The 40,832-nt window shown below is 70.1% G+C and carries 44 protein-coding genes; 14 read left to right on the forward strand and 30 right to left on the reverse strand.

All coding sequences use genetic code 11. From position 1 onward, the window contains the following. The 8 genes from AB0B89_RS11685 to AB0B89_RS11720 form a co-directional block, all read right to left on the reverse strand. On the reverse strand, nucleotides 1–612 hold a 612-nt coding region (locus AB0B89_RS11685), incomplete at its 3' end, for an ADP-ribosylglycohydrolase family protein (protein WP_358551251.1). Further along, complete coding sequence (locus AB0B89_RS11690) at nucleotides 609–1,580, reverse strand: ADP-ribosylglycohydrolase family protein (protein WP_358551253.1); 972 nt, start codon at nucleotides 1,578–1,580, stop codon at nucleotides 609–611. The genes AB0B89_RS11685 and AB0B89_RS11690, both read right to left, overlap by 4 nt. Nucleotides 1,581–1,660: 80 nt before the next feature. Beyond that, entirely contained in the window at nucleotides 1,661–2,650 is a 990-nt protein-coding gene (locus AB0B89_RS11695; RefSeq protein WP_358551255.1) for an ADP-ribosylglycohydrolase family protein, read from the reverse strand. Continuing rightward, on the reverse strand, nucleotides 2,647–3,957 hold the full coding sequence (locus AB0B89_RS11700) for a sugar ABC transporter substrate-binding protein (protein ID WP_358551257.1): 1,311 nt from the start codon (nucleotides 3,955–3,957) through the stop codon (nucleotides 2,647–2,649). The genes AB0B89_RS11695 and AB0B89_RS11700 overlap by 4 nt, the downstream gene beginning before the upstream one ends. Nucleotides 3,958–4,006: 49 nt before the next feature. Then, a complete protein-coding gene (locus tag AB0B89_RS11705) occupies nucleotides 4,007–4,825 on the reverse strand; it encodes a carbohydrate ABC transporter permease (RefSeq protein WP_358551259.1) in 819 nt (272 codons plus the stop codon). Nucleotide 4,826: 1 nt separating this feature from the next. Then, nucleotides 4,827–5,759 (reverse strand): sugar ABC transporter permease, encoded by a 933-nt coding sequence (locus AB0B89_RS11710; RefSeq protein ID WP_358551261.1) that lies wholly within the window; start codon nucleotides 5,757–5,759, stop codon nucleotides 4,827–4,829. Then, nucleotides 5,756–6,769 (reverse strand): LacI family DNA-binding transcriptional regulator, encoded by a 1,014-nt coding sequence (locus AB0B89_RS11715; protein WP_358551263.1) that lies wholly within the window; start codon nucleotides 6,767–6,769, stop codon nucleotides 5,756–5,758. Before AB0B89_RS11715 ends, AB0B89_RS11710 begins: the two co-directional genes overlap by 4 nt. Nucleotides 6,770–7,023: 254 nt before the next feature. After that, nucleotides 7,024–7,986: a GNAT family N-acetyltransferase gene (locus tag AB0B89_RS11720; protein WP_358551265.1), complete on the reverse strand. Its 963-nt coding sequence runs from the start codon at nucleotides 7,984–7,986 to the stop codon at nucleotides 7,024–7,026. A gap of 107 nt (nucleotides 7,987–8,093) precedes the next feature. On the opposite strand from AB0B89_RS11720, the gene AB0B89_RS11725 reads away from it, so the two are divergent. Together AB0B89_RS11725 and AB0B89_RS11730 are read left to right on the forward strand one after the other, a co-directional pair. After that, on the forward strand, nucleotides 8,094–8,438 hold the full coding sequence (locus AB0B89_RS11725) for a sporulation protein (RefSeq protein ID WP_358551267.1): 345 nt from the start codon (nucleotides 8,094–8,096) through the stop codon (nucleotides 8,436–8,438). A 24-nt stretch (nucleotides 8,439–8,462) separates the two neighbouring features. Beyond that, complete coding sequence (locus AB0B89_RS11730) at nucleotides 8,463–9,437, forward strand: magnesium transporter CorA family protein (protein WP_358551269.1); 975 nt, start codon at nucleotides 8,463–8,465, stop codon at nucleotides 9,435–9,437. A 7-nt stretch (nucleotides 9,438–9,444) separates the two neighbouring features. Here the strand turns inward: AB0B89_RS11730 and AB0B89_RS11735 are convergent, their stop codons facing one another. Beyond that, nucleotides 9,445–10,125: a TetR/AcrR family transcriptional regulator gene (locus AB0B89_RS11735; RefSeq protein ID WP_358551271.1), complete on the reverse strand. Its 681-nt coding sequence runs from the start codon at nucleotides 10,123–10,125 to the stop codon at nucleotides 9,445–9,447. A 189-nt stretch (nucleotides 10,126–10,314) separates the two neighbouring features. Here AB0B89_RS11735 and AB0B89_RS11740 point away from each other — a divergent pair, with 189 nt between their 5' ends. After that, on the forward strand, nucleotides 10,315–10,686 hold the full coding sequence (locus AB0B89_RS11740; RefSeq protein WP_358551273.1) for a DoxX family protein: 372 nt from the start codon (nucleotides 10,315–10,317) through the stop codon (nucleotides 10,684–10,686). Nucleotides 10,687–10,778: 92 nt separating this feature from the next. Here the strand turns inward: AB0B89_RS11740 and AB0B89_RS11745 are convergent, their stop codons facing one another. Then, nucleotides 10,779–11,009 carry a hypothetical protein gene (locus AB0B89_RS11745; RefSeq protein WP_358551275.1) on the reverse strand — a complete coding sequence of 77 codons (231 nt, stop codon included), beginning with the start codon at nucleotides 11,007–11,009 and terminating at the stop codon, nucleotides 10,779–10,781. Between the two features lie 195 nt (nucleotides 11,010–11,204). Beyond that, entirely contained in the window at nucleotides 11,205–11,624 is a 420-nt protein-coding gene (locus AB0B89_RS11750) for a VOC family protein (protein WP_358551277.1), read from the reverse strand. A gap of 559 nt (nucleotides 11,625–12,183) precedes the next feature. On the opposite strand from AB0B89_RS11750, the gene AB0B89_RS11755 reads away from it, so the two are divergent. The 3 genes from AB0B89_RS11755 (at nucleotide 12,184) to AB0B89_RS11765 (ending at nucleotide 16,133) form a co-directional block, all read left to right on the forward strand. Continuing rightward, entirely contained in the window at nucleotides 12,184–13,275 is a 1,092-nt protein-coding gene (locus AB0B89_RS11755; RefSeq protein WP_358551333.1) for a PQQ-binding-like beta-propeller repeat protein, read from the forward strand. Nucleotides 13,276–13,390: 115 nt separating this feature from the next. Continuing rightward, complete coding sequence (polX, locus tag AB0B89_RS11760) at nucleotides 13,391–15,076, forward strand: DNA polymerase/3'-5' exonuclease PolX (RefSeq protein ID WP_358551279.1); 1,686 nt, start codon at nucleotides 13,391–13,393, stop codon at nucleotides 15,074–15,076. A gap of 124 nt (nucleotides 15,077–15,200) precedes the next feature. Next, the gene (locus AB0B89_RS11765; RefSeq protein ID WP_358551281.1) at nucleotides 15,201–16,133 is read left to right on the forward strand and encodes an aldo/keto reductase; all 933 of its coding nucleotides are present in this window, start codon (nucleotides 15,201–15,203) and stop codon (nucleotides 16,131–16,133) included. A gap of 270 nt (nucleotides 16,134–16,403) precedes the next feature. Here AB0B89_RS11765 and AB0B89_RS11770 read toward each other — a convergent pair whose 3' ends face one another. The 5 genes from AB0B89_RS11770 to AB0B89_RS11790 all read right to left on the reverse strand — a co-directional run bounded on the left by AB0B89_RS11770 (nucleotide 16,404) and on the right by AB0B89_RS11790 (nucleotide 21,658). Continuing rightward, a complete protein-coding gene (locus tag AB0B89_RS11770) occupies nucleotides 16,404–18,014 on the reverse strand; it encodes a cation acetate symporter (RefSeq protein WP_358551283.1) in 1,611 nt (536 codons plus the stop codon). Continuing rightward, the gene (locus tag AB0B89_RS11775; RefSeq protein WP_358551285.1) at nucleotides 18,007–18,342 is read right to left on the reverse strand and encodes a DUF485 domain-containing protein; all 336 of its coding nucleotides are present in this window, start codon (nucleotides 18,340–18,342) and stop codon (nucleotides 18,007–18,009) included. The genes AB0B89_RS11770 and AB0B89_RS11775 overlap by 8 nt, the downstream gene beginning before the upstream one ends. A 189-nt stretch (nucleotides 18,343–18,531) precedes the next feature. Next, on the reverse strand, nucleotides 18,532–20,262 hold the full coding sequence (locus AB0B89_RS11780) for a cation acetate symporter (protein WP_358551287.1): 1,731 nt from the start codon (nucleotides 20,260–20,262) through the stop codon (nucleotides 18,532–18,534). Between the two features lie 118 nt (nucleotides 20,263–20,380). Continuing rightward, nucleotides 20,381–20,806 (reverse strand): hypothetical protein, encoded by a 426-nt coding sequence (locus AB0B89_RS11785; RefSeq protein ID WP_358551289.1) that lies wholly within the window; start codon nucleotides 20,804–20,806, stop codon nucleotides 20,381–20,383. Between the two features lie 78 nt (nucleotides 20,807–20,884). Beyond that, nucleotides 20,885–21,658, reverse strand: coding sequence for a LytTR family DNA-binding domain-containing protein (locus AB0B89_RS11790; protein WP_358551291.1), 774 nt, complete (start codon nucleotides 21,656–21,658; stop codon nucleotides 20,885–20,887). A gap of 278 nt (nucleotides 21,659–21,936) precedes the next feature. Between AB0B89_RS11790 and AB0B89_RS11795 the strand changes: the two genes are divergently transcribed. After that, nucleotides 21,937–22,350 carry a phosphotransferase gene (locus AB0B89_RS11795; RefSeq protein WP_358551293.1) on the forward strand — a complete coding sequence of 138 codons (414 nt, stop codon included), beginning with the start codon at nucleotides 21,937–21,939 and terminating at the stop codon, nucleotides 22,348–22,350. Nucleotides 22,351–22,442: 92 nt separating this feature from the next. Here the strand turns inward: AB0B89_RS11795 and AB0B89_RS11800 are convergent, their stop codons facing one another. The 5 genes from AB0B89_RS11800 to AB0B89_RS11820 all read right to left on the reverse strand — a co-directional run bounded on the left by AB0B89_RS11800 (nucleotide 22,443) and on the right by AB0B89_RS11820 (nucleotide 24,934). Beyond that, nucleotides 22,443–22,925: a hypothetical protein gene (locus AB0B89_RS11800; RefSeq protein ID WP_358551295.1), complete on the reverse strand. Its 483-nt coding sequence runs from the start codon at nucleotides 22,923–22,925 to the stop codon at nucleotides 22,443–22,445. A 121-nt stretch (nucleotides 22,926–23,046) separates the two neighbouring features. Beyond that, nucleotides 23,047–23,490 (reverse strand): hypothetical protein, encoded by a 444-nt coding sequence (locus AB0B89_RS11805; RefSeq protein ID WP_358551297.1) that lies wholly within the window; start codon nucleotides 23,488–23,490, stop codon nucleotides 23,047–23,049. A gap of 16 nt (nucleotides 23,491–23,506) precedes the next feature. After that, nucleotides 23,507–23,725, reverse strand: a complete 219-nt coding sequence (locus AB0B89_RS11810) for a DUF397 domain-containing protein (RefSeq protein ID WP_358551299.1) — start codon at nucleotides 23,723–23,725, stop codon at nucleotides 23,507–23,509. Then, nucleotides 23,716–24,537, reverse strand: a complete 822-nt coding sequence (locus AB0B89_RS11815) for a helix-turn-helix transcriptional regulator (protein ID WP_358551301.1) — start codon at nucleotides 24,535–24,537, stop codon at nucleotides 23,716–23,718. The genes AB0B89_RS11810 and AB0B89_RS11815 overlap by 10 nt, the downstream gene beginning before the upstream one ends. A gap of 169 nt (nucleotides 24,538–24,706) precedes the next feature. After that, nucleotides 24,707–24,934, reverse strand: a complete 228-nt coding sequence (locus tag AB0B89_RS11820; RefSeq protein WP_358551337.1) for a hypothetical protein — start codon at nucleotides 24,932–24,934, stop codon at nucleotides 24,707–24,709. Here AB0B89_RS11820 and AB0B89_RS11825 point away from each other — a divergent pair. Then, nucleotides 24,878–25,429, forward strand: a complete 552-nt coding sequence (locus AB0B89_RS11825) for an ATP-binding protein (protein ID WP_358551335.1) — start codon at nucleotides 24,878–24,880, stop codon at nucleotides 25,427–25,429. The two genes, AB0B89_RS11820 and AB0B89_RS11825, sit on opposite strands and share 57 nt — an antisense overlap. Nucleotides 25,430–25,531: 102 nt before the next feature. Here the strand turns inward: AB0B89_RS11825 and AB0B89_RS11830 are convergent, their stop codons facing one another. Beyond that, nucleotides 25,532–26,725 (reverse strand): histidine kinase, encoded by a 1,194-nt coding sequence (locus AB0B89_RS11830; protein WP_358551303.1) that lies wholly within the window; start codon nucleotides 26,723–26,725, stop codon nucleotides 25,532–25,534. A gap of 148 nt (nucleotides 26,726–26,873) precedes the next feature. Further along, nucleotides 26,874–27,443, reverse strand: a complete 570-nt coding sequence (locus tag AB0B89_RS11835) for an ATP-binding protein (RefSeq protein WP_358551305.1) — start codon at nucleotides 27,441–27,443, stop codon at nucleotides 26,874–26,876. 231 nt (nucleotides 27,444–27,674) lie between these two features. On the opposite strand from AB0B89_RS11835, the gene AB0B89_RS11840 reads away from it, so the two are divergent. Next, nucleotides 27,675–29,261 (forward strand): hypothetical protein, encoded by a 1,587-nt coding sequence (locus AB0B89_RS11840; protein ID WP_358551307.1) that lies wholly within the window; start codon nucleotides 27,675–27,677, stop codon nucleotides 29,259–29,261. Between the two features lie 259 nt (nucleotides 29,262–29,520). On the opposite strand, the gene AB0B89_RS11845 is transcribed toward AB0B89_RS11840, so the two are convergent. From AB0B89_RS11845 to AB0B89_RS11865, 5 genes are all read right to left on the reverse strand, one after another. Then, nucleotides 29,521–29,949 (reverse strand): HIT family protein, encoded by a 429-nt coding sequence (locus AB0B89_RS11845; RefSeq protein WP_358551309.1) that lies wholly within the window; start codon nucleotides 29,947–29,949, stop codon nucleotides 29,521–29,523. Further along, the gene (locus AB0B89_RS11850) at nucleotides 29,946–31,103 is read right to left on the reverse strand and encodes an acyl-CoA dehydrogenase family protein (protein WP_358551311.1); all 1,158 of its coding nucleotides are present in this window, start codon (nucleotides 31,101–31,103) and stop codon (nucleotides 29,946–29,948) included. Before AB0B89_RS11850 ends, AB0B89_RS11845 begins: the two co-directional genes overlap by 4 nt. Before the next feature lie 23 nt (nucleotides 31,104–31,126). Then, on the reverse strand, nucleotides 31,127–31,648 hold the full coding sequence (locus AB0B89_RS11855) for a MaoC family dehydratase (RefSeq protein ID WP_358551313.1): 522 nt from the start codon (nucleotides 31,646–31,648) through the stop codon (nucleotides 31,127–31,129). A gap of 75 nt (nucleotides 31,649–31,723) precedes the next feature. Further along, on the reverse strand, nucleotides 31,724–33,295 hold the full coding sequence (locus AB0B89_RS11860; RefSeq protein ID WP_358551315.1) for a HAMP domain-containing sensor histidine kinase: 1,572 nt from the start codon (nucleotides 33,293–33,295) through the stop codon (nucleotides 31,724–31,726). Continuing rightward, nucleotides 33,292–34,038, reverse strand: coding sequence for a response regulator transcription factor (locus AB0B89_RS11865; protein ID WP_358551317.1), 747 nt, complete (start codon nucleotides 34,036–34,038; stop codon nucleotides 33,292–33,294). The genes AB0B89_RS11860 and AB0B89_RS11865 overlap by 4 nt, the downstream gene beginning before the upstream one ends. Nucleotides 34,039–34,173: 135 nt before the next feature. Between AB0B89_RS11865 and AB0B89_RS11870 the strand changes: the two genes are divergently transcribed. The 5 genes from AB0B89_RS11870 (at nucleotide 34,174) to AB0B89_RS11890 (ending at nucleotide 38,341) form a co-directional block, all read left to right on the forward strand. Further along, entirely contained in the window at nucleotides 34,174–35,556 is a 1,383-nt protein-coding gene (locus AB0B89_RS11870) for a ferredoxin reductase family protein (RefSeq protein ID WP_358551319.1), read from the forward strand. Between the two features lie 14 nt (nucleotides 35,557–35,570). Then, the gene (locus tag AB0B89_RS11875) at nucleotides 35,571–36,062 is read left to right on the forward strand and encodes an FMN-binding protein (RefSeq protein ID WP_358551321.1); all 492 of its coding nucleotides are present in this window, start codon (nucleotides 35,571–35,573) and stop codon (nucleotides 36,060–36,062) included. Further along, a complete protein-coding gene (locus AB0B89_RS11880) occupies nucleotides 36,063–36,839 on the forward strand; it encodes an FAD:protein FMN transferase (RefSeq protein ID WP_358551323.1) in 777 nt (258 codons plus the stop codon). Between the two features lie 73 nt (nucleotides 36,840–36,912). After that, nucleotides 36,913–38,139, forward strand: coding sequence for an aminotransferase class I/II-fold pyridoxal phosphate-dependent enzyme (locus tag AB0B89_RS11885; RefSeq protein WP_358551325.1), 1,227 nt, complete (start codon nucleotides 36,913–36,915; stop codon nucleotides 38,137–38,139). Between the two features lie 64 nt (nucleotides 38,140–38,203). Beyond that, nucleotides 38,204–38,341: a hypothetical protein gene (locus AB0B89_RS11890; RefSeq protein ID WP_358551327.1), complete on the forward strand. Its 138-nt coding sequence runs from the start codon at nucleotides 38,204–38,206 to the stop codon at nucleotides 38,339–38,341. 64 nt (nucleotides 38,342–38,405) lie between these two features. On the opposite strand, the gene AB0B89_RS11895 is transcribed toward AB0B89_RS11890, so the two are convergent. Together AB0B89_RS11895 and AB0B89_RS11900 are read right to left on the reverse strand one after the other, a co-directional pair. Beyond that, the gene (locus tag AB0B89_RS11895) at nucleotides 38,406–39,539 is read right to left on the reverse strand and encodes a protein-L-isoaspartate(D-aspartate) O-methyltransferase (RefSeq protein ID WP_358551329.1); all 1,134 of its coding nucleotides are present in this window, start codon (nucleotides 39,537–39,539) and stop codon (nucleotides 38,406–38,408) included. A gap of 33 nt (nucleotides 39,540–39,572) precedes the next feature. Further along, nucleotides 39,573–40,484: a radical SAM protein gene (locus tag AB0B89_RS11900; protein WP_358551331.1), complete on the reverse strand. Its 912-nt coding sequence runs from the start codon at nucleotides 40,482–40,484 to the stop codon at nucleotides 39,573–39,575. Between the last annotated feature and the right edge of the window lie 348 nt (nucleotides 40,485–40,832).

The following is a 40,832-nucleotide window of genomic DNA, read 5'->3' on the forward strand; positions in this document are numbered from 1 at the left end:
GCCGGCGGCCTCGCGGCCGTAGCTGGACTGATGGGCGCGCGCGAGGTCGATGGCCTCGGCGTTCGCCGCGTCGGGGTTGGCGGCGTTCACGATGCCGACCGGTGCCATGTACATCGCGGCGCCGCAGTTGACGATGTTGCCGACCCCCGCCTCACGCGGGTCGATGTGGCCGTAGTGCAGGCGCAGGACCAGCCACTTCTCGGCGAGGAAGACCCGGTGCAGCGGCAGCGCCTCGGCCTCCAGCTCGGGGATCCAGCGCTTCTCGCCCATCATCTCGGGCACCAGGTGCTCGGCCGCCGCGTAGGCGTCCAGGTGCCGGCCGGCCTTCTCGTACACGCGGATCAGCGCGTGCGTCATCAGGGTGTCGTCGGTGACGTGGCCGTCGCCCTTGTGGTACGGGGCTATGGGGCGGGCGTTGCGCCAGTCCTCGAAGTACGGCGGGACGATGCCCGTCACGTACCCGTCGTAGCGGTCCTGGATCTGCTCGGGCGTCCAGCCCTCGGTCGCGCCGCCGAGCGCGTCGCCGACCGCCGCGCCCGTCACGCATCCGACGGCCTTGTCGGTGAGCAGGTCGGTGGGCAGGCCGGTCAGCGGGTCGTCCTGCGGCGTCATGCGAGTCCTCCAGCGATGTCGATGAGATCCGTTCCTGCCAGGTCGGGCAGGCCGCAGCCCGCCAGCGTGCGCGCGGCGGCCCGCCAGCCCTCCGGCAGCGCCTCGTACCCGGTGAACGCCCCGGTGAGCGCCCCGGTCAGGGCCGGGGCGGAGTCGGCGAGCGAGGGCAGGCACGCGGCGGCGGGTACGGCCGCGCCGAGCGCGCCCCCGGACACCTCCGCGAGCGCGAGCGCCACCGCGACCGTCTGCGACGCGGCGACGCCGTAGCTGTACACGTGATCGAGCAGCGCCGCGTCCAGCGCGGGGACCGCCGCGAAGGGGTCGCCCGCCTTCCGCGCCACGGCGAGCGCCGTCCTGGTCGCGTGCCCGATCGCGGTGCCCGCGGGCAGCTCGGCCAGCGCCGCCTCGACGGCCGAGGCCATCGGACCGCCCGCCACCAGCTCGGCGACCGCCGCCGCCACGGCCATGGCCGCGTGGACGCCGTCCCCGGCGTTGGTGACCGAGGCGTCGGCCTTCGGGTCGGCCCCGATCGCCCCGAAGGCGACGGCCCGTACGGCCGCCGCGTCGTCGAAGAAGTGCGGGTTGTCGTGACCGCTGGCCGGGGGCCGCTTGCCCGCGGCCAGGTTGTCCAGCGCCGAGCGCACGGAGATCCGCACGCGCAGGTCCGTACGGCCGGCCAGCCTGCCGAAGGCCTCGGCGCGGTCCTCGTGGATGGTGAGCGCGGTCCAGGCCAGCCATTCGGCGTCGTCGGACGGCCCGATCGACAGCGGCTCGACGGGCTGGTTCAGCGTGAACGGCACGGGCGGGGTCGTGACCCGGTGCTCCTCGGCGAAACCGTCCAGCTCCCTCGCGAGCCGCCTGCTCCAGGGCGCGAGCAGCGCGGAGCGGTGCCGCGCGGACGGCCAGCCGGCCGCGTCGCCGATCGCGAGGCCGATGAAGGCCCCGCGGATCCTGTCCCCCGATGACATGTCTCTCCTCTTATCCCTTGGACCGGCGGCTTATCCCTTGGACCGGCGTCGCGAACGTGCCGGCCGGCCCTCGCGCCCGTTCACGCCGGTTCCCCGGTCGCGGCCACGAGTTCGGTGGCGACGTCGAGTACGTGCCTGCCGGCGACGGCCGGCAGGCACCTGCCCGTGACCGGGCCGATCTCCCTGGCCCACCGCGCCGGTACGGCGCTCTCGCCGCGCCCCGCCCCCGCGAGGGCGCCGGCGATGGCCGCGGTGGTGTCGGCGTCCCTGCCGAGGTTGGCGGCGCACACCACCGACTCCTCGACCTCGCCCGCGCCCATGAGGTATCCGGCGAAGGCGAGCGCGACCGCCTCGGGCGCGAGGTCCGTCCAGGGGTAGTGGCGCACGACCACGGCCTCGTACAGTCCCCCCGCCGACCCCGCCTCGCGCAGGCTTTCGGCCGACCCCGCGGCGACCGCGGCGACGGCGGCACGCAGGTTGCGGGAGGTCCAGGAGTCCTCGGGGACGGCGGCGATGCCGGCCTCGACGACCTCGCCGGGCGACGCGCCGGTCATGGCGACGGCCACCGCCGCAGCGACCGCCTGCCCGCCGTACACGCCCTCGCCGCTGTTGCTCACCACCCCGTCGACCGCCACCAGGCGGGCGGCCTCGGCCGGGTCGCCGGTGGCGAAGATGCCGTACGGCGCGGCGCGCATGGCGAGCCCGTCCGACCATCCGTGCTGGTGCCACATGCCGGACAGCGGCGGCTCGATGCCCCGGCGGAGCGCCTGGATGGCCCCGAGCTCGGAGAAGCCCGCGCCGCGCATCGGGCCGTCGATGTTCGGGATGATCTGCTCGCGGTACTCCCTGGCGACGTCGGCGGGTGTCATGGCCGACCCGTACCTGCACAGCAGGGAGGAGGCGAAGATGGTGTACTCGGTGTCGTCGGTGCCTCCCATGCCGGGCTCGATCTCGGTGAGCCGGCCCCAGCGCCGTGCGATCTCCTCCGGGGCGAGGTTCTCGGCGGGCCGCCCGAGGGCGTCGCCGGCCGCCAGGCCGAGCAGGCACCCCCGGGCGCGGGTCAGCTTCACTTGCTGTAACGCTCCAGCACCTTGTTGCCCTCCTCGACGAGCGTCTTGGCCGCCTGGTCGATGGTGATCTTGTTGGCGAAGTACTGCTGCAGAGTGGGCGTGGCCACCTTGCTCTTCCACTCGTCGAACCCGTTCACCCGCAGGTAGGGGGCGACCACCAGGTTCTTGGCGGAGGCGGTGGCCACGTCCCAGCCGTTCTCCTTGGTCGTCATCGACGGGTCGCTCGCGGCCTTGGTGCTGGTCGGGAGCAGCCAGTCGCCCTTGGCGAGCTTGGCCTGGTTGGCGCTGTTCAGGAAGAACGAGATGAACTGCGTCGCCTGGTCGGGGTACTTGCTGTCGGCCGCGACCGACAGGGTCTGCGAGGCGGCGCCCTGGTTGGAGCTGGTGCCCTTCAGCGGCGGGAGCGTGATCCACTCGAAGCCGGCCGGGGCCTGCTCCACGACCTGCTGGCGCAGGTAGACGCTCGCGGGGATCATGGCGTACTTGCCCGCGTAGAAACCGGGAAGCGGGTCGGCGGTGCCCATGCCGAGCGTGGACGGGTCGGCCGACTTGTCCTTGTAGAGCTGGTCGTGGATGCGCTGCAGGACCTCGCGCTCCTCGGGGCCGACCTTGACCGTGGCCTTGGTGCCGTCGGTCTGGAAGAAGGTGCCTCCGAAGTTCAGCCCGAGGTTGAGCACCTTGTTGACCGGCGACTTCAGCGGCCAGGCCACCCCGAAGGAGCCGCCCTTGGTGAGCTTCTTGCAGATCTCGGCGTACTCGTCCCAGGTCCAGGGGTCGTCCGGGGTCGGGACGCGGACCTTCGCCGCGTCCAGCAGCTTCTTGTTGGCGATGATGACCTGCGACTCCTGGAGGAACGGCACGCCGTACACGCCCTGGCCGCCCTTGCCGTCGGCGAAGGTCACGGTGTCCCAGGCGGGCTGCGGGATGTCGCTCTTCAGGTCGGCGGGGAGCTTGCCGGTGAGGTCCAGGAGGTAGCCGCGCGAGGCGAAGCCGGCGAGCGCCGGGGAGTCGTCGTGGATGACGTCCGGCGGGTCACCGCCCTCGAACGAGGTGACGAGCTGGTCGTTGACGTTGTCCCAGCTCCCCTGGACGTACTCGACCTGGGTGCCGGGGTTGGCCTTGTTCCACTCGCCGACGATCTGCTTGTTCGCGGCGATGGACTCCTTCTGCCAGGCGAGGCTCAGGAACTTCAGGTTCACGGCCTTGGCGGGCTGGTCACCGCCGCCGGTGTCTCCGCCCGACGAGCAGCCGGCGGTCAGTGCGACCATCGCGGCCGCCGCCACCGCGAGTGCGGTTCTGGTACGCAAGAGTTTCTCCTATCGGGGGGTGCAGCATGCTTGTTGGGTTCCGCGGGAGCTAGCCCTTGACGGCGCCGGCCATCAGGCCCGATCTGAGCCGTCGCTGGATGATCGCGAAGAACACCAGGCTCGGGATCGTCGCGAGCAGCGACGCCGCCGCGAGCGGGCCGAGACGTACGACCCCCTCCGCGCCGGTGAACTTGACGAGGGTGAGTGGCAGGGTCGCCACGTCGGGGTCCTTGAGGACGACCAGTGCGAACAGGAACTCGTTCCAGGAGGAGATGAAGGCGAACAGGGCCGTGGCCACCACGCCGGGGGCGAGCAGCGGCGCGACGACCTTCACCAGCGAGCGGATCCGGCCAGCGCCGTCGACGGCCGCGGCCTCCTCCAGCTCGCGCGGCACCGCACGCACGTACCCCTGGAGCATCCACAGCGCGAACGGCAGCACGAACGTGACGTGCACGATGGTGAGGCCGGGCAGGGTGTTCACCAGGTCCAGGCTCCGCAGCACCATGAACAGCGGGATGATGATCAGGATGAACGGGAAGACCTGGCTGACCAGCACCCACCCGACGGCGAGCTTGCTGACGAGCGAGCGGTAGCGGGCCATGGCGTACGACGCGGGCAGCGCGAGCACGACGGTCAGCACCGAGCACGCGACCGCCACCGCGAGGCTGCGCAGCGCGCTGCCGACGAGGTCCTGCTCGCCGAAGGCGTCGGCGAAGTTGGTCAGGATGGGGTGGCGCGGGATCCAGGTCGGGACCAGGCTCGCCATCTCCCGCGAGGTCTTGAGCGCCGTGGACAGCAGCCAGACCATCGGGAAGGCCAGGAAGACCACGTAGCCCAGCAGGGCGAGGTACTGCAGTGGCCTGCGCATGTCAGTCCGCCTCCCTCATCTGCCGCCAGATATAGAGGCCGAGCACGGCCAGCACGAGGATCACGAAGGCGACGCCCAGCGTGGCCGCGTACCCGAAGAAGCCGTAGCGGAAGGCCTCCTCGTAGGCGAAGAGCATCGGCAGTCGGGTCTGCCCGCCCGGCCCGCCCTGGGTGAGGACGTAGACCAGGCCGAACTGGTTGATGTTCCAGACGAAGTCCAGTGAGGTGATCGTCACGATCACCGGGCGCAACTGCGGCAGCGTGATGCTCCAGAAGCGGCGGAAGGCCGAGGCCCCGTCCATGTGACCGGCCTCGTACAGTTCCTTGGGCACGTTCTGCAGCCCCGCGAGCAGCACGACGGTCGTCTGCGGCATGCCCGTCCAGATCCCGACGACGATCACCGCGGGGAGCGCGATGGAGAAGTCGTTGAGCCAGTCGACGTTGTGGTCGAGCAGGCCGACGTCGCGCAGCACGCTGTTGAGGATCCCGGCGTTCGGGTGGTAGACGAGCCGCCACATCAGCCCGATGACGACGGGCGGCATGGCCCACGGCACCACGACCAGCACCCGGGCGAACGACCGGAACCGCAGGTCCTCGTTGAGCAGCAGGGCCAGCCCGAGCGAGGCGAGGAACTGCAGCACGGTCACCGAGACCGCCCAGATCAGGCCGATGCGGAACGACGACCAGAAGTCCGCGTCGCCCATGAGGTCGCCGAAGTTCGCCAGACCCACGAAGGAGGTCTCGGCGTTGCGCCCCGACCTGGCGTCGGTGAACGCGAGGAAGATGCCGTACAGCAGCGGCCCGACGCTGAAGACCAGCACCGGCACGAGCGCGGGCAGCATGAGCACGAGCGTCTCGCGCCCCTGCCTGGTCCTCGTCCGCCCGCCGCGGTGACCCGCCGCGGGCCTTCGCGTCCTTTCGGCCGTCAGGGTCATGAGGTCTCCTCCCCCAGGGTCGAGGCGCGGACCACGAGCCGGGGCTCGACGGTGACGACGCGCGGCGCGCGGGCGCCGTGGGCCAGCCGGTCGAGCAGGAGCTCGGCCGCCGCCCTGCCGCGTTCGGCCGAGCCGAGCGAGACGCTGGTCAGCGGGGGCCAGGCGACGGTGGCGAGGTCGGTGTCGTCCATGCTCGCCACGGCGACCTCCTCCGGCACGCGCCGCCGCTCGCGGCGCAGGACGTCGAGCGCCCCGAGCGCGATCAGGTCGTTGGCGCACAGCAGCGCGTCGAGGTCGGGCACGCGTTCTACGAGGCGGCCCGCGGCCCGGGCGCCTTCGGGGCGGTAGAAGTCGCCCACCTCCACGAGGTCCGGGTCGTACGGCAGGCCGAGCGCCGCGAGCGCCTCGGCGTAGGCGGCCGAGCGGGCGGCGCCGGGGACGGTGTCGAGCGGGCCGTTGACGAAGCCGATCCGCCTGCGGCCCAGCCCGTGAAGGTGCTCGACGGCCAGGCGAACGCCCTCGCGGGAGTCGGTCCTCACGTTGTCGACGGGGGTGCCCTCCGGGACCGAGCCGATGATCACGATCGGCGCGCGGGCGGAGGCGAACATCTTCAGGTGCTCGCCGGTCACCCGCAGCGGGATCATGATGAGGCCGTCGATGTACCGCTCGCCGAGGCCGCGCAGCACGTCGATCTCGTCGGCGGCGTCCACGTTGGTGGAGTGCAGGACGAGCCGGTAGCCGGCCGCCTTGAGCACCGGCTGGATCTCGCGGATCATCGCGAGGTACACCGGGTTCCCTATGTCGGCCATCGCGAAGCCGACCTGGTTGCTGCGCCGGGACTTCAGCGACCTGGCCACCGAGTTCGGCACGTAGCCGAGCTCGCGCGCCGCGCTCATCACGCGGCGCTCGGTCTCGGCCTTGGTGGGCAGCCCGTTGAGCACGCGCGACACCGAGGCTATCGACACGCCCGCGCGCTGGGCGATCGTCGTGATCGTCGGCCCGTCACTCACGTGTCACCTCGGAGGTCGAAAACGGTAAACGTTTACACAAGCGCTGGTCGAGAACGCTGAAAACGTTTACGGGGTGAGGACATGTAACCTGGCAGACACATTCAGCGTCAAGTCACGATCGGGTAACCGGACATCGCCTCCGCTAGGGAGCATATGTGGGCGCTCGCCGCCGACAGCCCGGCACGAAGTCGAACCGGTACGGCTCGCCGAGGTGCCGGGCATAGGTGGCGCGACCTATCCGGAAACGGGACAGGTCAGACCGTACGGCGCCAGACGTCGATGGCGAGCACGTGCCGCATGCCGACGGACAGGTACAGATCGAGCGCCGGGGAGCTGTTGTTGGAGTCCACGTGCAGGTACGTGCCGGCCCTCCCCCCGCGCGCGTCCCTGGCGAAGGCGTGCCTCAGCAGCAGCCGGCCGAGGCCCCTGCCGCGGAACTCCGGCAGCACCGAAAGGATCCGGACGTATCCGCAGTTCTCATCGCTGACGAACATGTCGCTCCCGAGCAGCATCGCCGCCGGCTGTCCGTCCACCTCGGCGACGAGGAGCTGCGACCAGTCGTGGGTGCTGGAGGACTCGAAGTCCTCCCTCCACCGGTCGTACTCCTTCGGGACGAACCCGAAGTGCTCGGCGAAGCCCTCCTGGTGGATCCGGTGGGCGGCCCGCGTCAGCTCCTCGGACCCGGCCGCCTGGCGGACGGTCACGCCGGGCAGGGACCCCGGGTCCACGTCGGTGTGGTCGGCCCTCAGCCGGTGAAAGCTGGTGGCGGCCTCGAAACCGTGCTCCTTGGCCAGCGCCTGCTTGGCGTCGTCCTGCCGGTAGATCCCCACGTCGGCCACCGCGTGCGGGTGCCCTGCCTCCACGGCCAGCTCACGGGAACGGCGCAGGACGGTGTCCCACAGCCAGGGGGTCACCACGTCGTCCCGGGAGAGGATCTCGATGTCGACGCTGTCGCTGTCGCCCTGGCGCGCGGCGTAGCCCCAGCCCACCAGGGAGGGGTCCGCGTCGCGCCGGAACACCAGCCAGCCGTCGCGGGCGAGGTCGAAGCCGGGCTCGGCGAGCACGTCCGCCACGTCGTCCTCGGTCATGTCGGGGTGGCCGAGGATGGCGGTGTCGCAGGCGGACACCAGCTCGTGGATGACCGGCACGTCCTCTGCCACGGCCCGCCGGACGTCGTACACGTCCGTGATCGCATCGTTGTCGTAGGTGTGGTTCACGTCTCCGTTGTAGGACCGGCCACTTGCACGGCGCTGAGTCCGGACTTGGCGAAGGCGCCGCCTGGGGGATGATGGCGTCCATCGCGACGAGTCAGAAGCGGGGACGTATGGAGATGCGGGACTTCTTCGAGCACATTTCAGGGGCCCGGCGGGTGTACGGGGAGCCGTACGAGAGGGACGGCTCCACCGTCATCCCGGCGGTCTCGGTGCGCGCGGCGGGCGGGTTCGGCACCGGCGACGTGCAGGGACGGGTCTCCGGCGGCACGGGCGGGGGCGGAGCCACGACGGCCCGCCCCGTCGGCGCGTACGTCGTCAGGGACGGCAAGGTGTCGTGGGAGCCCGCCATCGACGTGAACCGCATCGTGCTCGGCGGGCAGATCCTCTGCGGGCTCGCGCTCATCGTTTACGCGCTACGCGCCGGGCTGCACCCGGATCGCCGACGTGGACGTTGACGGGCGCGACTAGTCTTGGCAGGCATGGCCCGCACCCGCCTTTACCGCGACGGCGTCCTGGAAGCCGAGGGCTTCCCGATCGCCGACGTCTCCGACCACATCAAGGACCCGTCGGCGACCGTGTGGTTCGACCTGCTGGCTCCCACCCCTGAGAAGCTCGCGGTGATCAGCGAGGAGCTCGGGCTGCACCCCCTCGCCGTCGAGGACGTCCTGCACCCCCACCAGAGGCCGAAGCTCGACATCTACGACACCCACCTGTTCCTGACCGTCTACGCCGTCAGGCTCGGCGAGGGCGGTGGGCCCCTCGACCTCACCGAGGTGTCGGTCTTCGTGACCAAGAACGCTCTGGTGACGGTGCGGTCCGACGACACCTGCGACATCGACGCCGTGGTGGCCCGCTGGGACGCCGAGGCGAGGCTCGCCAAGCACGGCGTGTCGTTCCTCCTGCACGCCCTGCTCGACTACGTCGTGGACGGCCACTTCGACGTCGCCCAGACACTCGATGACCAGGTGGAGTCGCTGGAGGACCAGCTGTTCACCGAGCAGACGGGCGACGGGCGCGCCATGCAGCGCCAGATGTTCGACCTCCGCAGGACCACGGTGCGGTTCCGGCGAGTCGTGGTGCCGATGCGCGAGGTGGTGAACTCCCTCATCCGGCGCGACCTGCGGGTGGTCGGGTCCGAGATGGGGCCCTACTACCAGGACGTCTACGACCACGTGCTACGGGTGTCCGAGTGGACCGAGTCACTGCGCGAGCTGGTGGGCAACATCTACGAGACCCACCTGAACCTGCAGGGCTACCGCATGAACGACATCATGAAGCGGGTGACGAGCTGGGCCGCCATCATCGCGGTGCCCACGTTGATCACCGGCTTCTACGGGCAGAACATCCCGTTCCCCGGCTTCTCGCACACGGCCGGGTTCTGGACCTCCAGCCTCCTGATCGTCGTGGCCTCGTCGATCCTCTACCTCGTCTTCCGCAAGAAGGACTGGATCTGACCGGCTCTCAGCCGGTGCAGGCGCTGGAGCCTCCGAGCCTCACCATCGCCTGGTAGACCTCCTCGGGACGCATGGGCGGCTCGGGGAGCGGGCGGGCGCGGTCGGCCCGGAAGGCGTCGAGCATCAGCCCGAGGTGGCGCCGCCACGCCGTGGGACAGAACTCGCTGGTCGCCTCGCTGATGCGGGTGTGGGCCCAGATCACGAGCGCCAGGTCCTCCACCGTGACGTCCGGACGGACCGCGCCCTCGCGCTGCGCCCTCTCGACGATGCGGCGGCTCAGCTCGTTGATGTGGCCCTGGGTGCGTTCGATGCACGCCGCGTGGGGGAAGCGCATGGACGCCAGATCGTTGAACCCCCGGTCGTGGGCCTGCAGCTCGCAGAGCCTCTCCAGGTAGAACGCGAACGCCTCCCACGCGTCATCCATGCTCAGGGCCTGCTCCGCGCTCTCCAGCCACGTGCTCAGCTTGCCGACGAATATCGCCTCGACGAGGTCCATGCGGGTCGGGAAGTTGCGGTAGAGGGTGCCGATGGCGACCCCCGCCTGCCTGGCGATCTGTTCGAGGGGAGCGTCGAGCCCTTCGGAGGCGAAGACCATGCGGGCCGCGCCGACGAGCGCGTCGCGGTTGCGTTGCGCGTCGCGGCGCAGGGGCCGCGCGGCCTTGGTGGGCGTGATCTCGTCGGACGACATCTCCCTAGTGTAACGAACTGGAGGGACGCCTCGACTTCTGTGCTACGCTCGCGAGTCGAGGTGACCCTCGACTTTGTGTCGCGCGCTCCGCACCAGGTCAGAGTCACGTCGAACTTCCCTAAGGTGATGACGGCCGGGCTCACCTGCGGGCATGCCCCCTCACTCCCCCCGGCCCTCGAAGGAGACCCTGTGAACGTCTTCCTGTGGATACTTCAGGTGCTTCTCGCCCTGGCGTTCGGCATGGCCGGTGTCCTGAAGACCACTCAGCCCAAGGAGAAGCTCGCCGCGAACATGGGGTGGGTCGAGGACTTCTCCGCGGGCACGGTGAAGTTCATCGGCGGAGTGGAGTTCCTCGCCGCGCTCGGGCTGATCCTGCCCGCGGTCACCGGCATCGCCACCGTCCTCACTCCGCTCGCGGCCACCGGCCTGGTCCTGGTCATGATCGGCGCGATCGTGGTCCACGTGCGGCGCGGCGAGATCCAGGGAGTGGTCATCAACGTCGTGCTGCTGGTCCTCTCCGGCCTCGTTGCCTGGGGCCGCTTCGGCCCGTACCACTTCTGAGCCTCCTCTTCTGGGCCTCCTCAGGATTCCGGTCCGGCGTCGATCACCCAGGCGGACGTCCCCGCTCGTAGGAACGCATGACCGGCCGCCTCTCAGGCTGATGCGGCCGGGCCGCTTCCGTGTGTCCGGCCTCGGATGCCCCGGCCGTCCTGGATGGCGTTCCACTCCTCGTCGGTCACCGGTGGGGTGCCGAGCGCGCGTGCCGCCTCGTCGAGGTCCGCACGGCTGAGCTGCCAGCCGTGCATGAGACCCTCGGCGCGTCTTCTCCGGCTCTCGCTCTCCATGATGAGGGCCACGGCGGCGCGCACGCGGTCCACCGTCACGCGGTTCACCTTCCGGCGCCGATCCGCCTGCCCGCCCGCGTGAGCGCCCCCCTCGCCGATCACCCGGCCCCCTCGGCGGTTCTCCCATGCTGCCGAATGCTCATAGACCGAAGTTAGAAATGCCAGCAAATGAGTGGCAAGAGAGTTTCGCGTAGTTGCTACGCGCACGGCTCCGGGAACCAATACTCCGGATGTTCAGCCGGTCTTGGGGGAGAGGAACTCAAGGCGGTTCTCGTGGCAGTCGGCAGCGTAGAACCTTCGGTGTCCGGGGAAGTCGTCGTCCCAGACCACCTTTACGCCGAGGTCGGCCAGCCGTTCGGCGAGAGCGTCCAGATCGGCGACCAGGATGCCCGGGTGGGCCTTGCGGGCCGGTCGGAAGTCCTGTTCGACCCCCAGGTGGATCTCCAGATTGTCGGACCGCACCCACAGTCCGCCGCGGGCGGCGAGCACCGGGGGCTTCTGGATCTCGGTCATGCCCAGCACGTCCACGTAGAACCGGCGGCACACCTCCTCCTCACCCGGCGGCAGGGCGAGCTGCACATGGTGCAGCCCGAGGCCGAAGGGCGAGCGGGCCGCCTCGGTGTCGTAGGGCTGGGCCCTCTGACGTTCGCTCATGGTTCGGTGCCTCCGTCCGCCCGCTGCTCTACGAGCAGGTCGAACGCAGACGGGATGATCAGTATAGACGCGACATGTGCGGGTCCGCCCGGCGGAACGATGCTGAACGTCATGTCAGCTTCAGCGTCCACCCTCTTGGCTGCGACCGTGGTGCTTGAGCGCCAGTCGAACCGCGCCGTACCGAGAATCGCGAAATTGTTCTTACCGGGTCAAGCGGGCGGCAGCGCTTCGCGCCGACGCGCGGACAGAGGAACCCACGGCGGTTCTCGTGGCAGTCGGAGACATAGAACCGCCGATGGCCCGGATCATCTCAGTGATCGACAAGCTGTTCTCCAACGCCCGCCTCTAGCGTCGTTCGGGGCCTTCGCGCCAGGTGCGACACCGGAGCCGGCCCCAGGCAGGTGAGCTCCTCAAGAGAGATAGTGGTGAGGTCCGAGAGATGAAGAGCGTGAGCCGGCGTCAGTGGAGCAGATGGCAGTGGGCAGTCGCAGGACTGACGATCGGCGTATTGGTCGTCGTCTCAGGGTTCGTGTGGCGGACAGTGACGGCGACCGTGACCATGGTCCCCTCCTGGACCCGCAACGTCGGCTTGGGGGCCTCCGCGGCGCCGGCGGTGGCCGACGGTGTGGTGTACGTCCTCAACAGCGAGGACAGCATGTACGCCCTGGACACGGCCTCCGGCGGACAACGCTGGACCCACAAACTTCCCAGAGTTCCCGTAATCGGCTACTCCGAACCGGTGGTGGCCGGAGGTGTCGTATACACCACCAGTGACGGCAGGATGTACGCCCTGGACGCGGCGACCGGCGAGCAACGCTGGACCCACGAAACCCGCCACCGCGCCAGCGTCGACTTCAGCCCGGTGGTGGCCGGGGATGCCGTCTACTTCGCCGACGAAACGGGCAGGGCGTACGCCCTGGACACAGCCACCGGCAAGCAACGCTGGACCTACGAAACCGGAGGCAGGGGCTTCAAGCCGGTGGTGGCCGGGGATGCCGTGTACGTCGGCGACGAAGTGGGCAGGGTGCATGCCCTGGACGCGGCGACCGGCGAGCAACGCTGGACCCACGAAACCCGCCACCGCGCCAGGGTCGACTTCAGCCCGGTGGTGGCCGGGGATGACGTCTACTTCGCCGACGAAACGGGCAGGGCGTACGCCCTGGACACGGCCACCGGCAAGCAACGCTGGACCTCCAGAATCGGCAGCGGCCCCTACGTCAGTCCGGTGGTCGTCGGCGGTGTCGTGTACATCGCCAATACCAAGGTGTACGCCCTGGACACGGTAACCGGCGAGCGACGCTGGACCTCCGAGGCCGGCGGCCCCTGCGTCAGTGCGATGTCGGCCGGCGGTGTGGTGTACGTCCGCAACGCCGAGGGCAAGATGTACGCCCTGGACGCGGCGACCGGCGGGCAACGCTGGACCTACGAGGTTTCCCGTGGTGACCACTCCGATCCGGTGGTGGCCGACGGCGTGGTGTATCTCGACGATGACAATGAGAACAAGGTGCACGCCCTGGACGCGGCGACCGGCGAGCAACGCTGGATCTATGAAACCGGCAGCGGGATCTTCAGGCCGGTGGTGGCCGACGGTGTCGTGTACATCTTCACCATCGGCGCCACGGTACATGCCGTGAGAGCGACGACTGGATAAGGCCGACCAGCCCGTCGCGCCGGACCGCATCGGAACCGCACAGAGCCGCCTGGGGCCGCCTGGGGCCGCCTGGGGCCGCCTGGCCAGGGCTTGCCCCCTCGATAGGCTGAGGGGCATGGGGCGGGCGAATGACGAAGCGGCGGCGGCGCTTGAGGAGTATGCCGAGCTGTTCGCGATGAACGGCGGTGACGCCTTCCGGGTGCGCAGCTACCAGAAGGCCGCCAAGGCCATCGCGGGCTTTCCCGAGGACATCTCGAAGGTGGACGTCCGCAAGGTGCCCGGCGTGGGCGAGGCCATCGCGAAGAAGATGGAGGAGTTCCTCCAGCGGGGCGGCTTCCGCCAGCTCGACGACCTTCGCCGCAAGGTGCCCGACGGCGTGCGGAAGCTGACGCGCATCCCGTCGCTCGGGCCGAAGAAAGCCGTCTTCCTGTTCCAGGAGCTCGGCATCGCCTCCCCCGAGGCGCTGGCCGAGGCGATCCAGGAGGGCAGGCTCGCCGGGCTGCGCGGGTTCGGGGCCAAGAGCGAGGAGAACATCCTCAAGGGCATCGAGCAGCTCCAGCGGGCCGGTGAGCGGGTGCACCTCGGCGTCGCCATGGATCTGGCCGAGCGCGTGATCGCCTCGCTCCCCGCCGAGAAGATCGCCTACGCCGGGTCGCTGCGCCGCATGAAGGACACGGTCGGCGACATCGACATCCTGGCCGTCGGGCCGGTGACGCTGATGGAGGAGTTCAGGCGGCAGCCGTACGTCGCCGAGGTCATCGCGAGCGGTGACCTGAAGACCTCGGTGCGCACGACCCAGGGCCTTCAGGTGGACCTCCGCGTGGTGCCGGCGGAGTCGTGGGGCGCGGCGATGCAGTACTTCACCGGCTCCAAGGAGCACAACGTACGGCTGCGCGAGATGTGCGTGAAGCGCGGCTGGAAGCTGTCGGAGTACGGCCTGTTCGAGGGCGAGACCGTGATCGCCGGACCGACCGAGGAGGGGATCTACGAGGCCCTCGGCATGCAGTGGGTGCCGCCGCCGCTGCGCGAGGACTCCGGAGAGATCGAGGCGGCCCTGCGCCGGGAGCTTCCCGAGCTGGTGACCTTGGATGATCTCAGGGGCGACCTGCACACCCACACCGATCTGACCGACGGCATCGCCACGCTGGAGGAGATGGTCGCGGCGGCGGCCGGGCGCGGCTACGAGTACTACGCGGTGACCGACCACGCGCCCAACCTGTTCATGCAGCGCATGACCCTTGAGAAGGCGCTGGAGCAGCGCGAGCGGCTCCACCGGCTTCAGGCCGCCTACCCTGGCATGCGACTGCTGCACGGCACCGAGCTCAACATCGCGCCCGACGGCACCGTCGACTGGCCGGCCGAGGTCCTGGAAGGCTTCGACGTGTGCGTCGCGTCCGTACACTCGCATTTCACCCAGTCACGCGACGAGATGACCCGCCGGTTCATCACCGCGTGCGAGAACCCGAACGTCCACATCATCGGTCATCCCACCACCCGCAAGATCGGCAAGCGCCCTCCCGTGGACGCCGACTGGCCGGCCGTCTTCGCGGCGGCGGCGCGCACCGGCACCGCGATGGAGATCGACGCCTACCCCGACCGCGCCGACCTCCCCTCCGATCTCGCCCGGCTCGCGCGCCACCACGGGGTGACGTTCTCCATCGACAGCGACTCCCACGCCGTGCCGCACCTCGGCAACCAGCGCTTCGGCGTCGGCATCGCCCAGCGAGCCTGGCTCACCACCGACGACGTCATCGACACCTGGCCGCTCGACCGCCTCCTGGCCTTCCTCGGCCGGGGCTGACCGCTCCGCGAAGGCCGTGGCCCCCGGGGCCGGGGCGGGAAGGCGGGGAGGAGGAAGATGGAGGTCCGGGGCCGGAAACCACCCGCACACCGCAGGCGCCGATCATCATGAATAGGTTCTGATCATGAGAAATATCGACAAGACCGATCTCTCGGTTTTCCCGTTGTGCCTGGGCGGCAACGTCTTCGGCTGGACGGCCGACCGTGACACCTCGTTCGCCGTCCTCGACGCCTACGTCAAGGCGGGAGGCAACTTCATCGACACCGCCGACTCGTACTCGGCGTGGATCGCCGGCAACCAGGGGGGCGAGTCCGAGACGATCATCGGCGAGTGGATGGCCGAGCGCGGCAACCGCGACTCCCTCGTGATCGCCACCAAGGTCGGCCAGCAGCCCGGAGCCAAGGGACTGTCGGCGGCCAAGATCCGCTCCGCGGCCGAGGGGTCGCTGCGGCGGCTGGGCACCGACAGGATCGACCTGTACTACGCCCACGCCGACGACCGGGGCACCCCGCTGGAGGAGACCCTGACGGCCTTCGACGAGCTGGTGCGCGAGGGCAAGGTGCGCCACATCGGCGCCTCGAACTACGAGGCCGACCGGCTGGCGGAGGCGCTGGCCGTGTCCGACCGGCTGGGCCTCGCCAGGTACGTCGCCCTCCAGCAGCCCTACAACCTCGTGGAGCGCGAGTACGAAGGGCGGCTCGAAGAGGTGGTCGCCCGCGAGCGCCTGTCGAGCGTGCCCTACTACGGTCTGGCCAAGGGGTTCCTGACCGGGAAGTACCGTCCCGGTGTCCACGTCGACTCCGCGCGGGCGGAAGGCGCCGCTGCCTACCTCCAGACCGAACGGGGCCGCCGCGTGCTGGACGCGCTGGACAAGGTCGCCGCGGCCCACGGAGCCGAGGCGGCGACCGTGGCGCTCGCCTGGCTGCTGACCCGGCCCTCCATCGCCGCGCCGATCGCCAGCGCCAGGGTGCCCGAGCAGGTTCCCGCGCTGGTCGCGGCGGCGGACCTGGTGCTGTCCCCCGAGGAGGTCCGGCTTCTCGACGAGGCCTCGGCCTAGAAACGCGGCGGCCCGCAAGGAAGGCCGTAAAAGGACCTTTCCAACCGAAGAAAGGCCCGTAGAAACCGTGGAAACGCCCGTAGAAGCCGTCGAAACGCCCGTAGAGCGGCCCGTAGGAGGGCGTGGGAGGGCGTGGGAGGGCGTGGGAGATGGCGAAGGCCCGGTCGCGGGGCCTCTGGAGGTGAGGAGACCCGCGACCGGGCAGCTCGGGGGAGCCGCTCCCAGCCGTGACGGCTCCCGGCGCGAGGGGGACGCCGGGAGCCGGGCTTCTCAGTGGGAGACGGCCTTCTCGGCGCCGGCGCCGGTGAGCGAGCGGACCTCGATCTCGGCGTACTTCTGCGCGTTGAACTCCTTGCTCATCACGGTCCCGATGTACCCGGCGAGGAAGCCCAGCGGGATCGAGACCAGCCCCGGGTTCTCCAGCGGGAACCAGTGGAAGTCCACGGTCGGGAACAGCGAGGTCTTCGCGCCCGAGACGACCGGCGAGAAGATCACGAGGATCAGGGCCGACGCGAGCCCGCCGTAGATCGCCGAGACCGCCCCCGCCGTGTTGAACCTCTTCCAGAACAGGCTGTAGAGGATGGCGGGAAGGTTGCCCGACGCGGCGACCGCGAACGCCAGCGCCACCAGGAACGCCACGTTGAGGTTCTGCGCGAAGATGCCGAGGACGATCGAGACCGCGCCGATCGCGAAGGCGGAGATCCGCGCGACCTTGATCTCCTGCTGATCGGTCGTGTTCCCCCGCTTGAAGACGTGCGCGTACAGGTCGTGGGCGAAGCTCGACGACGAGGCCAGCGTCAGGCCCGCGACCACCGCGAGGATCGTCGCGAACGCCACGGCGGCGATGACCGCCAGCAGGATCGTGCCCCCGACGTCACCGAAGATGAGCTGCCCGATCTTCAGCGCGAGCTGGGGGGCCGCGGTGTTGCCCGCCGCGTTCTGGGCCGCGATCTCCTTGCTTCCGACCAGGGCGGCGGCGCCGAAGCCCAGCACCAGCGTGAGCAGGTAGAACACGCCGATGATGCCGATGCCCCAAAGGACGGACTTGCGGGCGACCTTGGCGGTCGGCACGGTGTAGAAGCGGATGAGGATGTGCGGCAGGCCCGCCGTGCCGAGGACGAGGGCCAGCCCCAGGCTGATCAGGTCGAGCTTGCTCGCCAGGCCCTTGGCCTCCACCCCGTACTTCAGTCCGGGCTCAAGGAATGCCTGCCCCTTGCCGCTCGCCTGCGCGGCGCCGCCGAGGAGGCTGGAGAGGTTGAAGCCGAAGTGCCCGAGGACGAGCAGGGTCACCAGGGCGGCGCCCGTCATCAGCAGCACGGCCTTGACGATCTGCACCCAGGTGGTGCCCTTCATGCCGCCGACGACCACATAGACGATCATCAGCAGGCCGACGACCACGATCGTGCCCGCCTTGCCCGCGGGAGAGGTGATGCCGAACAGCAGGCCCACCAGAGCGCCCGCGCCGACCATCTGGGCGAGCAGGTAGAAGATGCTGACCGTGATCGTCGAGACCCCGGCGGCCGTACGGACCGGTCGCGGGCTCATGCGGAACGCCAGCACGTCGGCCATCGTGTACTTGCCGGAGTTCCGCATCAGCTCGGCGACCAGCAGCAGGGCCACCAGCCAGGCGACGAGGAACCCGATCGAGTACAGGAAGCCGTCGTACCCGGACAGCGCGATGATGCCCGCGATGCCGAGGAACGACGCGGCGGACATGTAGTCGCCGCCGATGGCGAGACCGTTCTGCGCGCCGCTGAACGACCGGCCGCCCGCGTAGTAGTCGGTGGCGCTCTTGGTGTGGCGGCTCGCCCAGAACGTGATGCCCAGGGTGGCGGCCACGAACAGCACGAAAAGCGTGATCGACAGGGCGTGGTTACTCATTGGAGGACGTCCCCTCGATCTCACCGCGAAGCTTGTCGGACAGCGGGTCCAGCTTGGTGGCGGCATGCCGGGAGTACGCCCACGCGATCAGGAACGTCGACACGAACTGCAGAACGCCGAAGATCAGCGCCACGTTGATGTTTCCGAAGACCTTGGTGCCCATGAAGCCACGCGCCCAGCCGGAAAGGATCACGTACAGCAGGTACCACACAAGGAAGGCGACGGTCACCGGGAACGCCCAGCCGCGGTAACGACGGCGCAGCTCCTGGAACTCGGAGCCGGCCTGCACCCGTTGGTATTCCGATGACTCGTCTTGCTGAGTGGCCACGAGACCTCCACGTTGTGATCTGGATCACGCTTACCGTAGAAGGGTCAGGGGGGTGCCGCAGAGGGCTTGGGTCCGCGTCATCGCCAAGTCGCCCCTACCCGTCGCTCACGGGGCCGGGCCCTGCGCCGAAAGGCGCGTTCCACGCGACGAATGGTCCGCCCGCCTTTGGCCGAGCTGAAGGTTCGGGTTTCAGGTCGAGCGGGGGCGCCAGTCGCCCCGGTTGACGTTGAGCGTCTCGGGCGTGTGAAGCCGCACCATCGTGCGCGCCACCCCTCGCGGCACCCGGCCGGGGGTGAGCAGCGACACCAGGATCATCACGCCGAAGGAGATCGGGACCGTCCACGCCGCCGGCTGCGCGAGCAACGCCCCCGTCCAGCCGGTGTACGGGCCGCCGGTGATGACCGCGATCACGGCGACGCTGGCCAGGCCGCCCCCGGCGAGCAGCCCGGCCATGGCCCCGGTGGTGGTCAGCCGCCGCCACCAGATGCCGAGCACGAGCAGCGGGCAGAACGACGAGGCGGCGACCGCGAAGGCCAGCCCCACCACGTCCGCGACGGCGAGGGACCTCGCCATCGCGGCGAGCAGGAGCGGCACCGTCACGGCAAGCAGCGTGGCGGCACGGAAGCTCGGCACTCCCCCGCGCAGGATGTCCTGCCCGATGACCCCGGCCACCGACACCGCGAGCCCCGAGGAGGTGGACAGGAACGCCGCGAAGGCCCCGGCGGTGACCAGGGCGCCGAGCAGTTCCCCCGCCGTCCCGCCGACCATCCGGCCGGGCAGGGTCAGCACCACCGCGTCCGTACGGCCCGTCATGAGCAGCTCGGGCGTGTAGAGACGCCCGAGGGCGCCGTAGACGGCCGGGAGCAGGTAGAACGCGCCGAGCAGGGTCAGCACCACGAGGGTCGTGCGACGCGCGGCCCGCCCGTCGGGGTTGGTGTAGAAGCGCACGAGCACGTGCGGCAGGCCCATGGTGCCGAGGAAGGTGGCGAGGATCAGCGAGTAGGTCGCGTACAGCGGGTGCTCGCGGCCGTGCAGCGGAAGCGCCCACTGGTGGTCGGTGAGCACGGGCAGGCTCTCCACGTGCGGCACGGGCGTGCCGGCCGGGAACCCCACCGTCGTGTCATGGGTGATCGTATGGTCGCCGGGCCGGAGCGTGAGCCGCTCTCCGCGCACCGCCCGGCCGTCCACGCGGCCGGTGGCGGTGACCACGGTCTCCCGCTCGAACCGTACGGTCACGTCGGCGCTGACCGCCACGGTGACGGCGTCGGTGAAGACCGGGGGCGCGTCGCGTCCGAGCCCCGGCTTGCCGAGCCCGTACCAGGCGAACAGCAGGAACACCACGGGCAGGGCCAGCGCGGTCAGCTTCAGCCAGTACTGGAACGCCTGGACGAACGTGATCGAACGCATCCCCCCGGACAGCACGTTGACCGCGACGACGACGGCCACGAGCAGCCCGCCCACCCACGGCGGCGCCCCGGTGATCGTGCGGAACACCAGCCCCGCGCTCTGGAACTGCGGCATCAGGTAGAGCCAGCCGATCAGCACGACGAGCACGCTGGCCACCCGCCGCACGGCCATCGACTCCAGGCGGGCCTCGGCGAAGTCGGGCAGGGTGTAGGCGCCCGACCTGCGCAGCGGGGCCGACACCAGCACGAGCAGCACCAGGTAGCCGCCGGTCCAGCCCACCGGCAGCCACAGCATGTCGGCGCCGTAGGCGAGGATGAGGCCGGCGATGCCGAGGAAGGAGGCCGCCGACAGGTATTCGCCGCCGATAGCCGAGGCGTTCCACAGCGGCGAGACCGTACGTGAGGCGACGTAGAAGTCGGACGTCGTGCGCGACAGCCGCAGCCCGAAGGCCCCGATGAGGATGGCCGCCACCACCACGACCATCACGGCGGCGAGCCCCAGCGCCGCGTTCACCGCACCCCGCCCACGACTCCCCCTGCGACTTCGCCCGCGACCCCGCGAACGACTCGGCCCGCGACCCCGCGTACGGCTCCGCCCGCGACTGCGCCCGCACGCCGCCCGGGTGGCACGCTCACTGGCGTTCGACCAGGTCGGCGAAGTGGCGCTCGTTGCGTTCCGCCTGCCGCACGTACAGCCACGCGCCGGCGACGAACGACGGGTAGATCAGCCCCGCCAGCACCACCCACGGCAAGGGAAGCCCGAACACGCGCACCTCGCGCAGGCCGGGGACCAGCAGGAACAGCAGCGGCAGCCCGCCGATCACGCATCCGAGCACCGTGCACACGAACAGCGCCAGCCGGAACTGGGTGCGGATCAGCGAGCGCATGTAGACCTCGCCGAGGCGCGTCTGCTCGTCGATCTCCATGGTGACCGGGTAACGGGGCCTGCGCGCCGCAGTGGTACGAGGGCTGGTGACCACCTCCCGCTTCGGCCTCTCCGGCGTCTTCGGCGTCATCTGGTACGGCCCTCCGCGCCCGGCCGCATCGCGCACGGGCACCCTTTTGTCCTCCGCGTCATTCCGTACGGCCCTCCGCTTTCGGCCTCATCGCGCACGGGCCCCCTCGCGTCTTCGGAGTCATTCCGTACGGCTCTTCCTGGCGCGGCGTACGAGCAGGTCGCGGAGCTCGCGGGTGTGGCGGCGGCTGACCGGGATCTCGGTGTCGCCGATGCGCACCGTGCAGCGCCCGGAGTCGATGTGCAGCTCGTCGATGTGCTTTACGGCGACCAGGTGGCTGCGGTGTACGCGGATGAACCCCGCGGCGGCCCAGCGCTCCTCCAGCGCGGCGAGCGGGATGCGCACCAGGTGGCTGCCGGCGGCCGTGTGGAGCCGGGCGTAGTCCCCCTGCGCCTCCACGTACCGGACGTCCGAGCTGGCGACGAAACGGGTGACCCCCGCCAGCTCGACCGGGATGGTCTCCGCGTCCGGCGCGGTGCGGGCGGCGTCCTCCACCGATTCGGGCGCGTCCGGGATGGCGGCGCAGACCCTGCGGATCGCCTCGGCGAGCCGTTCGGGCCGTACCGGCTTGAGCAGGTAGTCCTCGGCCTTGATCTCGAACGCGTCCACGGCGTGCTCTTCGTAGGCGGTGACGAACACGACCCGGGGAGGCCGGGCGAACTGGGCCAGCAGGCGGCCGAGCACGACGCCGTCGAGGCCGCGCATCCGGATGTCGAGGAACACCGCCTCGACGGGTCTGCCGTCGGCCATGGCGCGGTCGAGCATCTTCAGCGCCGACGCGCCGTCGCGGGCCGTGGCGACCTCGCCGATGCGCGGATCGGCCCTGAGCAGGTACGCCAGGTCCTCCAGCGCCGGCTGCTCGTCGTCCACCGCCAGCACGCGCAGGCCGGTCACATCACTCCCATTCGCCCGATCGCACTCCCGAGTGAACTAGAGAGTGATGAATCCGGCAGCCGAAGTCAACGCCTCACCTCACCAGCGGCCATAACTATCCGGAGACACCACACGACCCCCAGTCCCAGCTAAGGGCTCCTAACAGAAGCGGTGGACTTGACCTGGTCAGTGGTCGGTGTCGCGCACGTGGCCGCCGTGTAGCGGGACGCGGTCAGCCGCGCGATCGCACGCGATAAACCCGGCGACGTCGACGGTCATCCCCGGGATACTGGTCGCCCATGGATGAGGTCAAGATGATCGTCGCCCATTCCGAGCGCGCGACCCTGCCCGCCGACCTGGTCACCCGCAACCGCGAGGTCGCCGAGGCCGCGCTCCGGCCGTGGGCTCCGGTGTTCACGCACGGCGACCTGCAGATCGCTCACGTGTTCGTCGACGGCGACGGGATCACGGGCATCATCGACTGGTCCGAGGCGGGCCAAGGTGATGCCCTGTTCGACCTCGCCACCTTGACGCTCGGACACGAGGAACACCTCGGCGACGTCGTCGCCGGCTATGGCACCGACGTCGACCTCGACGTGATCCGCGCGTGGTGGTCGTTGCGAAGCCTGCTGGTGGTTCGCTGGCTGGTCGAGCACGGCTTCGACCCGTTCGCCCCGGGCTGCGAGATCGACGTGCTGAGATCCCGGCTGTGAGGCCGCGCGGGCCCGACCGCCATGAGAAGTCCTATCGGAACGATCAGTGGACGAGGCGTCGCCAGCGGATGATGGCGACGAGGGTCATGACTTCACTGAGTACCAGTGATGACATCAGATGCTTCCAGCAATGCTACGGCTTCTATTTCGAAACTCTCAAGGTCGTCGAACCAATTCGGATATCCACCTCTGCGAGTGAAGAACTTAACAGTAGTGCCATGAGTTGACCAATCGGCGTCGACTCCCGTGGATATAACTGCAGTCAACGTGTCAAAGCCCGGAAGGTTCCTCGCCGCAGCAAGGGCGGCCAAGGAGAAGGTTAGAGCTCGAACACAAATCGCAGTCAGGTAGCCCTCTCGGTCAACAGGAAGATCGTCTCCCGGGATCCATACCTCATTGCGGTGATATTCCACTTCGAAGGGTTCAAGGTGATCTACCTGCATGTCAAGCTCAGGATCATGGAGAGCTGCGAGCGACAAGACCCCATGTGGCCCCACAACCCACCCGCCCTCGATTACCTCTTCGAGCTCGGAGGAAATGTCCTGCGACAGTAGTTCTTTTGATGCGGTGGACAACAGGGCCCGCATACTCGAATTAAGGATCACATAACTCCTGGAATATTGAGGTAGTTAAGTGCTTTTTTAAGGGCATTCCCATCCATCATCTTAAGGTATTTTCTCGGCAACTCCTTACCTTTTACCCAGCGCGGGCGCCGGCTTGGGGTGAGTGATCCAGGAGAACCGGTGTGACCAGCGTGATCCCGTATTTCTTCCTGGCCTTGAGGAGGAGTTCGGCGGATGGGTAGCCGGATTCGAGGTAGTGCTCGGCCGGGAGCAGCCCGCGCTGCTGGAGCGCCCGATGGATCTTGTCGGTCATCTGGTTGTCGGGCACGGTCGCGTCGGTAGTGGCCATGTTGGTGATCAGGTTGGGCGGCACGACGTTCGTAGCGTTCGTGGTGTCGGCTGCGGTGTGACAGGTCTCGCTGACGTGGACCTTGTAGCCGTTCCAGAACAGGTCACCGCCTTTAGCCGCCCAGCGGGCATCGGTGTCGTAGGGGGAGGTCAGCCGCACTCGGCCGGGCGGCGGTTCCTCTCCGCCGTCATCGAGGGGCCGCGGCCACTCCCTCTGGCTTAGATCCATCACCTCCTCGATTCCTCTACTGAGCCCGGTCACGCCAAGCGGTGTTGCGGCTGGTCTTGAGGTCGCCGATGAACGCATGCCACTCACCTCGGGCGAACACCAGGGCGGGGCCGCCGCGGTTCTTCGAGTCGCGTATCGCGACGACACCAGGGAGGTTGGTGGCCACCTCAACGCACTGACCGCCGTCCGGGCCAGACCGGGTTGACTTGCACCACTTCGCGGCACTCAGGTCCATTGCTTCATCACGTCCTTGATGAGCTGGAGCGATACATACTGGGCGTGAGCCTCGGCGCGGATTGCCTCGTAACGAGCGGCCACTTTCGCGAGCGTTGGGCGGTCTTCGATGACTTGTCCGCGAGCTGAGGACTCGACGTACACGATATGTGGCGAGCCCTGGAGCTCCGCAAGGGTGAAGGCGCTGAGCATGCCTGCGGTGGATTCGGCGCTGTATGGGACCACCTGGATGGTGACTCTCGCATGCTGTGCGATGTCCAAGAGGTATTCCAGTTGCTCACGCATGACAGCGTGACCTCCGAGGGGGCGACGCAGAACGCTCTCGTCCATCAAAGTCACGATCACCGGCGGGCTCTCCCTTGCGAGAATCGCCTTACGGCGCAATCGGGCGGCGACATGTTCGTCTCGTTGCGCGGTGGTCAGCCCGGGCTCACCTTCAATGACGCGCCGAGCGTACGCCTCGATCTGGAAGAGTCCGGGGATCAGCAGTGGATCCCAACTGCGAAGCAGTGTCGCCTCCTGTTCGACATCCATCCAGTCGCGGAAGAACTCGGGGACCGTTTCCCATCTGGCTATGGAGCAGAGTCGCGTCAAGACGCCGTCGAGGCCCAAGACCTGATCGCAAAGCTCGGCGAAACGTTTCCCTGGTGGACGCCTGGCCGTCTCCACCATGCCCACCACACTCGTTGCGTATCCGATCCGGTGGGCCAGCTCTGCTTGTACCAAGCCTGCTTCGAGGCGGTAACGCCGTAGCTCGTAGGCGAACAGGGCTTGGGGGGACTCTTCCGGGTTGATCTCGACGGGTTTTGTCACTTGATCCCTCCTCGGCTCGTACGGCCTGCCCATGCACACCTCACCCCGGACCTCTCTCTGACTGTGTCGTCGCTGAGAGGTGGATCCGCTGTCGGCAGCATCTTCGGATTGGCCACTCTATGAAGTCAAGTCTTCACTATTCGTATGCAAGGTGGGGTGGGAAGGCGTGTCAACCTCGCAACAACCCGGCAAGAGCGCGCGTGGTTCCGACCGACCGGAGGTAGCGGACGTAGGTGACGCGGCGAGGAACCTTCTCGGAATGGCCGAGCTGGTCGGGGTCCCGGAGTCGGTGGCGCGGGCTCGGGCGTTCGTGCGTGAGGTGCTGGGGCGTACGCATCCGGTGCTGGACGAGGTCGTACTCCTCGTGTCCGAGCTGGTCACGAACAGCGTCACGCATTCGGACTCGCGTGGTGGCGGGCAGGTGACGCTCGCGGTGAGCGATGTTGACGACACCGTCCATGTCGAGGTCGTCGACTCGGGATCCGACAGCGAGCCGAGAGTCCACGATGAGCCGTACGGCGAAGGCGGTCGCGGGTTGTTCCTGGTGGACGCCATCTCCGAGCGGTGGGGCATCTATAGGGACGGCGCCGGCCGGGTGGTCTGGTTCGCCCTCAGATTCCGAGAGCCGGGGTCGATGAACGCCGTACCCGGGGCTGATCCAGAAGTCCGGTTGATGCGCGTCCAGCCGGGTGCCGGAGGAAGTGCGGGTCCTGGAGCACAGCCGCGCCCCACTCCGGCGCCTCACCCACCTCCCGCCACTCGGGTGGGCACTGCTCGGGTGGGCAGCCCCGGTGCACCACCCACGTGGGTGCCGGGTGGGCTATCTACAAAGCGCACAAACGCCCACAGAACCCCCGTCCCAACAAGGCACGAGCGAGAGGCCCTCCCGTGACCCGGGTGACGTGGTGGGCCGGGTGTTTCCCACCCGGGCCGTGAGTTGCCCATAACACGGGAAAGGGGACGCTCCGGCGTGAAGGACCGGCTGGTGGGTCCGTTAGACGGAGACGCCCTGTTTGTACTTGGGGAGGCGGATGCTGATCTTGGCGCCGGCGCCCTGAGCGGTCTCGACCACCAGGCCGTACTCGTCGCCGTAGACCTGGCGGAGCCGCTCGTCGACGTTGGCGAGGCCGACGCCGCCCGCGCCCGAGCGCTCGTCCGGGTCGCCGGACAGGATGCGCCGCAGCCGCTCGGGGTCCATGCCGATGCCGTCGTCCTCCACGCTGATCAGGCACTCGGCGCCCGCGTCCTCGGCGACGATCGTGATGCGCCCGACCCCGTCCTTGCTCTCAAGCCCGTGGCGCACGGCGTTCTCCACCAGCGGCTGGAGGCAGAGGAACGGCACCGCCACAGGCAGCACCTCCGGCGCGATACGCAGCGTCACCCGGAGCTGGTCACCGAAGCGGGCGCGCTCCAGGGTGAGGTAGCGGTCGATCGAGCGCAGCTCCTCGGCGAGCGTGGTGAACTCGCCGTGCCGCCTGAAGGAGTAGCGGGTGAAGTCGGCGAAGTCCAACAGCAGCTCCCGGGCGCGCTCGGGGTCTGTGCGCACGAACGAGGCGATGGTCGTCAGCGAGTTGTAGATGAAGTGCGGGGAGATCTGCGCCCGCAGCGCCCGTACCTCGGCCTCCATGAGCAGGGTGCGCGAGCGGTCGAGCTCGGCCAGCTCAAGCTGGGAGTCGACCCAGGTGGCGACCTCCTCCGTGGCGCGGACCAGGCCCGCCGAGGCGTGGTCGCCGTAGGCCGCCAGCGAGCCCACCACCCGGTCGTCCGTGGTCAGCGGCACCACCACGGCGTACCTCACCGGGCACTCGGGCAGGTCGCAGGAGACCGCGTCGGGGCCGAGCACCTGGATGCGGCCGTCGCGCAGGGTCGCGGCGGCGTTGGCGAAGGCGTTTCTCGCGTGGTGGTCGCCCGCGCCGTCGTAGACCAGCAGCTCCTCGCCGTTGGTGATCGCGATGGCGGGTGAGCCGAGCAGCTCGCGCAGGTAGCGCGAGGCCTTCAGCGCCCCGGCGGCCGTCAGGCCCGCGCGCAGCGGCGGCGCGGCCAGGGAGGCGGTGTGCAGGGTCTCGAAGGTGGCGCGCTCGGCCGGGCTGGTGCCGAGCTCGCGCCGCCCGCGCAGCACCCGCCACAGCACCACGGCGGGGACCCCGACGAGGACCAGCAGCACGGGCACGGCCAGGAGCGGTTCCACGCCGCCGGAGCCTACCCGACCGTCCCGGCCCCAGCACCCGCCGACAATGCAGGCCCGCCCACCCGCCGCGCGGACGGCTGACCTGACCGCTCACCGCCAGGCCCCGCCTCCCCCGGTCCACCCCGCCGTCCCGCACGGGCAACGCCGATCACGGCCTGCGTGCGAGGTAGGCCCACACTCTGTGCCCAGTCGCCGGGGCGCCCTGGAAGCCGGTCCGTTCCGCCAGGGCGGTCACGATGGCCAGCCCACGCCCGCCTTCCGCGCACGGGACGTCCGCTTGGCCGTGGCCGCCGAACCGCGGGACACCGGCCCCGCCGAGGTCGTAGACGGTGACCAGGACGCTCGCGGCCGCCGCGGGGCTGCCGAGCGGTTCACGACGGGGCGAGGTGAGGATGATCTCGACGGTGAAGTGCCCGCCCGGGGATCCGCTGCGGGTGTGGCGGACGGCGTTACCCGCCAGTTCGCCGACGACCAGTTCGGCATCGTCGGCGAACGGCGTGCCGCCGAGCAGGAAGCGGGTGAAGCGCCTGGCCTCCGCGGCCTGGTCGAGCGCGCCGGGGAAGGCGCGCCGCCAGATGAGGATCTCCGGGCCGGTCCGTACGGCCTCGTCGACTGGCAGGGCGCGGGAGGAATGACCGGCCTGCGGCAGACCGGGCAAGGTGACGGGAGCGGCGGCGACGCGAGGCACCTCGTCGCCGGGGTCGGTTGTGATGGACACGAGCCACAACGATCGACGATCGGGCGCAGCTCACCGATCCCACCTTCCACTACGACGATCTTTCAGCCAGGAACCTCGATGACCTGCGTGAACACGCGTATCCAGCTGATCACCACCCGCCGGGCGCCCTGCTCGATACCCCAGCTTTCGTCATTCTCGGTAGTCAAGAGAATACTTTCCGTATAAGTTCTGTGATCCGGGAACCTGTTCGAACCGGGGAGGCATACGGCCATGTCGGGCGAGGGAATCCACACTCTGCTGGAATGCCGGCGACGCGGCGAGGCGTTGCGGGCCATGGGTTACACGTTCGACGAGATAGCCGACCTGTTCTCCGTCTGCCACGACGTCAGCCCGCTGCGCCTGTACCGCTACGCGTACGGGCTGACCGCGGCCGAGGCCGCCGCGCGGTACAACGACCTCGACCCGGCGGGCACCGCCGCGCTGCGCGAGTCACGGCTGTACGAGTTCGAGCACTGGCCGCAGCGTGGGATGCGCCCGACCGCCCGCACCATCGCCCTGTTCGCGCAGGTCTACCGGACCACCGCCCGCCGCCTGGTCGGCGACCGGGTCTACGCCTCCTACAGCGTGCGCGACCGCGACCTCATCGACCGCACCGACCACCGTTCGTCCCTCACCCCCCAGCGGTCCTCTGCCGTCCCGGCCGCCGCCCCCGGTCATGTCACCATGGGTCAGGAAGTGGAAGCGGCACGCCCGGCGGCCCCGGTTCCCGGCTTCAAGGATTGCGCCGCGCTGCTGCGTACCCTCACAGCCGAGGAGGCCGATGTGAAGCGCCGCGATCTGCTCTTCGAACTGGCCCTGGCGCTCGGCGGCGCCCCTGCCCTGGTGCTGCTGCGTCACCTGTCCCCACCGGAGAAGGACCGGCTGGCCACCGCGATCCGCTCCTCCACCCGGGTGGACGCCGCGACGGTGGAGCTGATCGAGAAGCTCACCGCCCGCTGCCGCCGCCTGGACGACGAGTTCGGCCCCGCCAAGGTCCTCCCTGTGGTGGACGGCCAGCGCGCCCTCGTCGCCGACCTGCTGCACCGCGAATCCCTGCTTCCCGCCCTGCGCGACCGCCTCATCCGCGCCTACGCCGAGCTCAGCCAACTCTCCGGCTGGCTCCACCACGACCTCCTCGACCACTCTGGCGCCCGCCAGCGCTACCAGGAAGGCCTCACCGCCGCCCACCAGATCCGCGACCCCACCCTCATCGCCTACCTGCACACCTGCCTGGCCAACATCTCTAGATTCCAAGGCCATGTCGGGGTAGCTCTCGACCACATCTACGCCGCACAAGGCTGGGCACGAAAAAGCCCGAGCGCTTCCCTCAGATCGGTACACTTCCTCGCCCTCGCACGCATCGTGGCGCTGAACGGCAGTGCCGACGACAGCGAGCGCGCGCTCGCCCAGTCGAGCCATCTGGCCGAGCAGCCGAGAACCGAAGCCGACCCCAATTACCTCTACTGGTGGACGCCCCAGGGTGTGGAGAGGCACACGGCATCCTGCATGCTCGCCTGCGGACGTCCCGATGAGGCGATCGATTCGGCCGAACGGGCCTTGGCGCGGTCGATGCGCAAGCCCGCACGCGGGGTAACCCTCCTGCAGTACGCCGGGGCACTCGTTCTGAAGCGAGAGATACCGGCTGCGACCGAGAAGATCCGCGAGGCGGCCCGAATCACCGTAGGGCACAGCTCCGGACGCCTCGCCGACACCGTCCGCCAGACCCGCGCCCGCCTCCAGCCCTGGGCGACCAACAAACACGTCCGCACCCTGGACGAGGAACTCGCCTCCCTGCGCATCCCCCTGATCGACAGGTGACCGGGGTTACGGGGTTGGGAAGTCCAGGCTCTCAGCAAGCCGGTCTGCTCGAACCCGTCGCACCGGCAGGATGAGGGCGTCGCCCTCGCAGAGGGTCTCGGCCGGCGCGCAGTCGTCTCCATCCGACCCCGAGTTGCAGTCCGTCGCGCCGCGGCCGGGACCTCTGCGCGCGTGCCGGAGGTCGGGCGGAGCCCGGGAAAACAGTCCGAGCGGAGCGAGGCCCATTTCGCCGGGGTGGGCATGAGGGTCGCGTGGGGCGCTATGGGGTGGGTTCGAGGGCGTCGCGGAGGCGGGTGGCGTAGGTGGCGGCTTCGGTGCCGTCTTCGTATTTGACTCTCGGCCAGAAGAAGCCGCGCAGGCCGTCCTTCTTGTGGCGCGGGACGACGTGGGTGTGCAGGTGGGGGACGCTCTGGCTGACGCGGTTGTTCATCGCCACGAAGCTGCCCACCGCCCCGAGCCCCTCCTCCACGGCGCGGGCCACCGCCTGGACGCGCGCGAAGTACGGCCCGAGCGCCTCGGCGGGCAGGTCGGTGAGGGTTTCGGCGTGCTCTCTCGGGATGACCAGCACGTGCCCCTTGAACACCGGACGGGCGTCGAGGAAGGCCACGGCCACGTCGTCGGCGAGCACGACGTGGGCGGGCACGGCGCCCGAGGCGATGGCGCAGAACGGGCACGCGGCGTCGGTCACCAGCCGAGCTTAGCGGCGCCGGACAGCAGCGAGCGGGCGATGACCATGCGCTGCACGTCGTTGGTGCCCTCGCCGATGGCCATGAGCGGGGCGTCGCGGTAGAGGCGCTCGACCACGAACTCCTGGGAGTACCCGTAGCCGCCGTGGATGCGCATGGACTCCATGGTCGCCCGGAGCGCCACCTCGGAGGCGAAGTACTTGGCCATCGCGGCCTCGGCGTTCACCGCGCCCGCCTCCGAGCGGGCGGCGGCCCAGTAGGTGAGCAGCCGGGCCGCCTGGATGTCGGTGGCCATGTCGGCGAGTTTGAGCTGGATGGCCTGGAAGTCGGCGATGGGCCGTCCGAAGGCCTGCCGCTCCCTCGCGTAGGCCAGCGCCGCCTCGTAGGCGCACTGGGAGACGCCGACCGCGCGGGCCGCGATGTTGATCCGGCCGAGCTCCAGCGCCGACAGCACCTGCTGCATGCCCCGCCCCTCGGTCCCGCCGAGCAGGCTGGAGGCGGGCACCCTCACCCCGTCGAGGACGACCTCGCAGGTCTCGGTGCCCTTGTAGCCGAGCTTCGGCAGGTCGCGGCCGACGGTGAAGCCCCTGTCGGCGTCCACGAGCAGCACCGACATGCCCTTGTGGGCGGGCTCGGTGATCGAGGTCTTCACGAGCACCGGCAGCGGGTCGGCGTGCCTGGCGTTGGTGATCCAGGTCTTGGTGCCGTGGATGACGTACTCGTCGCCGTCCCGCTCCGCCCGGGTCTGGATGCCCTGCAGGTCGGTGCCGGCTCCCGGTTCGGTGAGGGCGATGCCCGTGCGGCGGGCCCCGGTGGCGAGGTCGGGCAGGTAGGCGGCCCGCTGCTCCTCGGTGCCGTACTTGGCGATCATCCAGGAGGCGAGCGAGTGGGATCCGAGCACCCCCGCCACGCCCATCCAGCCTCTGGCGATCTCCTCGAAGACCAGGGCGAACGACACCCGGTCGAGGTCGAGCCCGCCGTATTCCTCAGGGATCGAGATGCCGAACAGGCCGAGCCGCCTGAAGCCCTGGACGATCTCCTCGGGGTAGCGCCCCTCGCGCTCCCACTCGGAGGCGACCGGCACGATCTCCTTCTCGACGAACTCCCGGAGGGTACGCCGGAACAGGTCCTGCTCCTCGTTCAGCTCGAAATCCATGGGGGCGTCCGATCTGTTCGGTTCTATTCGCTCTGGAGGGGGCCGTTCTTCGCCCGGGGGAAGTAGCCCTTGTCGTGCGGGGCGTCCCGCTTGTAGACCATGACCGACCTGCGCCACGACATGACCTCGTCGCCGTCCTGGTTGAGGCCCCGCGTGCGGCAGGTGACGATGCCGGCGTACGGCCGCGACCGGGACTGGCGCGTCTCCAGCACGATCGACTCCGCGTACAGGGTGTCGCCGACGAACACCGGGTGGGTGAGCCGGATCTCCTCCCAGCCGAGGTTCATCATCGCGTTCTGGCTGACGTCCATGACCGAGATGCCGAGCACGATGGCCACCGACAGCCCGGAGTTGACGATGATCTTCCCCACCGGGGCCTTGGCGGCGAAGTGGGCGTTGAAGTGGTTCTGGTTGGTGTTCATGGTCAGCAGCGTGAACCAGGTGTTGTCGGCCTCGCTGATCGTCCGGCCAAGCGGGTGCTGGTACACGTCGCCCACGGTGAAGTCCTCGTAGTAGCGCCCGATCCGGGCCTCGTACACGGTCACGCCGTCACCCTCTCAACGCTCACCGCACCATTCCAGCATGCCCCTCCCCCGGGGCCACGCTGCCACATAAGCCGATCAGGTAGGTGTCCCTGACGGAAGGGTCTCCGGCGCGGGCAGGTCGCCGCGGAAGGCCGGCAGCAGGAGGCGGAACACCGTACGGCCCGGACGGCTCTCGACCTCGACCGAGCCGCCGTGCGCGCCCGCCACGGCTCTCACGATGGCCAGCCCGAGCCCCGTGCCCCCGGAGGCGCGCGACCGGCCGAGGTCGGCCCGGACGAACCGCTCGAAGATCTCTCCCCGGAGCTCCTCGGGGATCCCCGGCCCGTCGTCGGCCACGGACAGCTCCACCCAAGGCCCGCCGGTCGCGGGCAGGCCGTCCAGCGGCAGCCCGGACACCGGCATGCCGTCCGACAGCAGGCCGGACACCGATGGGCCGGACGCCGGTGGGCCGACCCGTACCAGCACGGTGGTGCCCCCGGGGGTGTGCGTGCGGGCGTTGTCCAGCAGGTTGGTCAACACCTGGTGGAGCCGGTCGGCGTCCCCGGCGACCGTGACCGGCTCCTCGGGCAGTTCCAGCCGCCAGCGGTGATCGGGCCCCGCGACGCGGGCGTCCCCCGCCGCGTCCAGGACCAGGCGGGTCAGGTCGACCTCCTCGCGCCGCAGCGGGCGGCCCGCGTCGAGGCGGGCCAGCAGGAGCAGGTCGTCGACCAGGTGGCCCATCCGCACGGACTCCGCCTGCACCCGTTCCAGCGCGTGCCGCACCTCGGGGGGCACGGGACCCGGATGGCGGCGGGCCAGCTCGGAATGGCCGCGGATGGCCGCCAGCGGCGTGCGGAGCTCGTGGCTGGCGTCGGCGGCGAACCTCCTCAGCCGCTGCTCGCTCGCGTGCCGCCGGGCGAGGGCGTCGCCCACGTGGGCGAGCATCCGGTTGAACAAAGCGCCGACCTGTCCCACCTCGGTACGGGGGTCGGTGTACGGGACGCCCCGGGGCAGCTCCACCGCGCCGTCGGCGAGCGGCAGCTCCGTCACCCCGCGCGCGGTGGCGGCGACCCGGCGCAGGGGCCGGAGCGACACCCCGACCCACAGTGCCCCGGCGACCCCGGTCAGCACGAGGGCGACGGCGAAGACGGCGGCCTCGACGGCCTCCAGGCGGTGCACGGTGGCCTCCGCCTCCACCAGCGGGAGCCCGGTGACCAGCGTGTCGCCGTCGAGCCCCGGCACGGCCATCAGGCGGTAGTCGCCCAGCCAGGACAGCCTCACAGTACGCCCCCGCCCGTCGGCAGGGAGGGCGGCCAGAGCGGCCGTGTCGGCGGCCGAGAGGGTCAGCCTGGCACCGGGCGCGGAGATGTCGTCGGTGTCCCGCTGCGGGGCGACCACGCCGCACTGCGTGACCACCCCGGCCACCAGCCTGGCTCCGAAGGTCCCTGCCGACTGCCCGCGCGTGTCGCCCTGGGAGTGCTCCAGGCTGGAGGCGTACCGGCCCCGCGAGGTGGCGAGCTGGCGGTCGAGGCCCTCCAGCAGCGACCGGTCCAGGGCGAGGACGCTCACCACCCCCACCGCGGCGCACGCGCAGGCGAGGAGCACCAGAAGCCCGGCGATGAGGCGCCCGCGCAGCGTCACCGGAGGCAGGGGGCGCGGGAGCCTCACGAGGGGCCCGGTTTGAGCACGTAACCGACCCCGCGCACGGTGTGGATCAGCGGTGACCGCCCGGCGTCGATCTTCTTGCGCAGGTAGGAGATGTACAGCTCGACCACGTGCGCCTGCCCTCCGAAGTCGTACGACCACACCCGGTCGAGGATCTGCGCCTTGCTCAGCACCCGGCGCGGGTTGCGCATGAGGAAGCGCAGCAGCTCGAACTCGGTGGGGGTCAGGTCGACCAGCTGCCCGGCCCGGGTCACCTCGCGCGCCTCCTCGTCCATGACCAGGTCGCCGACGGCCAGCCGGTCGCCGTTGCCGGCGCGGGTCATCCCGGCACGGCGGAGCAGGCCGCGCAGCCGGGCGAGGACCTCCTCCAGGCTGAACGGCTTGGTCACGTAGTCGTCGCCGCCCGCCGTGATCCCGGCGACGCGGTCCTCCACGGAGTCCCTGGCCGTCAGGAAGAGCACGCAGACCTGGGGGATCTCGGCGCGGAGCCGCCGCAGGACCTCAAGGCCGCCGACGTCGGGGAGCATGATGTCCAAGATGACCGCGTCGGGGGCGAACTCGCGGGCGAGCCTGATCGCGGACGCGCCGTCGCCGGCCGTCCGCACCTCCCAGCCCTCGTACCGAAGCACGGCGCTGAGGACCTCGGCCAGGTCGGGTTCGTCGTCGACGACCAGTACGCGGACGGGCGTCCCGTCGGGACGCAGCAGGCCGGTGGCCGGAGCGGGCGCGGGCGTGTTTTCCTCCATCAGGCCTCCAGGGTCCTATCTGGACCGCAACGCAGCCTATGTGATTCTTCTGAGGATCCTCTGAACGCCGTTCTTCATAGGAAAAGCAGAAATTGCGCTGGCACGGTGGCCGATATCTCGACGAAAGGGGATCTCGTGACCACCACGCACGCCGGCCACCGGCCGGGCTCCAGCGGGCGGCACGTCTCCGCACGGGAGGCGCCGGCACGGGGAGTCACCCGTCTGGTACCGGCGGCGACCCAGGCCCTCATCGCCGCCGGAGTCGTGGCCGTGCTGGCGCTGTGGTGGTCGGACACCCCGTCGGTGATCGGGCTCGGCGGCTGGCTGACCGGCGCGGGCCGGATCACCGGGCTGCTGGCCGGGTACGCGATCGTCGTGCTGATCGCGCTCATGGCCCGGGTGCCCGCGCTGGAGAGGGGGGTCGGCGCCGACCGGCTGGCCCGCTGGCACGCGATGGGCGGCCGGTACACGGTGGGGCTGGCCGTGGCGCACACGCTGCTGATCATCTGGGGCTACGCGGTCACGGCACGTACGAACGTGGCGCACGAGACGGCGAGCCTGGTGCTGACGTATCCCGACATGCTGAAGGCGACCGTCGCAGTGCTGCTGCTGGTCGGCGTCGGTGCCGTCTCCGCCAGGGCCGTACGGGCGCGCGTCCGCTACGAGACCTGGTTCTACCTGCACTTCTACACCTACCTGGCGGCGGCTTTGGCCTTCGGCCACCAGTTGAGCGACGGCGAGCAGTTCGTCGGGGACCGGACCGCCCAGCTCGCCTGGTACGGGCTGTACGGCGTCGTCGCGGCGCTGGTGCTGTGGTACCGGTTCATCACGCCCGTGGCGCGGGCGTTCCGGCACCGGCTGCGGGTCACGCACGTCGTGCCCGAGGCCCCGGGGGTGGTCTCGGTCTATCTGACCGGCCGCCACCTCGGCGAGCTGAGGGCCGAGGCGGGCCAGTTCTTCCGGTGGCGTTTCCTCACCCGTGACCTGTGGTGGGCGGCCAACCCCTACTCCCTGTCCGCCGTCCCGGCTTCCCACGAGCTGAGGATCACCGTCAAGGACCTGGGCGACCAGAGCCGGTCGCTGGGCCGCCTGCGGCCGGGCGTCCGCGTCGCCGCGGAGGGCCCGTACGGCGCGTTCACCGCCCGCCGGGCCACCCGGCGCCAGGTGCTGCTGATCGCGGGCGGGGTGGGGATCACCCCGATCCGGGCCCTGTTCGAGACGGTGCCGGGCGAGGTGACCCTGCTCTACCGGGCGAGCAGGCCGCAGGACGTCGTCTTCCAGCGCGAACTGGCGGCCATCGCCGCCCGGCGGGGGGCGGCCCTGCACTACCTGATCGGGCCACGGGCGCAGGTCGGCGAGCCGTTCACCGCCGAGGTCCTCACCTCGCTGGTCCCCGGGCTCCGCGACCACGACGTCTACCTCTGCGGGCCGGCAGGCATGACCGGGACCGCGGTGGCGGCGCTGCGTCGCGCCGGGGTGCCGCGCCGCCACATCCATCACGAATCGTTCGAGTTCTGAGCCAAGGAGCCCCGATGCGAAGAGCCATATTCGCCGTGCTGGTCACGGCCGCCGGACTGATGCTGCTGCTGTCGTTCAAGCCCCACGAGGTCGCCTCCGCCGAGCGGCCGCCCGCCGCCGTCTCCGGGTCCACGGCCGGCTCCACGGCCGGGTCCACGGCCGGGTCCACGGCCCAGGACGCGGGCGGCACCGGATCGTCCGGTGAGAGCGCCGGATCGTCCGGAGACGGCGCCCGTACGGTGACCGGCGACGCGGTCGACACCCGCTGGGGGCCCGTCCAGGTGCGGATCACCCTCTCCGGAAGCAGGATCACCGCCGTGGACGCCATAGTGGTCCCGGACTCCAACGGCCGCGACCGTGAGATCAACTCCTTCGCCGTGCCGGTCCTGACCCAGGAGGCGCTGGCCGCGCAGAGCGCCCAGATCGACACGGTGTCCGGCGCGACCTACACCAGCCAGGGGTACGCGGGGTCCCTGCAGAGCGCCCTGGACAAGGCGGGCCTGTAGATGAGGCACGTCGAGCACGTCATGGGCACGGTGTTCTCCTTCGACGTCCGGCACGAGCCGTCCGACGGCCTGCGGGAGGCCCTCGCGGGGGCGGTGGCCGAGTTGCACCGGATCGACGAGGTGTTCTCGACCTATCGCGCGGACAGCCCGGTGAGCCGCCTCGGGCGCGGCGAGATCACCCTGTCGGCCTGCCCCCGGGAGGTCGCGGAGGTGCTGGCGCTCTGCGAGGAGGCGGCGCGGGTCAGCTCGGGGTACTTCACCAGCGCGCCCGGCGGGCGGCTCGACCCGTCCGGCATGGTGAAGGGATGGGCGGTGGAACGGGTGTCGGAGATGCTGGCCGAGGCGGGGGCGTCCAGGCACAGCGTCAACGGCGGCGGCGACGTGCGGGTGCGCGGCGAGGCCGCCCCCGGCAGGCCGTGGGGGGTCGGCGTCGCGCACCCGCTCCGCCCCGGCGCGCTCGCCACCGTGATCCAGGGCCGCGACCTGGCCGTCGCCACCTCCGGCGTCGCCGAGCGGGGAGCGCACATCGTCGACCCGCACACCGGCGCCCCCGCGACCGCCCTGGCCTCCGTGACCGTGGTCGCCGAGACGCTGACCAGGGCCGACGCGATGGCGACCGCGGCGTTCGCCATGGGTGAGGCCGCGCGCGACTGGGCTGGGGGGCTGCCCGGCCTGGAGGCGTTCGCGGTGACGCGCTCGGGCGCCGTCTGGTGGACGGACGGCTTCCCGCGCTATGGCACCACGTACCCGGCACAAGCCTCAAATGATGTGCTATGACGTGATTGAGAGTGAAATGGACAATGCCGGGCATGCCATCGGCCCAGGCGTGTCCCGAGAGTGAAGGACTACCTTGGCCAGAAGCAGCACCAGTCACGGCCCCGGCGCCGGTCACGCGGATCCCCTCGCCGCGTACAGCATCGACGAGCTGCGGGAGCGACACAGCTCCAAGTGGCGGGAGTACCCGCCGGACGTGCTGCCGGTGTGGGTCGCCGAGATGGACACCCCGCTCGCCGAGCCGATCGCGGCGGCGCTGGTGGAGGCCATCGGCCGGGGAGACACCGGGTACGCCGTCGCAGGAGGGCTGCCGGAGGCCTTCGCCGGGTTCGCCGCCCGGCGTTTCGGCTGGCGACCCGACCCCGCGCACATGCGCCTGGTGCCGGACGTGATGGCCGGGATCGTCGAGGTGCTGCACCTGGTGACCGGGCCGGGAGACCGCGTGGTCGTCAACACCCCCGCCTACCCGCCGTACTTCTACTGGCTGCCCCGGATCGGCCGCGAGGTCGTCCAGAGCCCCCTCGCCCTGACCCCGGAAGGCTTCCGGCTGGACCTCTGCGCCCTAGAGCGGGACTTCGCCGCCGGGGCCGCCGCGTACCTGCTGTGCAGCCCGCACAACCCCACGGGCTTGGTGTTCGGCGAGGACGAACTGCTGGCCGTCGCCGCGCTCGCGGACCGCTACGGGGTGCGGGTCGTGGTCGACGAGATCCACGCCCCGCTCGTCTACCCGGAGGCGCGTCACGTGCCGTTCGGATCGCTGGACACCCCGGCCTCGGCCCGTTCGATCACGCTCGCCTCGGCGTCCAAGGCGTGGAACCTCGCCGGGCTCAAGGCCGCGCTGGCCGTGCCGGGCGAGGAGGCCCGTTCCGATGTCGCCGCCATCGACGCGGAGGTGAGCGAGAGCGCCGGGCTGCTCGGCGTGATCGCCTCCGAGGTGGCGTTCAACGCCGGGGAGCCCTGGCTGGCCGGGCTGATGACCGGTCTCACCGCCAACCGCGCGCTGCTGGGCGACCTGCTGGCCGAGCGGCTGCCCGAGGTCGGGTACCAGCCGCCGCAGGCGACGTATCTGGCCTGGCTGGACTTCCGCGCGCTCGGGCTCGGCGACGACCCCGCCGGATGGTTCCTGCGGCGGGGCGGGGTCGCGCTCTACCCCGGTACGAGGTTCGGGGCCCCCGGGCGCGGGTTCGCGCGCTTCAACTTCGCGACCGCCTCCGAGCGGGTGGAGGAGGCCGTGGGCCAGATGGCCGCGTCGCTCACCAGCCGCCCACGCGCGGGCGTGACCAGGGCTTTGCACGCCTTGTAGGCCCTCAACTCGCAGGCCCGAAACTCGCAGGCCCGAGACTGGTAGGCCCGCAACTGGGTCCCAGGTGCTCGTCACCAGCCTTCAGGCCCGCTGGCCGATCCTCGGCATCCTGCTCGGCGTGCCGCGCGTGCCGACCTACCAGGCTCCAGCGGACACCTACACCCCCGGTGTCCACTCCGGTTCTGACCTGTACGACCACTGATTGCGCAAAGGGCAGCGCCCGTCTTCCTTGGGGTGGAGGACGGGCGCTTTTCGCGTTCCCAGGATCAGCTGATGGTGGCCTTCCACCGGCCGCGCTGCATGTGGATCGTCCCGTCCGGGGTGATGCGGACGTTCGCGCCGTACAGCGGCAGCATGCCGTGCTGCAACCAGTAGTCGCGGGCCTCGTCGAGCACGTCCCACAGCCTTCTGGGGCCGCCCTGGTGCACGGCCGGGAGTTCCCGGCCGATCTGTTCGGCCCGCGCCCATGACCCGTCTTCGTGAACCATGAGCGCGATCCGGGCGTCGCCGTTCTCGTGGTAGTTGTGCTCGATGCCGGGGGCCATGACCTCCAGCATAGAACGCAGCTCCCAGGCGTTCTCCTCGATGTCGATGACGGGGAACCGGCCGATCGAGACGTGCTCACCGTCCGCTGTGCGCGCGGTCTCCACCAGGCCAGCCAGGCTCGGCGGGTAGTCGGCGCCGGTCCTGGTCTTCATGAACATCGCCCAGTCCCGCTCGACGACACCGACCGCGCCGCCGTCGTCGGTCTTGACGGCGGACACGATCAGCGAGGTGTTGCTGATCGTCGTGGTCAGACGGCCGCCGGGGTTGAGCGCGGTCAACCACGATGCGGGGATGGGCCGTACCGACACCATCGCCACGATCCGGTCGAACGTCCATGGGATCTCCCCGGTGGCGTTCATCGGCGCGATTCGCGGGTTGCGGTCGAGTTCAGCCAGTCGCCAAGCGGCGACGGAGGTCACGTATTCGTCTACGTCGATGCTGGTCACCTGCTCGTCGCCGAACAGGTGACACAGCAGGGCGGTGCCGTACCCCGAGCCGGTGCCGACGTCGAGGATGGTGTGCTTGTCGCCGATCATGGCGTGCCGGTACATCTGCAGGACCAGGCTAGGCAGCGTGGAGGAGGAGGTGGGCCGTCCGGTCGGCTCGTCATGCGCCTTGGCCTGGTCGGCGTGGAGGGTGCCGATCTTGGTGACGAGGGTGCGGTTCCGGTAGGCGGCGTCCAGCCAGGCCGCTTCGTCGGCCGGGCCGTACTGCACCTCCCAGTGGCCGCCGCTCGACTGCCACCACGCGGGGATGAACTGGTGCCGGGGGGTGTCGGCGACGGCGTCTCGCCAGCGCGACCCCGGGTGGGTGACGCGGTCGGCGAGCTTTTGCGCGTGGGGTAGCCAGTCCATATCAGCAGTGTCCTCCGTGAGGGGCGCCGAATCTCATCGTGGCAGCCCGGCGAGGTGAATCATCCGGTCCGGGCGTGCAGGCAGGATGAGGGCGTTGCTCTCGCAGATGGTCTCGGCCGGCGAGCAGTCGTCCCCATCCGACGCCGGATTGCAGTCCGTCGCTCCACGGCGGGGCACCTGCTTAAGGAGGCCCTGCCAGCTCTGCCCGGCGAGGATGTCCGCGAGCGGTGTGGTCTTGACGTTCCCCGCAGACTGGAGGAACCGGGACATGACGCACATCCACACGTCCCCGTTGGAGGCTACGGCGGCGCGGCCGTTCCCGCACTGTCCGCACAGCCCCTTGACACCGGTCTCGATGGTGTTGGCGCCGCGGCGGACGCCGCGCATCCGGTCGATCGGGCCGAGACGGTTCACGCCGAGCGCCTTCATCTGCGCGTGTGCCTCCTCGGCGCGCTGCCCGTCCCAGAGTTCGACGATTGCGACCTTGAGGGGGATGCCGCGCCGAAGGGCCTCTTGGATGTTGGCGAGGGTCCGGGCGTGGGAGCCGCGGCGCTGGGTGATGCGGTCGTGCTCGTCGGGGTCGTCGGAGTAGTACGACGTGGCCAGCGTGACGTTGGGGTCATCGAGCAGGTTCCACAGCTGGTCGGGCACGTGGTACAGGTTGGAGAACATCTGCACGGTCAAGCTCTGGGCGAGGGCGTGCTGGACCAGCCGCTCGAAGTCGGGGTGCTTGGTCGGCTCGCCGCCGATGAACTGCACGGTCTGGATTCCAGCGGCGGGGACGGAGGTGAGCAGGTTCTCCCAGTCGAGCGTCTCCATGGTGCCGTGGCCGACGGTCGGGCCGGAATCGGCGTAGCAGTGGCCGCACTGGAGCTGGCAGCGGCCGGTGATTTCCAGCTCCAGGAAGTGAACCGGGTCGAACTGGGGAGCGGCTTGTGGTGTCATCGTGTGTCCTTCCCTTGATGGGTGTGGCAGTGGAACCCGTGGCCCAGAGAGGGTGTCCGCCCTCCCCTCGCACACCCTTCGGGGATAAGAGGGCGGGTCGTCTCGTGGCCACGGGGGTGTGCCTGGCGCCGGATGATGAGCCAGCCGGGGGAGAGTTGCCGCAGGACTTCGGCGTGGGCAGCCTCGTGCAGGTCATACCGGCGTCGCGTCACGGAGAACCTCCGTCTCGTTGAGCAGTTCAGCCGCCAAGGCAGCACGCGGTCGTGCTCGATAGCGTGCTGGGCTACCCAGTCGCTGTGGCGGCCAGAGCCGTCCACTTCACGAGAGATGTGCCACTCGGGATAGTCG

This window comes from Sphaerisporangium sp. NPDC049002 (assembly GCF_040649355.1).
In the GTDB taxonomy this organism is placed as follows: Bacteria; Actinomycetota; Actinomycetes; order Streptosporangiales; family Streptosporangiaceae; genus Sphaerisporangium.

Coding starts and splice junctions, on each gene's coding strand:
- AB0B89_RS11690 (WP_358551253.1), bottom strand. CDS start 1,580: ATGTCATCGGGGGACAGGATCCGCGGGGCCTTCATCGGCCTCGCGATC.
- AB0B89_RS11705 (WP_358551259.1), bottom strand. CDS start 4,825: ATGCGCAGGCCACTGCAGTACCTCGCCCTGCTGGGCTACGTGGTCTTC.
- AB0B89_RS11710 (WP_358551261.1), bottom strand. CDS start 5,759: ATGACCCTGACGGCCGAAAGGACGCGAAGGCCCGCGGCGGGTCACCGC.
- AB0B89_RS11725 (WP_358551267.1), top strand. CDS start 8,094: ATGGAGATGCGGGACTTCTTCGAGCACATTTCAGGGGCCCGGCGGGTG.
- AB0B89_RS11730 (WP_358551269.1), top strand. CDS start 8,463: ATGGCCCGCACCCGCCTTTACCGCGACGGCGTCCTGGAAGCCGAGGGC.
- AB0B89_RS11735 (WP_358551271.1), bottom strand. CDS start 10,125: ATGTCGTCCGACGAGATCACGCCCACCAAGGCCGCGCGGCCCCTGCGC.
- AB0B89_RS11750 (WP_358551277.1), bottom strand. CDS start 11,624: ATGAGCGAACGTCAGAGGGCCCAGCCCTACGACACCGAGGCGGCCCGC.
- AB0B89_RS11755 (WP_358551333.1), top strand. CDS start 12,184: ATGGTCCCCTCCTGGACCCGCAACGTCGGCTTGGGGGCCTCCGCGGCG.
- polX (WP_358551279.1), top strand. CDS start 13,391: ATGGGGCGGGCGAATGACGAAGCGGCGGCGGCGCTTGAGGAGTATGCC.
- AB0B89_RS11765 (WP_358551281.1), top strand. CDS start 15,201: ATGAGAAATATCGACAAGACCGATCTCTCGGTTTTCCCGTTGTGCCTG.
- AB0B89_RS11770 (WP_358551283.1), bottom strand. CDS start 18,014: ATGAGTAACCACGCCCTGTCGATCACGCTTTTCGTGCTGTTCGTGGCC.
- AB0B89_RS11795 (WP_358551293.1), top strand. CDS start 21,937: ATGGATGAGGTCAAGATGATCGTCGCCCATTCCGAGCGCGCGACCCTG.
- AB0B89_RS11805 (WP_358551297.1), bottom strand. CDS start 23,490: ATGGATCTAAGCCAGAGGGAGTGGCCGCGGCCCCTCGATGACGGCGGA.
- AB0B89_RS11810 (WP_358551299.1), bottom strand. CDS start 23,725: ATGGACCTGAGTGCCGCGAAGTGGTGCAAGTCAACCCGGTCTGGCCCG.
- AB0B89_RS11820 (WP_358551337.1), bottom strand. CDS start 24,934: ATGCGTGACGCTGTTCGTGACCAGCTCGGACACGAGGAGTACGACCTC.
- AB0B89_RS11840 (WP_358551307.1), top strand. CDS start 27,675: ATGTCGGGCGAGGGAATCCACACTCTGCTGGAATGCCGGCGACGCGGC.
- AB0B89_RS11850 (WP_358551311.1), bottom strand. CDS start 31,103: ATGGATTTCGAGCTGAACGAGGAGCAGGACCTGTTCCGGCGTACCCTC.
- AB0B89_RS11865 (WP_358551317.1), bottom strand. CDS start 34,038: ATGGAGGAAAACACGCCCGCGCCCGCTCCGGCCACCGGCCTGCTGCGT.
- AB0B89_RS11875 (WP_358551321.1), top strand. CDS start 35,571: ATGCGAAGAGCCATATTCGCCGTGCTGGTCACGGCCGCCGGACTGATG.
- AB0B89_RS11880 (WP_358551323.1), top strand. CDS start 36,063: ATGAGGCACGTCGAGCACGTCATGGGCACGGTGTTCTCCTTCGACGTC.
- AB0B89_RS11895 (WP_358551329.1), bottom strand. CDS start 39,539: ATGGACTGGCTACCCCACGCGCAAAAGCTCGCCGACCGCGTCACCCAC.
- AB0B89_RS11900 (WP_358551331.1), bottom strand. CDS start 40,484: ATGACACCACAAGCCGCTCCCCAGTTCGACCCGGTTCACTTCCTGGAG.